At 49.3% G+C, this 56,895-nt stretch carries 63 protein-coding genes (2 of these 63 cut by a window edge); 59 read left to right on the forward strand and 4 right to left on the reverse strand.

Going from position 1 to position 56,895, the window contains the following annotated elements:
- The 33 genes from rpoC to rplQ form a co-directional block, all read left to right on the forward strand.
- On the forward strand, nt 1-3,771 hold the 3' portion of the coding sequence (gene rpoC, locus QLH52_RS02350; protein ID WP_482194184.1) for a DNA-directed RNA polymerase subunit beta'. The gene continues 429 nt to the left of window position 1, outside the view; 3,771 of the gene's 4,200 nt are visible here — the last part of the coding sequence; its start codon lies off the left edge, out of view; its stop codon occupies nt 3,769-3,771.
- A 150-nt stretch (nt 3,772-3,921) separates the two neighbouring features.
- The gene (gene rpsL / locus QLH52_RS02355) at nt 3,922-4,296 is read left to right on the forward strand and encodes a 30S ribosomal protein S12 (RefSeq protein WP_013820393.1); all 375 of its coding nucleotides are present in this window, start codon (nt 3,922-3,924) and stop codon (nt 4,294-4,296) included.
- A 13-nt stretch (nt 4,297-4,309) separates the two neighbouring features.
- Nucleotides 4,310-4,780: a 30S ribosomal protein S7 gene (gene rpsG, locus QLH52_RS02360; protein WP_020484799.1), complete on the forward strand. Its 471-nt coding sequence runs from the start codon at nt 4,310-4,312 to the stop codon at nt 4,778-4,780.
- Between the two features lie 24 nt (nt 4,781-4,804).
- Nucleotides 4,805-6,898 carry an elongation factor G gene (gene fusA, locus QLH52_RS02365; RefSeq protein ID WP_319960428.1) on the forward strand — a complete coding sequence of 698 codons (2,094 nt, stop codon included), beginning with the start codon at nt 4,805-4,807 and terminating at the stop codon, nt 6,896-6,898.
- A gap of 26 nt (nt 6,899-6,924) precedes the next feature.
- Nucleotides 6,925-8,115: an elongation factor Tu gene (gene tuf, locus QLH52_RS02370; RefSeq protein WP_020484790.1), complete on the forward strand. Its 1,191-nt coding sequence runs from the start codon at nt 6,925-6,927 to the stop codon at nt 8,113-8,115.
- Nucleotides 8,116-8,120: 5 nt separating this feature from the next.
- Nucleotides 8,121-8,432, forward strand: a complete 312-nt coding sequence (rpsJ, locus tag QLH52_RS02375) for a 30S ribosomal protein S10 (RefSeq protein ID WP_020484801.1) — start codon at nt 8,121-8,123, stop codon at nt 8,430-8,432.
- 30 nt (nt 8,433-8,462) lie between these two features.
- Entirely contained in the window at nt 8,463-9,113 is a 651-nt protein-coding gene (rplC, locus tag QLH52_RS02380; RefSeq protein ID WP_205453359.1) for a 50S ribosomal protein L3, read from the forward strand.
- 3 nt (nt 9,114-9,116) lie between these two features.
- On the forward strand, nt 9,117-9,737 hold the full coding sequence (gene rplD, locus QLH52_RS02385; RefSeq protein ID WP_319960429.1) for a 50S ribosomal protein L4: 621 nt from the start codon (nt 9,117-9,119) through the stop codon (nt 9,735-9,737).
- Nucleotides 9,734-10,033, forward strand: coding sequence for a 50S ribosomal protein L23 (rplW, locus tag QLH52_RS02390; protein ID WP_425256894.1), 300 nt, complete (start codon nt 9,734-9,736; stop codon nt 10,031-10,033). Before rplD ends, rplW begins: the two co-directional genes overlap by 4 nt.
- 33 nt (nt 10,034-10,066) lie before the next feature.
- Complete coding sequence (gene rplB, locus QLH52_RS02395; protein ID WP_084153317.1) at nt 10,067-10,894, forward strand: 50S ribosomal protein L2; 828 nt, start codon at nt 10,067-10,069, stop codon at nt 10,892-10,894.
- 12 nt (nt 10,895-10,906) lie between these two features.
- Nucleotides 10,907-11,179, forward strand: a complete 273-nt coding sequence (gene rpsS / locus QLH52_RS02400) for a 30S ribosomal protein S19 (protein WP_081607975.1) — start codon at nt 10,907-10,909, stop codon at nt 11,177-11,179.
- Between the two features lie 9 nt (nt 11,180-11,188).
- Nucleotides 11,189-11,521, forward strand: a complete 333-nt coding sequence (rplV, locus tag QLH52_RS02405; protein WP_033157220.1) for a 50S ribosomal protein L22 — start codon at nt 11,189-11,191, stop codon at nt 11,519-11,521.
- Between the two features lie 9 nt (nt 11,522-11,530).
- On the forward strand, nt 11,531-12,202 hold the full coding sequence (gene rpsC / locus QLH52_RS02410; protein WP_033157219.1) for a 30S ribosomal protein S3: 672 nt from the start codon (nt 11,531-11,533) through the stop codon (nt 12,200-12,202).
- 19 nt (nt 12,203-12,221) lie between these two features.
- Nucleotides 12,222-12,635 carry a 50S ribosomal protein L16 gene (gene rplP, locus QLH52_RS02415; protein ID WP_033157218.1) on the forward strand — a complete coding sequence of 138 codons (414 nt, stop codon included), beginning with the start codon at nt 12,222-12,224 and terminating at the stop codon, nt 12,633-12,635.
- On the forward strand, nt 12,635-12,826 hold the full coding sequence (rpmC, locus tag QLH52_RS02420; protein ID WP_033157217.1) for a 50S ribosomal protein L29: 192 nt from the start codon (nt 12,635-12,637) through the stop codon (nt 12,824-12,826). Before rplP ends, rpmC begins: the two co-directional genes overlap by 1 nt.
- A gap of 2 nt (nt 12,827-12,828) precedes the next feature.
- Complete coding sequence (rpsQ, locus tag QLH52_RS02425; protein ID WP_171696508.1) at nt 12,829-13,092, forward strand: 30S ribosomal protein S17; 264 nt, start codon at nt 12,829-12,831, stop codon at nt 13,090-13,092.
- Between the two features lie 27 nt (nt 13,093-13,119).
- On the forward strand, nt 13,120-13,488 hold the full coding sequence (rplN, locus tag QLH52_RS02430) for a 50S ribosomal protein L14 (RefSeq protein WP_013820378.1): 369 nt from the start codon (nt 13,120-13,122) through the stop codon (nt 13,486-13,488).
- Nucleotides 13,489-13,498: 10 nt separating this feature from the next.
- Complete coding sequence (rplX, locus tag QLH52_RS02435; RefSeq protein ID WP_171696507.1) at nt 13,499-13,816, forward strand: 50S ribosomal protein L24; 318 nt, start codon at nt 13,499-13,501, stop codon at nt 13,814-13,816.
- Between the two features lie 12 nt (nt 13,817-13,828).
- Nucleotides 13,829-14,368 carry a 50S ribosomal protein L5 gene (gene rplE / locus QLH52_RS02440; RefSeq protein WP_171696506.1) on the forward strand — a complete coding sequence of 180 codons (540 nt, stop codon included), beginning with the start codon at nt 13,829-13,831 and terminating at the stop codon, nt 14,366-14,368.
- A gap of 11 nt (nt 14,369-14,379) precedes the next feature.
- On the forward strand, nt 14,380-14,685 hold the full coding sequence (rpsN, locus tag QLH52_RS02445) for a 30S ribosomal protein S14 (RefSeq protein ID WP_033157213.1): 306 nt from the start codon (nt 14,380-14,382) through the stop codon (nt 14,683-14,685).
- 28 nt (nt 14,686-14,713) lie between these two features.
- Nucleotides 14,714-15,109 carry a 30S ribosomal protein S8 gene (gene rpsH / locus QLH52_RS02450; protein WP_319960430.1) on the forward strand — a complete coding sequence of 132 codons (396 nt, stop codon included), beginning with the start codon at nt 14,714-14,716 and terminating at the stop codon, nt 15,107-15,109.
- Between the two features lie 15 nt (nt 15,110-15,124).
- Entirely contained in the window at nt 15,125-15,658 is a 534-nt protein-coding gene (rplF, locus tag QLH52_RS02455; RefSeq protein WP_033157211.1) for a 50S ribosomal protein L6, read from the forward strand.
- Nucleotides 15,659-15,666: 8 nt separating this feature from the next.
- Nucleotides 15,667-16,020: a 50S ribosomal protein L18 gene (gene rplR / locus QLH52_RS02460; RefSeq protein WP_319960431.1), complete on the forward strand. Its 354-nt coding sequence runs from the start codon at nt 15,667-15,669 to the stop codon at nt 16,018-16,020.
- Nucleotides 16,021-16,029: 9 nt separating this feature from the next.
- Nucleotides 16,030-16,536 carry a 30S ribosomal protein S5 gene (gene rpsE / locus QLH52_RS02465; RefSeq protein ID WP_020484817.1) on the forward strand — a complete coding sequence of 169 codons (507 nt, stop codon included), beginning with the start codon at nt 16,030-16,032 and terminating at the stop codon, nt 16,534-16,536.
- Between the two features lie 6 nt (nt 16,537-16,542).
- Complete coding sequence (rpmD, locus tag QLH52_RS02470) at nt 16,543-16,728, forward strand: 50S ribosomal protein L30 (RefSeq protein ID WP_020484818.1); 186 nt, start codon at nt 16,543-16,545, stop codon at nt 16,726-16,728.
- A complete protein-coding gene (rplO, locus tag QLH52_RS02475; RefSeq protein ID WP_033157209.1) occupies nt 16,728-17,162 on the forward strand; it encodes a 50S ribosomal protein L15 in 435 nt (144 codons plus the stop codon). The genes rpmD and rplO overlap by 1 nt, the downstream gene beginning before the upstream one ends.
- Nucleotides 17,163-18,488, forward strand: coding sequence for a preprotein translocase subunit SecY (gene secY / locus QLH52_RS02480; RefSeq protein WP_319960432.1), 1,326 nt, complete (start codon nt 17,163-17,165; stop codon nt 18,486-18,488).
- Nucleotides 18,489-18,506: 18 nt separating this feature from the next.
- Nucleotides 18,507-18,620 carry a 50S ribosomal protein L36 gene (gene rpmJ / locus QLH52_RS02485; protein ID WP_081607976.1) on the forward strand — a complete coding sequence of 38 codons (114 nt, stop codon included), beginning with the start codon at nt 18,507-18,509 and terminating at the stop codon, nt 18,618-18,620.
- Between the two features lie 76 nt (nt 18,621-18,696).
- A complete protein-coding gene (rpsM, locus tag QLH52_RS02490; RefSeq protein WP_020484821.1) occupies nt 18,697-19,053 on the forward strand; it encodes a 30S ribosomal protein S13 in 357 nt (118 codons plus the stop codon).
- A 23-nt stretch (nt 19,054-19,076) separates the two neighbouring features.
- Nucleotides 19,077-19,463, forward strand: a complete 387-nt coding sequence (gene rpsK / locus QLH52_RS02495; protein WP_020484822.1) for a 30S ribosomal protein S11 — start codon at nt 19,077-19,079, stop codon at nt 19,461-19,463.
- 18 nt (nt 19,464-19,481) lie between these two features.
- Nucleotides 19,482-20,102, forward strand: coding sequence for a 30S ribosomal protein S4 (rpsD, locus tag QLH52_RS02500; RefSeq protein WP_033157207.1), 621 nt, complete (start codon nt 19,482-19,484; stop codon nt 20,100-20,102).
- A 23-nt stretch (nt 20,103-20,125) separates the two neighbouring features.
- On the forward strand, nt 20,126-21,136 hold the full coding sequence (locus QLH52_RS02505) for a DNA-directed RNA polymerase subunit alpha (RefSeq protein WP_033157206.1): 1,011 nt from the start codon (nt 20,126-20,128) through the stop codon (nt 21,134-21,136).
- A gap of 18 nt (nt 21,137-21,154) precedes the next feature.
- Entirely contained in the window at nt 21,155-21,535 is a 381-nt protein-coding gene (gene rplQ / locus QLH52_RS02510) for a 50S ribosomal protein L17 (protein WP_033157205.1), read from the forward strand.
- Nucleotides 21,536-21,625: 90 nt separating this feature from the next.
- On the opposite strand, the gene QLH52_RS02515 is transcribed toward rplQ, so the two are convergent.
- Nucleotides 21,626-22,204: a DNA-deoxyinosine glycosylase gene (locus QLH52_RS02515; protein WP_319960433.1), complete on the reverse strand. Its 579-nt coding sequence runs from the start codon at nt 22,202-22,204 to the stop codon at nt 21,626-21,628.
- Between the two features lie 55 nt (nt 22,205-22,259).
- Nucleotides 22,260-23,294: a type I glyceraldehyde-3-phosphate dehydrogenase gene (locus QLH52_RS02520; RefSeq protein ID WP_319960434.1), complete on the reverse strand. Its 1,035-nt coding sequence runs from the start codon at nt 23,292-23,294 to the stop codon at nt 22,260-22,262.
- Nucleotides 23,295-23,322: 28 nt separating this feature from the next.
- Between QLH52_RS02520 and QLH52_RS02525 the strand changes: the two genes are divergently transcribed.
- A complete protein-coding gene (locus tag QLH52_RS02525; RefSeq protein ID WP_319960435.1) occupies nt 23,323-23,532 on the forward strand; it encodes a hypothetical protein in 210 nt (69 codons plus the stop codon).
- Between the two features lie 7 nt (nt 23,533-23,539).
- On the opposite strand, the gene QLH52_RS02530 is transcribed toward QLH52_RS02525, so the two are convergent.
- Nucleotides 23,540-24,109 (reverse strand): Smr/MutS family protein, encoded by a 570-nt coding sequence (locus QLH52_RS02530; protein WP_101051803.1) that lies wholly within the window; start codon nt 24,107-24,109, stop codon nt 23,540-23,542.
- Nucleotides 24,110-24,173: 64 nt separating this feature from the next.
- On the opposite strand from QLH52_RS02530, the gene surE reads away from it, so the two are divergent.
- Both surE and QLH52_RS02540 read left to right on the forward strand, forming a co-directional pair.
- A complete protein-coding gene (surE, locus tag QLH52_RS02535; protein WP_033157202.1) occupies nt 24,174-24,929 on the forward strand; it encodes a 5'/3'-nucleotidase SurE in 756 nt (251 codons plus the stop codon).
- A complete protein-coding gene (locus QLH52_RS02540; RefSeq protein WP_319960436.1) occupies nt 24,926-25,588 on the forward strand; it encodes a protein-L-isoaspartate(D-aspartate) O-methyltransferase in 663 nt (220 codons plus the stop codon). Before surE ends, QLH52_RS02540 begins: the two co-directional genes overlap by 4 nt.
- A 69-nt stretch (nt 25,589-25,657) precedes the next feature.
- On the opposite strand, the gene QLH52_RS02545 is transcribed toward QLH52_RS02540, so the two are convergent.
- Entirely contained in the window at nt 25,658-26,584 is a 927-nt protein-coding gene (locus QLH52_RS02545) for a matrixin family metalloprotease (RefSeq protein WP_319960437.1), read from the reverse strand.
- Between the two features lie 361 nt (nt 26,585-26,945).
- On the opposite strand from QLH52_RS02545, the gene QLH52_RS02550 reads away from it, so the two are divergent.
- The 23 genes from QLH52_RS02550 to QLH52_RS02660 form a co-directional block, all read left to right on the forward strand.
- Nucleotides 26,946-29,714 (forward strand): Hsp70 family protein, encoded by a 2,769-nt coding sequence (locus QLH52_RS02550; RefSeq protein WP_319960438.1) that lies wholly within the window; start codon nt 26,946-26,948, stop codon nt 29,712-29,714.
- A 130-nt stretch (nt 29,715-29,844) separates the two neighbouring features.
- Entirely contained in the window at nt 29,845-30,945 is a 1,101-nt protein-coding gene (locus QLH52_RS02555; RefSeq protein WP_319960439.1) for a radical SAM protein, read from the forward strand.
- Between the two features lie 9 nt (nt 30,946-30,954).
- Entirely contained in the window at nt 30,955-31,941 is a 987-nt protein-coding gene (locus tag QLH52_RS02560) for an SDR family oxidoreductase (protein WP_319960440.1), read from the forward strand.
- Nucleotides 31,942-31,951: 10 nt separating this feature from the next.
- Nucleotides 31,952-32,515, forward strand: coding sequence for an SIS domain-containing protein (locus QLH52_RS02565; protein ID WP_319960441.1), 564 nt, complete (start codon nt 31,952-31,954; stop codon nt 32,513-32,515).
- Nucleotides 32,516-32,519: 4 nt separating this feature from the next.
- Entirely contained in the window at nt 32,520-34,040 is a 1,521-nt protein-coding gene (locus QLH52_RS02570) for a PfkB family carbohydrate kinase (protein ID WP_033157196.1), read from the forward strand.
- A gap of 5 nt (nt 34,041-34,045) precedes the next feature.
- Nucleotides 34,046-35,065 carry a thiamine pyrophosphate-dependent dehydrogenase E1 component subunit alpha gene (locus tag QLH52_RS02575; RefSeq protein ID WP_319960442.1) on the forward strand — a complete coding sequence of 340 codons (1,020 nt, stop codon included), beginning with the start codon at nt 34,046-34,048 and terminating at the stop codon, nt 35,063-35,065.
- Nucleotides 35,058-36,131: an alpha-ketoacid dehydrogenase subunit beta gene (locus tag QLH52_RS02580; RefSeq protein WP_319960443.1), complete on the forward strand. Its 1,074-nt coding sequence runs from the start codon at nt 35,058-35,060 to the stop codon at nt 36,129-36,131. Before QLH52_RS02575 ends, QLH52_RS02580 begins: the two co-directional genes overlap by 8 nt.
- Before the next feature lie 23 nt (nt 36,132-36,154).
- Complete coding sequence (locus tag QLH52_RS02585; protein WP_319960444.1) at nt 36,155-37,546, forward strand: radical SAM/SPASM domain-containing protein; 1,392 nt, start codon at nt 36,155-36,157, stop codon at nt 37,544-37,546.
- Between the two features lie 17 nt (nt 37,547-37,563).
- Nucleotides 37,564-41,376: a glycosyltransferase gene (locus tag QLH52_RS02590; RefSeq protein ID WP_319960445.1), complete on the forward strand. Its 3,813-nt coding sequence runs from the start codon at nt 37,564-37,566 to the stop codon at nt 41,374-41,376.
- A complete protein-coding gene (locus QLH52_RS02595) occupies nt 41,373-42,527 on the forward strand; it encodes a glycosyltransferase family protein (RefSeq protein ID WP_319960446.1) in 1,155 nt (384 codons plus the stop codon). Before QLH52_RS02590 ends, QLH52_RS02595 begins: the two co-directional genes overlap by 4 nt.
- A 12-nt stretch (nt 42,528-42,539) precedes the next feature.
- Complete coding sequence (locus QLH52_RS02600) at nt 42,540-44,471, forward strand: B12-binding domain-containing radical SAM protein (RefSeq protein WP_319960447.1); 1,932 nt, start codon at nt 42,540-42,542, stop codon at nt 44,469-44,471.
- A gap of 65 nt (nt 44,472-44,536) precedes the next feature.
- Nucleotides 44,537-45,619, forward strand: a complete 1,083-nt coding sequence (locus QLH52_RS02605) for a glycosyltransferase (protein ID WP_319960448.1) — start codon at nt 44,537-44,539, stop codon at nt 45,617-45,619.
- A 331-nt stretch (nt 45,620-45,950) separates the two neighbouring features.
- On the forward strand, nt 45,951-46,802 hold the full coding sequence (locus QLH52_RS02610; RefSeq protein WP_319960449.1) for a phytanoyl-CoA dioxygenase family protein: 852 nt from the start codon (nt 45,951-45,953) through the stop codon (nt 46,800-46,802).
- A gap of 36 nt (nt 46,803-46,838) precedes the next feature.
- Nucleotides 46,839-47,978, forward strand: coding sequence for a class I SAM-dependent methyltransferase (locus tag QLH52_RS02615; RefSeq protein ID WP_319960450.1), 1,140 nt, complete (start codon nt 46,839-46,841; stop codon nt 47,976-47,978).
- 33 nt (nt 47,979-48,011) lie between these two features.
- On the forward strand, nt 48,012-48,773 hold the full coding sequence (locus tag QLH52_RS02620) for a TylF/MycF/NovP-related O-methyltransferase (protein ID WP_319960451.1): 762 nt from the start codon (nt 48,012-48,014) through the stop codon (nt 48,771-48,773).
- Between the two features lie 25 nt (nt 48,774-48,798).
- Nucleotides 48,799-50,475: a glycosyltransferase gene (locus QLH52_RS02625; protein ID WP_319960452.1), complete on the forward strand. Its 1,677-nt coding sequence runs from the start codon at nt 48,799-48,801 to the stop codon at nt 50,473-50,475.
- A 19-nt stretch (nt 50,476-50,494) separates the two neighbouring features.
- On the forward strand, nt 50,495-51,196 hold the full coding sequence (locus tag QLH52_RS02630) for an acylneuraminate cytidylyltransferase family protein (protein WP_205453382.1): 702 nt from the start codon (nt 50,495-50,497) through the stop codon (nt 51,194-51,196).
- Entirely contained in the window at nt 51,193-52,173 is a 981-nt protein-coding gene (locus QLH52_RS02635; protein ID WP_033157186.1) for an NAD-dependent 4,6-dehydratase LegB, read from the forward strand. The genes QLH52_RS02630 and QLH52_RS02635 overlap by 4 nt, the downstream gene beginning before the upstream one ends.
- Entirely contained in the window at nt 52,166-53,305 is a 1,140-nt protein-coding gene (locus QLH52_RS02640) for a LegC family aminotransferase (RefSeq protein WP_033157185.1), read from the forward strand. Before QLH52_RS02635 ends, QLH52_RS02640 begins: the two co-directional genes overlap by 8 nt.
- Nucleotides 53,302-54,483 (forward strand): UDP-N-acetylglucosamine 2-epimerase, encoded by a 1,182-nt coding sequence (gene neuC, locus QLH52_RS02645; protein WP_033157184.1) that lies wholly within the window; start codon nt 53,302-53,304, stop codon nt 54,481-54,483. The genes QLH52_RS02640 and neuC overlap by 4 nt, the downstream gene beginning before the upstream one ends.
- On the forward strand, nt 54,480-55,547 hold the full coding sequence (gene neuB, locus QLH52_RS02650; protein ID WP_033157183.1) for an N-acetylneuraminate synthase: 1,068 nt from the start codon (nt 54,480-54,482) through the stop codon (nt 55,545-55,547). Before neuC ends, neuB begins: the two co-directional genes overlap by 4 nt.
- Nucleotides 55,544-56,191, forward strand: a complete 648-nt coding sequence (locus tag QLH52_RS02655) for an acetyltransferase (protein WP_319960453.1) — start codon at nt 55,544-55,546, stop codon at nt 56,189-56,191. The genes neuB and QLH52_RS02655 overlap by 4 nt, the downstream gene beginning before the upstream one ends.
- Before the next feature lie 3 nt (nt 56,192-56,194).
- Nucleotides 56,195-56,895, forward strand: the 5' portion of a protein-coding gene (locus QLH52_RS02660) for a nucleotidyltransferase family protein (RefSeq protein WP_033157181.1). 352 nt of this gene lie beyond the right edge of the window; 701 of the gene's 1,053 nt are visible here — the first part of the coding sequence; it begins with the start codon at nt 56,195-56,197; its stop codon lies beyond the right edge, outside the window.

The raw sequence follows: 56,895 nt of genomic DNA on the forward strand, positions 1-56,895 counted from the left end.
GATCCGGGCATGTCGCCGTTGGAGAAAGGCCAGCTTCTGACCGACGAAGAATATTTGAACGCCGTTGAAGAACACGGCGACGATTTCGTTGCAAAAATGGGTGCCGAGGCAATCTATGATTTGCTCAAATCAATTGATTTAAAAGAAGAAATCAACACGCTACGTGAAGAAATCAACGCGACGAATTCAGATACCAAAATCAAAAAATATTCGAAACGTCTGAAAGTTATTGATTCTTTGCTGGCTTCTAACAATCGTCCGGAATGGATGATTATGACGGTGTTGCCAGTGCTGCCGCCCGAGTTGCGCCCATTGGTGCCATTGGATGGCGGTCGTTTCGCGACGTCCGATTTGAACGATTTGTATCGCCGGGTGATTAACCGAAACAATCGTTTGACCCGTTTGTTGGATTTGAATGCGCCGGACATTATCGTCCGCAACGAAAAGCGTATGCTGCAAGAGGCCGTCGATGCATTGTTGGATAACGGTCGCCGCGGTCGTGCTATCACCGGTAGCAACAGACGTCCTTTGAAATCTTTGGCCGATATGATCAAAGGTAAGCAAGGTCGTTTCCGGCAGAACCTGCTGGGCAAGCGCGTCGATTATTCCGGACGGTCGGTTATCGTGGTGGGGCCGACATTAAGGCTCCATCAGTGCGGTTTGCCGAAAAAAATGGCTTTGGAGTTGTTTAAACCTTTCATATTCAGCAAATTGCAGTTGCGTGGCTTAGCGACGACGATCAAAGCAGCCAAGAAAATGGTGGAACGTGAAGGTGCGGAAGTATGGGATATTCTTGAAGAAGTAATTCGTGAGCATCCGGTATTACTAAACCGTGCTCCGACGTTGCATAGATTAGGTATTCAAGCATTTGAGCCGATTTTGATCGAAGGTAAAGCCATTCAGTTGCATCCCTTGGTCTGTAGTGCGTTCAACGCCGATTTCGACGGCGACCAAATGGCCGTGCATATTCCGTTGTCTATTGAGGCGCAGTTGGAAGCGCGTACCTTGATGATGGCAACTAACAATATTTTGTCGCCCGCCAACGGTGAGCCTGTAATAAATCCATCTCAGGACGTGGTATTGGGCTTGTATTACATTACACGTGAAAAAATTAATGCGGTAGGCGAGGGTAGTGTATTTGGCGATTTGTCAGAGGTAATGTTAGCGCTTGACGCTAAAGCTGTTGAATTGCAAAGTAAAATAGAAGTGCGCGTCACCGAGAAATTGAAAACTCCGGAAGGCGACTTCGAAACCATAGTCAGCAGAAAGAAAACTACGGTAGGGCGCGCAATCGTTTGGGGTATTGTGCCGGACGGTATGCCTTACGAATTGGTCAACGTCGACATGACCAAGAAGAATATTTCCCGGCTGATCAACTATAGCTACCGCTATCTCGGTATCAAAGAAACCGTGATGTTGGCAGATAAGATCATGTACCTCGGATTTAAATATGCCACGCGCTCCGGGGTGTCTTTCGGTATCGAAGACATGGAAATTCCCGTCAAGAAAGCCGACATCATTCGTTCCGCCGACGCCGAGGTTAATGAAATTCAAAACCAGTACGCCTCCGGTTTGGTAACGGATGGTGAGCGTTACAATAAGGTTGTTGATATTTGGTCTCGCGCCAATGATCAGGTCGCGAAAGTAATGATGGAAGGTTTGGGTGAAGACGAAGTTGTCAACTCAAAAGGCGAGAATGTAAAGCAAAAATCGTTCAACTCCATCTTTATGATGGCCGAGTCCGGTGCGCGGGGTTCCGCCGCACAGATTCGCCAGTTGGCGGGTATGCGGGGTTTGATGGCTAAACCGGATGGCTCCATTATTGAGACGCCGATTACTGCGAACTTCCGTGAAGGCTTGGACGTATTACAGTACTTTATTTCAACCCACGGTGCTCGCAAAGGCTTGGCGGATACCGCGCTGAAAACCGCTAACTCGGGTTATTTGACTCGACGTTTGGTCGACGTCGCACAGGATTTGGTGATTGCTGAATCTGATTGTGGTACACAAAACGGTCTGACCATGATGCCGATTATTGAAGGCGGGGACGTGGTTGAGCCGTTGGCAGATCGGGTGTTGGGAAGAGTCGCGGCGATAGACGTAACCGATCCTGCCGGCAATAATATTTTGATTCCTGCCGGCACCATGATTGACGAAAATTTGGTCACGGTTCTGGAAGATAATGGCGTTGACAAGATGTTGGTGCGCTCTGTGATTACTTGCGAATCGCGGCAAGGTGTTTGTGCCAAATGTTACGGGCGTGATTTAGGGCGCGGTCATTTGGTTAACATTGGTGAAGCCGTGGGCGTTGTGGCGGCACAGTCAATTGGTGAACCTGGTACTCAGCTGACGATGCGGACCTTCCACATCGGTGGTGCTGCTTCGCGGTCTGCTGCGGTTAGCAACGTGCAAGTTAAATCCAGCGGTACCGCAAAGCTCAATAACCTAAAAACCGTCAAGAACAGAGAGAGCAATCTTGTTGCGGTATCTCGGTCTGGCGAGGTTGGGGTTATGGATGATTACGGTCGTGAGCGTGAGCGTTACAAAATTCCCTACGGTGCCGTATTGTCGGTGGGTGATGGTAGCCCGGTCAGTGCTGGGGATATTATCGTGAACTGGGATCCGCATACTCACCCGGTTATCACCGAGGTAGACGGTTTTATTCAGCTGATTGATTTTATGGACGGGATCACCGTTCAAGAGCAGTCAGATGATGTCACTGGCTTAACCTCGCGAGTGGTTACGGATCCTAAACAAAGAAGCTCAGCCGGTAAAGAGTTGCGGCCTATGGTTCGTCTTCTTGATGAGCAAGGTGGGCAAATCAATTTGCCGGGTACTGATATTCCAGCTCAATACTTTTTACCAGCAGGCGCTATCGTTGGGGTTAAGGACGGTGGGGAAGTAAAGGTTGGTGACGTTTTAGCGAGAATTCCGCAAGAATCCAGTAAAACGAGGGATATTACCGGTGGTTTGCCGCGGGTTGCTGATTTGTTTGAAGCGCGTAAAACCAAAGACCCTGCTATTTTGGCGGAGGCAACCGGTATGGTCTCCTTTGGTAAAGAAACTAAGGGTAAGCAGCGCGTCATCATCACGGATTCGGAAGGCGAGCAATACGAAACCCTAATTCCAAAGTGGCGGCATATCACCGTATTCGAGGGTGAGTTTGTTGATAAAGGCGAAACCATCGCTGAAGGTGAGCTGACCCCGCATGATATTTTAAGACTGCGCGGTATCGAAGAATTGGCCGACTACCTGGTAAAAGAAATTCAAGATGTATATCGTCTGCAAGGTGTAAAAATCAACGACAAGCATATTGAGGCAATCATCCGCCAAATGCTCCGAAAAGTCGAGATTACCGCCTCTGGAGACACGGATTTCGTCAAAGGAGAACAGGTCGAACGTACCATGATTAACTTAGTGAACGACCAAGTTGAACGTGAAGGTAAGATTCCGGCTAGTTACGATTCGTTGTTGCTGGGTATCACGAAAGCATCGTTGGCCACCGAGTCATTTATTTCGGCGGCGTCGTTCCAAGAGACGACTCGGGTGTTGACAGATGCGGCGGTAAGAGGTATCAGCGATAGCTTGAATGGCTTAAAAGAGAACGTCATTGTTGGTCGTCTCATACCCGCGGGTACTGGTTTGGCTTACCATGAACAACGACGTCAGAGAAGAGCGGCGGACTCTGGTTCCGGTTCAGAAGCTTCTACCCAGACCATTGAAGCGGTCGATGTGGAGGAAGCGTTGAAACAAGCTTTGAATGTAGAGTAGAGAACCTTAAAAAGGCTTGACCTAGGTCTATTGTAAAGGTATTATGCTCTGCTCACATCAGCCAATAGGTTTGGGCGGAGCTGTATTGATCTGTGATCGCACAGATTCCTTTATTGCTTATTAAACATTGCATATTCGGAGTAGTTAAGAATGGCCACGATCAATCAATTGGTCCGTAAGCCTCGTGCTAAAAAAATAGAAAAGACTAACGTTCCGGCGTTGGAGGCTTGTCCGCAAAGGCGCGGGGTTTGTACCAGGGTTTACACCACAACCCCGAAAAAGCCGAACTCGGCTTTGCGTAAAGTTGCGAGGGTGCGGCTGACCAATGGAGCGGAAGTAAGTAGCTATATCGGCGGTGAAGGACACAATCTTCAGGAGCACTCTGTGGTGCTGATTCGGGGTGGTCGTGTGAAAGATTTGCCTGGTGTGCGTTATCACGTGGTTCGGGGGAGTCTCGATACTTCTGGTGTTAAGGATAGAAAATGTGGTCGCTCCAAATATGGCGCGAAAAGACCTAAGAAATAAAGGTTGATAACAGATGTCAAGAAGAAGAGTTGCTGCAAAAAGAGTCATCAATCCAGATCCGCGTTTTGGTAGTGATATGCTGTCAAAATTCATGAATATGATTATGGAGGATGGTAAGAAGTCTGTCGCTGAGAAAATTGTTTACGGTGCTTTGGATGTTATCGAAGGTAAAGGTCATAAAGAATCTTTAGATTTGGTTGCAAAAGCATTGGAAAACGTTCAGCCGCGCGTTGAGGTTAAGTCGCGCCGGGTTGGTGGTGCTACTTATCAGGTGCCTGTCGAAGTGCGTCCTGCCAGAAGGTTGGCGCTGTCGATGCGCTGGTTGATTGATGCGGCGCGTAAGCGTAATGAAAGAACCATGGCGGCTAAGTTGGCGGGTGAGTTGTTGGATGCCTCTGAGGGTCGAGGAGCGGCTGCAAAGAAACGCGAAGACACGCATAGAATGGCTGAAGCTAATAAAGCGTTTGCTCATTATCGCTGGTAAGAAAAGTTAAGCAGGGTAGTTGTTGTGGCTCGTAAGACGCCTATAGAGCGTTATCGTAATATAGGCATTATGGCGCATATAGATGCCGGAAAAACAACCACGACCGAGCGGATACTGTTTTACACCGGGGTTTCGCACAAGATGGGCGAGGTCCATGATGGTGCTGCGACAATGGATTGGATGGAGCAAGAGCAGGAGAGGGGTATAACAATCACTTCTGCTGCGACTACGTGCTTCTGGTTGGGAATGGAAAAGCAATACCCGGAGCATCGAATTAATATTATAGATACGCCTGGGCATGTCGATTTCACTATAGAAGTGGAGCGGTCTTTGCGTGTTTTGGATGGTGCGTGCGCTGTTTTTTGTGCGGTGGGTGGGGTGGAGCCTCAGTCGGAAACGGTCTGGCGCCAGGCAAACAAATACCATGTGCCAAGGCTGGCGTTTGTAAACAAGATGGATCGTTCCGGTGCAAATTTTTTGCGCGTCGTCGAGCAAATTAAATCTCGGCTTGGTGGCAATGTAATTCCAATGCAATTGCCGATCGGGGCGGAAGAGAACTTTAAAGGCATTGTAGATTTGCTGAAAATGAAGGCAATCTATTGGGAAGATGCCAACATGGGTGTGAGTTTTACGGAAACGGAAATTCCAGCAGAAATGGAAGAATCTGCTGTAAATTGGCGCGAGCGAATAATTGAAGCCGCTGCGGATGCGTCCGAAGAATTAATGGATAAATATCTTGAAAAAGGTGTTTTGACAAACGAAGAAATAAAGCTGGGTATAAGGGCGCAGGTTCTGCAGAATAAGTTGGTTCCGGCTTATTGTGGGTCGGCTTTTAAGAACAAAGGTGTGCAGTGTGTTCTTGATGGTGTGATTGAATTTTTGCCATCCCCTCTCGATATAAAGCCTGTAGAAGGTCTGTCAGATGCTGGCATTAGTTCGACTCGTAGCGCTTCTGATGATGAGTCCTTCTCAGCGTTAGCATTTAAAATAGCCGCTGACCCATTTGTTGGAACCTTGACATTTTTTAGGGTTTACTCCGGTTTGGTAAAGTCTGGAGATGCGGTTTTAAATGCCGGTAAAGGTAAAAAAGAAAGAATAGGACGCATTGTTCAGATGCACGCCAATAGTCGCGTCGAAATCAATGAAGTGAGGGCTGGCGAGATCGCTGCCCTGATCGGGCTGAAAGACGTCACCACCGGTGATACTCTTTGTGATATTGAAAAGCCAATTCTGCTTGAGAAAATGGAGTTTCCTGAGCCTGTAATTGCTGTGGCTGTTGAGCCTAGGACAAAAGCTGATCAAGATAAAATGGGTGCTGCGCTGGCTAAGCTTGCGCAAGAAGATCCCTCCTTTAGAGTGGGTAGCGACCCTGAGTCGGGTCAGACAATAATTTCAGGAATGGGCGAATTGCATCTTGAAATTATCGTTGACCGGATGAGAAGGGAGTTTAATGTTGCCGCAAATGTTGGGGCGCCCCAAGTTGCTTATAGGGAAACTATAAAGCGTGCTGTGGAATGCGAAGGAAAATTCATCAGGCAATCTGGGGGCAAGGGTCAATACGGGCATGTTTGGCTCCGGTTGGAGCCAAAAGAGCCGGGCACTGGTTATGAATTTGTGAGCGAAGTGGTTGGCGGTGCTATTCCCAAGGAGTATATCCCGGCCATAGACAAGGGTGTGCAAGAGCAAATGGAAAATGGCGTTTTGGCAGGTTTTCCGGTTGTTGATGTAAAGGTTAGTTTATTCGATGGTTCATATCATGATGTCGATTCGAATGAAATGGCTTTCAAGATAGCAGGATCTATGTGTTTCAGGGATGGAGCTAAGACTGCAAATCCTGCGTTGCTTGAACCTATTATGAAAGTCGAGGTGGTAACGCCCGAGGATTATATGGGTGAGGTGGTGGGCGATATTAATCGACGGAGAGGTGTCATTCACGGAATGGAAGATGTTCCGGCCGGAAAGGTAATAGAGTGCGAAGTCCCTCTTGCCGAAATGTTCGGTTATGCCACGGATCTTAGGTCGGCGACTCAGGGCAGAGCAACGTACAGTATGCAGTTTGAAAGATATAACGAAGCACCTGCAAGCATTGCGGAAGCGATTATTAGAAAAGTATCTTAAATTTTTTACATATCAGGTATTGAATCATGGCTAAAGAAAAATTTGAAAGAAAGAAACCGCACGTAAACGTAGGCACCATTGGTCACGTTGACCACGGTAAAACCACATTGACAGCGGCATTAACAAAAGTCATGGCGGAGCTGCAAGGCGGCGAAGTTAAGGCTTTTGATCAAATCGACAACGCCCCGGAAGAACGTGCGCGCGGTATAACGATTTCTACGTCACACGTAGAGTACGAATCAGCCAACCGTCACTATGCCCACGTTGACTGCCCTGGTCACGCTGACTACGTTAAAAACATGATTACCGGCGCTGCCCAAATGGACGGCGCGATTTTGGTTTGCTCTGCTGCGGACGGTCCTATGCCGCAAACGCGCGAGCACATTCTGTTATCACGTCAAGTCGGTGTGCCTTACATTGTTGTGTTCTTGAACAAGGCCGATATGGTAGATGACGCTGAGTTGATTGAGCTGGTTGAAATGGAAATTCGCGAGTTATTGAATCAATACGAATTTCCAGGTGACGACACTCCCATTATCGTTGGTTCCGCATTGAAAGCTTTAGAAGGCGAGCAAAGCGAAATTGGTGTACAATCCGTAGTTCGCTTGGTTGAAGCTTTGGACAGTTACATTCCTGAGCCAGAGCGCGCGATCGACGGCAAATTCTTGATGCCTATCGAAGACGTGTTCTCAATTTCAGGTCGCGGTACCGTAGTAACCGGACGTGTTGAGCGGGGCATCATCAAAGTAGGCGAAGCCGTCGAGATCGTCGGCATCAAAGATACCGTTCAAACAACCTGCACAGGTGTGGAAATGTTCCGCAAACTGCTTGATCAAGGTCAAGCGGGCGATAACGTCGGTGTGCTGTTGCGTGGTACTAAAAGAGAAGACGTGGAACGTGGTCAAGTACTGGCGCACGTTAACTCCATTAAGCCACACGCTCATTTCAAGGCGGAAATCTACGTCCTGTCTAAAGAAGAGGGTGGCCGTCATACTCCATTCTTTAATGGCTACCGTCCGCAGTTCTACTTCAGAACGACTGACGTAACCGGTGCGGTAGATTTGCCAGAAGGCGTGGAAATGGTTATGCCTGGCGATAATATCGCCGTTACCGTAAAACTTATCTCACCGATTGCGATGGAAGACGGCTTGCGTTTTGCGATTCGCGAAGGTGGTCGCACCGTGGGTGCGGGTGTTGTTGCTTCTATTATCGAGTAATCAAGATGGCTAATCAAACTATCAGAATCCAATTAAAAGCCTTTGATCATAAATTAATTGATCAGTCGGCGGGTGAGATAGTAGAAACAGCGAAGAGAACGGGCGCCCAAGTAAAGGGCCCCATTCCTTTGCCTACTAGAAAAGAACGTTTTACTGTATTGATTTCGCCGCATGTTAACAAAGATGCTCGTGATCAATATGAACTGAGAACTTACAAGAGGTTGCTTGATATCGTTGAGCCAACCGATAAGACCGTTGACGCCCTGATGAAGTTGGATCTGGCGGCTGGGGTTGATGTTCAAATTAAGCTTAAATAGCAGCAAGTAATAATTTAGAGGGATTGGCAGATGTCAATAGGTCTTATTGGTCGTAAATGTGGTATGACCAGAATATTTTGCGAAGATGGCTCTTCGGTACCAGTTACCGTACTTCATGTAGACTCCAATAGGGTCATACAGGTGAAGAGCGTTGAAACTGATGGTTATCGTGCTATCCAGGTAGCAGCGGGTGATGTGAAGTCTTCAAAAGTCAACAAAGCAATGGCTGGGCATTACGCATCTGCCAATGTGACCGCTGGACGTGGTTTGTGGGAATTTAGACTGAGCGAGAGCGAGGCTGCCGAGTTTTCTGCAGGTGCAGAGTTAAAAGTTAACGTGTTTGAAGCTGGGCAGGTAGTAGATGTGTCCGGTACAAGTATCGGTAAAGGCTTTGCAGGAACTGTTAAGCGCCATAACTTCAGAACGCAAGATGCGACGCACGGTAACTCACGTTCCCATCGGGTGCCTGGATCTAGTGGTATGAACCAAACTCCGGGCCGCGTGTTTAAGGGTAAAAAAATGTGCGGGCATATGGGGGCGGTTAAAACTACGATACAGAATTTGACTATCCATGCTGTAGATGCTGAGCGGAACCTGATTTTAGTCAGAGGCGCTGTGCCTGGTGCCAAGGGTGGTGATGTAGTTATCACGCCTGCAGTAAAAATGTTAAATAAAGGTTAATTTATGACTTTGCAAATACCTGCAATCAATAATCAAGAGTCTATACAGGCGCTAGATGTCTCCGAATTAGTGTTCGGACAGGATTTTAACGAAACCCTGGTGCATCAACTGGTAACCAAATATCTTTCAGCAGCAAGAGCGGGTACTAAAGGCCAGAAGAATCGTGCTGCTGTGAGTGGCGGCGGCGCTAAGCCATTCCGCCAAAAAGGTACTGGTCGTGCGCGAGCTGGAACAACCAGAAGCCCGGTGTGGCGGACAGGGGGTGTTGCATTTGCTGCTCAACCAAGATCTTTTGATCAGAAATTGAACAAAAAAATGTACAAGGTTGGTATTAGATCTATTTTTTCTGAGTTGTTGAGACAGGGCAGGTTGGCTGTATGCAACGACATAACGCCGGCAACACCGAAAACAAAGGAATTTTTGAGTAAGATAAAGGGCATCGATGCAAAAAGACTGCTGGTGGTTGCGGACGACCTAAATGAAAATTTAATTTTGGCAGCGAGAAATATTCCTTATATAGCGGTAGTCACTCCAAGTAGTGTGGATCCAGTGTCTTTGGTTTCAGCGGATAAGGTGATTGCGACGGCAACAGCGCTGAAACAGATTGAGGAGCGTTTGGCATGAGTATTGAGCGGATCAAATTAGCAAGTGTTTTGTTTGCGCCAATTGTGTCGGAAAAAAGTTCCAACGCGGCTGATCAAAATAATCAGTTTGTATTCAAAGTTAAAAAATCTGCAACAAAATTGCAGATTAAAAATGCTGTTGAACTGATGTTTGGTGTTGAAGTAGCTGCCGTTCGTGTTCTGAATGTTAAAGGAAAAATAAAACGATTCGGACGAACATTAGGTAAGCGATCCGACTGGAAAAAAGCTTATGTTAAGCTTCAGCCCGGTCATAACATTGAATTAGCGACAGCATAATACTTTAAAGCAAATAAGGAGCGGTAGAAGAGCATGGCTATTCTAAAATCAAAACCGACATCTCCGGGTTCTCGGTTTGTAGTGCGTGTACAAAATAATGATTTGCATAAGGGTAAGCCATTTGCGCAACTACTTGACAAAAAAAGCAACACAGGCGGTCGTAATAATCTCGGCAGGATAACCACTCGACATATTGGTGGTGGACACAAAAAATTCTACCGGATAGTAGACTTTAAGCGTGACAAAACTGATATCCCCGCATTGGTAGAGCGCATTGAGTACGATCCTAACCGAACTGCGAATATAGCGCTGATTCTTTTTAAAGATGGTGAGCGCAAATACATAATCGCCCCAAAAGGGATAGAGGTTGGTCAAGAGATATTGAGTGGGGAAACAACGCCGGTTAAACCTGGCAACTGTATGCCTCTGCGAAATATGCCTTTGGGTACCACAATTCATTGTATCGAGCTAAAGCCAGGAAAAGGCGCACAAATAGCTAGAAGCGCAGGAACCTCTGTTCAATTGGTTGCTAAAGACGGCGCATACGTCACTATCCGCCTACGCTCTGGAGAGATGAGAAAAGTACCGTCAGATTGTAAAGGCGTAGTTGGTGAGGTCTCAAACTCTGAGCACAATCTTATTTCGTTAGGAAAAGCAGGTGCGAAAAGATGGCGTGGTGTTAGACCTACTGTTAGAGGTGTGGCTATGAACCCCGTAGATCATCCTCATGGTGGTGGTGAAGGCAGAACCTCGGGTGGAAGACACCCTGTTTCTCCTTGGGGAACGCCAACAAAAGGCTATAAAACTCGAAAAAACAAACGTACTGATAATATGATTGTCAGACGCCGTAAGCAAAAATAAGAGGTATTTGACGTGCCACGTTCAATTAAAAAAGGTCCATTTATAGATCATCACTTGCTTAAGAAAGTCGAAGAAGCGGTGAGAGCGAATAATAGGAAACCGATTAAAACCTGGTCTAGAAGGTCAATGATCAGCCCTGATATGCTGGGATTGACTATTGCGGTACATAATGGGAAGCAGCATGTGCCGGTATTGATTTCAGAAAATATGGTCGGGCATAAGCTGGGTGAGTTTTCACCTACAAGGACTTATAAAGGCCATATAGCAGACAAGAAATCAAGATAAGGAGTGAATGTGGAAGTTTCGGCTAAATTAAGTAATGCTCCTCTTTCTGCGCAAAAAGCACGGCTTGTGGGGGATCAAATACGCGGGTTACCTGTTGAAAAAGCATTGAATTTGCTTAGTTTCAGCTCTAAGAAAGCTGCTGCGATAATCAAAAAAGTTCTAGAGTCGGCAATAGCTAACGCGGAACATAACGAAAGTGCGGACGTTGACGAATTAAAGGTTTCGACTGTATTCGTTAATGAAGGCAGAACGTTAAAGAGAGTTAGCGCAAGGGCGAAAGGACGTGCAAATCACATCCTAAAAAGAACTTGTCACATAACAATTAAAGTAGCAGAGAAATAGAGGTAGCAAATGGGACAAAAGGTACATCCCACTGGGATTCGTCTCGGGATAGTAAAAGATTGGACTTCGAGATGGTATGCAAATAGCCAGAATTACCCTGTATTTCTATTGCAGGATTTGAAGGTTAGAGAATATATCAAACAAAAGTTAGCTCACGCATCTGTTAGCAGGGTGCAAATAAATCGCCCTGCGAATAATGCCAATATTACTGTGCACACCGCTCGTCCTGGGATTGTGATAGGTAAAAAAGGCGAAGATATCGATGTTTTAAGGCAGAGCATATCCGCGATGATGGGGGTTCCTGTCCAATTAAACGTCGAAGAGATTCGTAAGCCGGAGCTTGATGCGTATTTAGTCGCAGAAAGCATAGCTCAACAGTTAGAGAAGCGGATCATGTACCGCCGAGCGATGAAGCGAGCTGTGACGAACACCATGCGTTTAGGCGCTGAAGGTATAAAAATCACTGTTGCTGGCAGGCTAAATGGAGCTGAAATTGCCAGAACGGAATGGTATCGCGAAGGTCGCGTGCCGCTTCATACGTTGCGGGCTGATATTGATTACGGAACAGCTGAAGCGAAAACCACTTACGGAATTATCGGTATTAAGGTTTGGATATTTAAGGGTGAGGTATTTGATATGGATGCTCATGCAGCATCATTAAACGCCGACTCAAAAAAATAGTTGAAGGGGTATATAAGAGATGCTTCAGCCAAAAAGAACAAAATTTCGCAAACAACATACCGGTAGAAATAACGGTACGGCATTGCGTGGTTCGTCAGTGAGCTTCGGGGAGTATGGTTTGAAGTCAGTTAGCCGTGGTAGAATGACCGCCCGGCAAATTGAGGCCGCGAGGAGAGCCATTAGTCGTCACGTGAAACGTGGTGGGAAAATTTGGATCAGAATTTTTCCAGATAAACCTATTACCAAAAAACCATTAGAAGTTCGTATGGGTAAAGGTAAAGGTAGTGTAGAATACTGGGTTGCTCAGATCAAACCCGGCACGATGCTGTTTGAAATTGAGGGTGTTTCCGAGGAATTAGCGCGAGAGGCCTTTGAACTGGCCGCCGCTAAGCTGCCGGTGAAAACTACGTTCTCTACACGGACAATAATGTAATGAAAGCGAAAGATTTAAGAAGCAAAACAAAAGAAGAGTTGAATTCCAATCTTTTGGAATTGTCTCGCGAACAGTTCAATTTGAGAATGCAAAAGGGAACTGGACAGCTTAGCAAGTCGAGTCAAATTAAGCAGGTGAGGCGAGACATTGCCCGCATTAGTACTATTCTAAGTGAAATGGCAAGAGTATAGATATGAGCGAAAATCTAGATACTGTACGTAAGGTAACCGGTCGTGTTGTTAGCAATAAAATGGATAAGACTGCTTCGGTTTTGGTAGAGCGCCTGGTTAAGCACCCTGTGTACGGAAAGTATATAAAGCGATCCACTAAGCTTCTCGTTCACGACGAAAACAATATATGCCAAGAAGGCGATGTGGTTTCTATTACCTCGTGTCGCCCTATTTCTAAGAATAAGGCATTCAAGCTGTTGGAAGTCTTAGAAGCTGCCAATAGATAATCAATAATTTTAGTTGGGATTTTAAAAATGATTCAGATGCAAACTAGCCTTGACGTCGCCGATAACAGTGGCGCAAAAAAGGTCATGTGTATCAAGGTCCTTGGAGGTTCGCACCGCCGCTACGCTGGCATTGGCGACATCATTAAGGTGAGCGTCAAAGACGCAATGCCGCGCACTAGGGTTAAAAAAGGCGATGTATATAATGCCTTGGTTGTAAGAACTCGTAAAGGTGTTCGTAGGGCCGATGGTTCGGTTATACGCTTTGACGGTAATGCCGCGGTAATTTTAAATAACCAACTACAACCAATTGGTACTCGTATCTTTGGGCCGGTTACTCGTGAATTAAGAGGCGATAAATTCATGAAGATTATCTCTCTAGCGCCAGAAGTATTGTAGAGGTCCAAAGATGCAAAAGATTAAGCAAGGCGATGAAGTCATCGTAATAGTTGGAAAAGATAAAGGCAAGCTAGGGAAAGTTAGTAAGGTGCTTGAAGGCCACAAGATATTAGTCGAAGGTATTAACTTAGTTAAGAAGCATCAGCGAGGTAACCCAAATCTCGGTGTTTCTGGTGGTATTGTTGATAAAAACATGCCAATTGACATTTCAAATGTTGCTTTATTTAATCCAAAAACAAAAAAAGGCGACAGAGTGGGTTTTAGAATTCTTGACGATGGGAAAAAAGTCAGATTTTTTAAATCTACGAACGAAAACGTTGGTCTCTAAGGTAATAAGGCTATGGCTAGACTACAAAATAAATATAAAACCGAAATTGTTCCTGCTCTGCAGGAGCAATTTGGCTACAAAACAATAATGCAAGTCCCGAAGCTCACCAAAATAACGCTTAATATGGGCGTTGGCGGGGCTATCGCAGACAAAAAAGTTCTGCAGTCCGCTGTTTCTGATATGGAAAAAATATCAGGACAAAAGGCAGTGATTACATTGGCTAGAAAATCTATTGCTGGGTTTAAGATTCGCGACGACATGCCAATCGGTTGTAAGGTTACTTTACGCGCCGATAAAATGTATGAATTTCTGGATAGATTAATCACGATCTCAATACCTAGAATACGTGATTTTAGAGGCATGAGTTCTAAGAGCTTCGACGGTCGTGGTAACTATTCTATGGGAATAAAAGAACAAATTATTTTCCCGGAAATAGATTATGACAAGATTGATGCGCTTCGTGGTATGGATATTTGTATCACAACAACGGCTAAAACAGATGAAGAAGGTTTAGCGCTGTTGAAATTATTCAATTTTCCATTTAAAAACTAAGGCGTATCGGCATGGCTAAAAAATCAATGATTGCGCGCGAAGTAAAGCGTGAAGGCTTGATAAAAAAATATCAGGCAAAAAGAAGCGAATTAAAAGAAATAATTAGGTCTCCAAATAGCTCCTTTGAAGAGAAAGAGAGCGCTCAAGTTCAACTTCAAAAACTACCTAGAGACTCCAGTCAGTCCAGATTGCGTAATAGATGCAATCTGACAGGGCGTCCTCATGGATACTACAGAAAATTTGGTCTTAGTAGAAATAAATTGAGGGAGGCCACGATGCGTGGCGACGTTCCCGGTTTATCAAAGGCTAGCTGGTAGTTCTGTTTAAGTTTTGGAGAATTGAAAAATGAGTATGACAGATCCAATAGCAGATATGCTAACCAGAATTAGAAATGGTCAATCTGCTGGCAAAAAGAGTGTAAAAATCCCTTCATCTAAGTTAAAGCTGGCTATCGCTAAGGTATTGAAAGATGAGGGATATATTACTGATTTTAAAACCGAAATTACCGGGTGTCATACAGAAATGACCGTTGAGCTAAAGTATTACAACGGGCTTCCTGTTATAGAGAGCGTTAAGCGAGTTAGCCGTCCCGGGCTTAGAATATACAAGTCTAAAGACGAGTTGCCGAAAGTGTTAGGTGGTCTAGGCATAGCCATAGTTTCAACCTCTAATGGTGTGATGACTGATCGCGCTGCGCGTGCAATAGGGCATGGCGGCGAAGTCATTTGCACTGTCTGTTAATTAAAGAGGTATATCATGTCTAGAGTAGCTAATGCGCCTATAACTTTGCCGTCAGGCGTTGATGTAAGAGTTGACGGCAAGCAAATGATAGTTAACGGTAAACTTGGTCGGCTTGCGTTTGATCTGTGCGACGCAGTTGATCTTGAAATCGAATCTAACGTAATCAGAATCAAATGGGACGATAGTGTAAAAGGTGCTAAGGCCCACGCAGGTACAGCTAGGGCGTCAATTAACAATATGGTAAAAGGCGTCTCCGAGGGATTCGTCAAAAAGATGTTGTTGGTTGGGGTTGGTTATAGGGCGCAAGTTAAAGACAATCTTTTAACTTTGTCCTTGGGTTATTCAAATCCTGTCGAATATTTAATTCCCGAAGGCGTAACCGTTGAAGCGCCAACGCAAACAGAGTTGCATGTGAAGAGCAGTGACAAGCAGAAAGTCGGCCAAGTCGCATCTGAGATCAGAGCTTTTCGCCCGCCTGAGCCTTACAAAGGGAAGGGTGTGAGAATAGCCGACGAATACGTGGCTAGAAAAGAAGCCAAAAAGAAATAGGTGAAGTGATGGATAAGAAGTCATCGAGATTAAAAAGAGCGTTGAGATTGCGCTGCAAAATCAAGAAGTTAAATGTAAATAGGCTTACCATACATAGAACTTCCCAGCATATTTACGCGCAGGTTCTCAGTGTTGATGGTACAGCTACCCTCGCGGCAGCGTCTACACTACAACCTGACGTAAAGGCGGGTTTGAGTAATACTAGTAATATTAAAGCCGCTACTGAGGTGGGGCGTGTCGTTGCTGAAAGAGCGATTGCGGCTGGTGTAACTGAGGTCGCATTTGACCGCTCTGGTTTTAAATATCATGGCCGCGTAAAGGCGTTAGCCGACGCTGCACGTGAAGCTGGCTTGAAGTTTTAGGGGAATAGCATGGCAACAGCACCATCTCAAGGTAGTACAGACGGATTACAGGAAAAATTGGTTTCGGTAAGACGTGTTGCAAAAGTAGTAAAAGGCGGTCGAGTTTTTGGTTTTGCTGCGCTTACGGTCGTCGGTGACGGCGATGGGCGTGTTGGTTATGGCGTTTCAAAAGCAAGAGAAGTGCCTGTAGCGATTCAAAAGTCGCTTGAGCAGGCTAGGAAGAATATGCGCAAAGTGGCGTTGAAAGAAGGTACGTTACAATATTCAATTATGTCTAACACTGGTGCGGCTAAGGTTTACATGCAACCGGCTTCAGAAGGTACCGGAATCATTGCCGGCGGTGCTATGCGCGCCGTATTCGAGGTTGTCGGTGTGCATAATGTACTGGCTAAATGTATCGGTACGAGTAACCCGATCAATGTTGTGCGCGCGACAATTAACGGTTTGACCGCAATGCATGACGCTAAGAAAATCGCAGCAAAGCGCGGTTTATCTGTTGATCAAATAACAGGGTAAAACGATATGAGTGGCAAAAAATTAAGCGTAATGATGACAAAAAGTAAAAATGGTCGCTTAAAGAGTCATCAGCAGTGTTTAAAAGGATTGGGTTTGAGCAGAATCCGGCAGGTCGTTGAGGTTATCGACACGCCTGAAAATCGCGGGATGATCAATAAAATCGCATATATGCTAAAGGTTGAGGAAGTTTAATGTATCTGAACACAATACAATCTGCATGCGGCGCCAGAAAAAAGGCAAAGCGCGTTGGGCGTGGTATAGGATCTACTGATGGTAAAACCTGCGGTAGAGGTCATAAAGGTCAAAAGGCCCGTTCCGGGGGGTTTCATAAAGTGGGCTTTGAGGGTGGTCAGATGCCTTTGCAGCGTAGGCTTCCAAAGGTTGGCTTTACGTCCAGAACAAAGAAATTTACTGCCGAGGTTCGTTTGGCTGAAATTGATGCTCTTCAGGCTGATGTTGTAGATATTCAACTACTGATCAGTGAGAACATTATCCCGGTGTTTTCAAAACAAGTTAAAGTAGTGAATACTGGAACAGTTACTCGGTCTTTGGTTTTAAAAGGACTTGGCGTTACGGCTGGTGCAAAGTTAACTATTGAAGCTGCTGGTGGCAAAGTCGAGGCTTAAGTGAGTGCTAAAGGAGTTGATGTTGCTGCGGGCACATTTCGGTTTGGTGAGCTCAAGTCAAGATTGTTGTTTGTTTTAGGCGCATTTGTCGTATACAGAATCGGCGCTCATATCCCTGTTCCGGGGATAGATCCAAAAGCGTTATCAATAATGTTTGAGCAGCAGTCGGGTTCTATATTAAACATGTTTAACATGTTTTCCGGTGGTGCGTTGATGCGTTTGAGCCTGTTTGCGCTGGGTATAATGCCATACATCTCAGCGTCTATTATTATGCAGCTTATGACTATTGTTATACCTGCTATGGAGCAGCTAAAAAAAGAAGGTGAGTCCGGGCGTAGAAAAATTTCTCAGTACACTCGCTATGGCACCGTCGTTTTGGCGATGTTTCAATCGATAGGCATCTCGGTAGCCTTGCAAAACCAAACTGCGGGTGGTCTAGCTGTTGTTATCCAGCCTGGTATCAGTTTCGTTCTTATAACAACTATTACTCTAGTCACCGGTACGATATTCTTAATGTGGCTTGGGGAGCAGGTTACGGAAAGGGGGATAGGCAATGGTATATCGCTAATTATATTTGCCGGTATCGTATCTGGATTGCCTTCCGCAATTGGCGGAACCCTAGAGCTTGCGCGTACTGGTGAAATGAATGGGGCGTTTATTGTTGTGTTATTCGCTTTGTCGATAGTTGTAACGGGTGTTGTTGTTTTCGTTGAAAGAGGACAAAGGCGGATAACTATTAATTATCCAAAAAGGCAGCAAGGCAACAAGGTCTATTCGGGGCAGAGTTCTTTTTTGCCGTTAAAGTTGAATATGGCAGGCGTGATACCGCCGATTTTTGCATCAAGCATTATTTTATTTCCCGCGACAATAGCAGGATGGTTCGGGAATGTTGATGGCTTTTCTTGGCTTCAGGATATTTCGTCAGTGCTTTCTCCCGGTCAGCCTGTGTATGTTCTATGCTATGCGTTGGCTATTGTGTTCTTTTGTTTCTTTTATACCGCTCTGGTTTTCAATTCAAAGGAAACCTCGGAAAACCTTAAGAAATCAGGCGCTTATTTGCCTGGAATTAGGCCGGGGGCTCACACTACCAGTTATATCGATAAGGTAATGACGCGGCTCACTTTGATAGGTGCTGTTTACATCACATTGATATGTTTGTTGCCTGAGTTTCTGATCGTCTATTGGAATGTGCCCTTTTCTTTTGGTGGCACCTCTTTGCTTATCATTGTGGTTGTTGTGATGGACTTTATTTCGCAAATGCAGACGCATTTAATGTCGCAGCAATACGAAGGCTTGATGAAAAAAGCCAATTTGAAAAAATCTTAAAATTTCCAGGAGTTTGCCGTGAAAGTACGAGCTTCAATTAAAGCCATATGCAAAAGTTGTAAAGTAATTAAAAGAAACGGCGTTGTGCGAGTTATCTGTAAAGATGGCAGACACAAACAGCGTCAAGGCTAACTTGTTTTTGTGATTTATTTTGCAGGGTGATATAATCCCCTGTTTAACCTTATAGTACTGTTTTTGGAGTATCTGAATGGCTCGTATTGCCGGTATAAACGTGGCTGACCATAAGCATGCGGAGATAGCGTTGACTGCTATCTATGGAATTGGCAGACAAACTGCTAGAAATATCTGCGATGAAGTTGGGGTTCAGCCAACCGTCAAGATTCGAGACCTTTCTGAGGATCAAGTTGAATCTATACGTAAGGTTATTTCTGCGATGACTGTAGAAGGTGATCTTCGCAGAGAAGTCTCAATGAATATTAAAAGATTAATGGATCTGGGTTGTTATCGTGGTATCAGGCATCGCCGTGGTTTGCCATTGAGAGGACAAAGAACCAGAACAAATGCTCGGACTCGTAAAGGTCCGCGCAAGTCAGTTACTAAATAAATACATCTAGATAGGCATTTTTGATGGCAACCCAGAATCGAGTTAAAAAGCGTATTAAGAAAGAAGTAGCGGACGGTATCGTTCATGTCCACGCTTCCTTTAACAATACAATCGTTACTATTACAGACAGAAAAGGTAACGCGTTATCTTGGGCTACATCTGGTGGATCCGGTTTCCGTGGCTCGCGCAAAAGCACACCTTTCGCAGCGCAGGTGGCTGCTGAGAAAGCAGGAGCGGTAGCTCAGGAATACGGTATGAAAAATCTGGATGTTATGATTAAGGGCCCCGGCCCTGGTAGGGAATCTGCTGTTCGCTCTTTGAACAGTATGGGGTTCAAAATTTCAAATATCGTGGACGTTACTCCCATACCTCATAATGGTTGCCGTCCACCCAAAAAACGTCGTGTTTAGGATAGTGGAGTAAATTTAATGGCAAGATATCTTGGTCCTGCTTGCAAGCTGAGTCGTAGGGAAGGTACTGATTTATTTTTGAAAAGCAGAGGTAAATCTCTGGAAAGCAAATGTAAATTAGAACAAAGACCTGGTCAACATGGCGCTAAGCGTACAAGGAATTCTGATTATGCTATGCAGCTCCGCGCCAAACAGCGCTTGCGCCGCATATACGGGGTTTTGGAAAAGCAATTCCGGAACTATTACAAAGCTGCTGACCTACAAAAAGGCGCTACTGGTCAAAATTTGCTTGATTTTTTAGAGTCTCGATTGGACAACGTCGTTTACCGTATGGGCTACGCTGCTACCCGGGCGGAAGCAAGGCAGTTGGTATCTCACAAAGCGATTTTGGTAAACGATAGGTTAATTAATATACCTTCATACCAAGTCGCTGCAGGCGATGTAATTAAGGTTAGAGAAAAAGCTAAGAGCCAACAACGTATTAAAGACTCGCTGGTTGTTGCCGAGCAGTATGGCTTTCCAGTTTGGGTAGAAGTTAATTCCAAAGAGATGAGTGGAACATTCAAGTCTGTGCCTGATCGCGTGGATTTAGGCTCTGACATCAACGAGCAGCTGGTTGTTGAGCTTTATTCTAAGTAATAAATAAGTCCAGGATTTAAATTATGCAGAGTTCTATTGTTGGCCTACTTAAGCCTAGACTTGTCGAGGTGATTAACGAATCGGCCAACCACTCGAGAATCGTTATCGAGCCTCTGGAGCGCGGCTTCGGGCATTCTTTGGGCAATGCTTTGAGGCGGGTCATGCTGTCTTCAATTCCAGGTTGCGCAGTTACAGAAATTTCTATCGAAGGCGTGTTGCATGAATTCACCACGATAGAAGGTGTTCAAGAAGATGTCATAGACATCATACTGAACCTTAAAAAACTTGCTGTCGTCGTTCATTCTAAGGATGAAGTGACTCTCACGCTGGCTAAATCGGGTGTTGGTGTCGTAACTGCTCGGGATATTGAACTACCCCATAATGTGGAGTTAGTAAACCCGGATCTGATAATCGCAAACATCAACAATCAAGACTGCTCACTCAACATCAAGATTAAGGTCGAGAGAGGTCGGGGTTATGTTCCTGCCAGTCTGAGGAAAGAGATGAATGACGACGCGCCGGTCGGTGTGTTAATGGTTGATGCGGCGTTTAGTCCTATAGTAAAGGTCGCTTATCATGTAGAAAGCACTCGTGTCGAGCAACGCACTAATCTGGATAGGCTCGTTATAGAATTGGAGACAAATGGTACGGTTGATCCTGAGCAGGCGATCAAGTTGGCCGCTTCGATTCTTCATGACCAGTTATCTGTGTTCGTAGATTTTGAAAAAGTTAACGAGCAGATACATGAGGAGGTGGCAATTGAGGAAGAGTCGTTCGATCCAGTCTTGCTACGTCCTGTAGATGATTTGGAGTTGACGGTTCGTTCTGCCAACTGCCTAAAGGCGGAAAACATTTTCTATATCGGCGATCTGATTCAGCGGACCGAAGTGGAGTTGTTGAGGACACCTAATCTGGGTAAGAAGTCGTTAACGGAAATTAAAGATATTCTTGCAATTAAAGGTCTGTCATTGGGTATGCGCTTGGAAAACTGGCCACCTGAAAATCTGGCTGATCAATCGCAAGCTGGAATTTGAATATAAGGCATTTGAAAAATGAGACACCGTAAATCTGGAAGACAGTTAAATAAAAATAGTAGCCACAGAAAAGCGCTATTTAGCAACATGGCTTGCTCTTTGTTTAGACACGAGTTAATCAAGACTACGTTACCAAAAGCAAAAGAGTTGCGCGTGATCGCCGAGCCTTTGATTACATTATCTAAAAACGACTCTGTCGCGAAACGTCGTCAGGCGTTCTCTAAGTTGCGTGATAGAGATGTTGTGACGAAATTATTTAACGAGCTTGGTCCAAGGTATCAATCCAGAAACGGTGGGTATTTGAGGATTATTAAGTGCGGATTTCGGCCTGGTGATGACGCACCTATGGCTTACGTCGAGTTGGTAGATAGGCCAGAGCCTGTACAAACTGAAGAATAAATGCCTTAATATTGGGCTTGTAGCGGCAGATTAGCTAGACGGCTTCTCTGCCGTTTTTGTTTGTGTAATGTTCAGCGTTAATTTATATTCCTAGAATATATTTCTTGGTCTGCTTGTTTGGTTTGTTTTTGAAGTCTCTATTGTTTTGCTGTAAGTGGCTTCTGCTATTGCTGTGGTTAATATGCGCCAACTGTCCAGCTTTTGTTGAAAAGCCATCGCTGCATGCGCCGGGCTTGTAGAGGGTAATCGGTGGTACGTAAACCGATCTGTGCATATATAAGGTTGAACATGCTTTTGAAAGGTTTTTTCTGCAGTTAAGCCATTAAAGAATATATGCGTAATATAGGGGTGGTTTAGGAAAAATCCTGGAAAATCATTCGTAACAATACTGTTTTTGTCTATTTTTGCATCGAGACTGCTGTTGTGCCGATGGCATGACTTAACTACATCCCATAGTGCAATGCCGGCTAATTTTATTGATTCTATTCTCGCTAAGTATGAGCTACTAGGATTGAGTTCCAGAAGTTCGATTATGATAGGCCAAAATTGATTCTGTGGATGCGCGTAATATCGGTTAGCCTCCAGTGATGCTTTTCCAGGGATGCTGCCCAGAATCAAAACTGTTGCATCCGGTGAAGAGGCCGCTGAGAAGCTTGTTATTCGGTTCATTCTGCCAGAATGTGATCGGGTTTCATTGAGTGTTCTAAACTTGCTGGCACTAGTTTTATAAAATGCCCAATACGTCTAATACTCGGCAGCAATATGCGTGCTCATTGTCATGCATTAAAGATAGGCCGAGATGGTGGCCTTGGCTTAAAGTGAGATGATGCATTAATAATATGGAGGAATATTGGGTTTCCATATAGTCGATACTAGCCTTTTGATGGCCCCATGCGCCATAGTCACAATGAATAATTCCTGCTAATTGTTTGTTGGCGTAGTCTTCAAACAGTTCTACACATTCTTCTAGTGACGTTTTCCTAGAAAGAGTGGCTGTTAAATCAATAACTGAGACAATTGCAGTTGGCACTCTGTAGGACATAGCGTCCAATTTGCCTTCCAGTCTTGGTAATACCAATGTCGTGGATTTACCTACGTTCGTGCTGGTTGGGATAATGGAAGACGCGCACCCACGGCCAAGTTGGGATGATGCGTGATAACCATCCAATACACGTTGATCTGAAAGTTGCGGATGGATAGTGATGGCTCGGGCGAAATTGATGCCAATGTGCTTATCAAGTACATGACAGATAGGAACCAGAGCATTACCCGTGCAGGTACTGGCAGAGATGACGTCATGGTGTAATGGATCGTACGCCGAATGATTTACTCCGAATACCACACTGATATCGCAACCGCTGACATTCCAAGTGCAAAGGATTTTTTTAGCGACTTCCTGCGTTATTAATGAGCGGAAATCATGGATCGTGGCGGTGCCCGTGGCGTCAAATAATACATCAAGATCAAATTGGCGCAATACTTCCCAGCTGCCGTCATCGGGCGAACTACGGCGCCGGTCTACCTTCTGATAGCGAACTCTTTTGCCGTCTATGATTAAATCGTCGCCATCGCAATCTACATTAAATGGGGGGCGGCCATAGGTGCTATCGTTTGCTAATAGGTAAGCAACGTGATCGATAGCCATTACGTCACAGACTACACGTATATCGAATCTGCCGCCTTTTTCTTGTGCGAAATTTCCTCTTAATACCCCGCGACCAATTCTGCCTAAACCCACGATCCCAATGTTAAGGCTCATTGTTGAAAATCCCCGCTTCGATAGTGCTTTGCGTAGAAACGCCAATTTCTCCTGTGGTTTGGAGAGGCCGCTGGTGTTGATTTGTGGTCATGGCGTTGGTTTCGTTATTATTTTCATGATAAGGAGCAGCAATGCTGAAAAACTAGAGCAACAAGCCGGACAAGTCAAGGCAAAGCAAAATATAACGAACGGGGTTGCGTTTGTTTGGGTAGAGGCCATAGATTTGGGGTTGGCCTAAAAGGGGGTTATTGAGGCTCGTCTTCAGATGTAACAAATTTTTCTGATAAGCGTAATAGCACAAATAAGGCGCCTGTGCCGCCAGACCTAGGGGGCGCAGAGCAAAACGCCAGGACATCTTTATGTTGGCGTAGCCAAAGGTTTATATCATTTTTTAAAACGGGTTGATTGTCCGTAGAGTTGTACCCCTTGCCGTGAATGATTTGTACGCAGCGATAACCGTCTTCAACGCAATAGTGTAAAAATCGTAATAGCTGCTGTTGTGCATCTCGGCTACTTAAGCCATGTAAATCTATATCGGCATCCAGGCCGTAATATCCCTTCCGAAGTTTTTTGATGACGCTTTTTTGCATGCCTGGCACCAGGAAGGCGATCTTGTCTTCTTGGAACAGGGTCTCCAAGCTACCCTCAACATCTTTTTGTAACGGATCAACCTGCTCGAGTGGCTTAAATGAAGGTATTGGCCGCGGTTTCTTATCAGGCTTAAGAATAACGGTATTGGTGTCTATGGTCTGGACTTTGCCGATCGAGTTTCGAAACAAGAGGACATCGTCTGCGGAAGTGGTTTTTTTTGTCACGTAAGCTGCTGGTTTTGCGCTTTTTTTGCTACTATGCGTGAATTTTAAAGCGTTTCACGGCAGTATGCACATACTAATCAGCAACGACGACGGTTATTTAGCGCAAGGCATCAACACATTGGCCGAAGCTCTGCGTCAACACGCCAACGTATCAGTAGTGGCGCCAGATAAAAACCGGAGTGCCGCAAGCAATTCTTTAACCCTGGATATGCCTTTGCGCGCCACTCAATGTGAAAACGGTTTTGTCAGGGTGGATGGTACGCCGACGGATTGCGTTCATCTGGCGATTACAGGATTATTAGCGAACGAACCGGATATGGTATTCGCCGGTATCAATCATGGTGCCAATCTTGGCGACGATGTGCTTTATTCTGGCACCGTGGCTGCGGCTACCGAAGGGCGTTTTCTTGGGCTGCCTGCGGTGGCTATCTCTTTAGCATCCAGCGACCCTAAACATTTCGATACGGCGGCACATGTGGCTGTGACAATAATGCAAAAAATCCTCGCTCATCCCTTGCCGGAAGACACTTTGTTAAACGTCAACGTGCCTGATTTACCGATTGCTGAATTAAAAGGTTATCAATCTACCCGACTCGGGCAGCGACACAAAGCGGAACCAGTAATACGTTCCCATGATCCGCGGGGGCAGGTTATTTACTGGGTGGGACCGCCCGGCAGCGAACAAGACGCCGGGCCAGGTACCGATTTTGATGCGATAAGAAACGGATACGTGTCCGTAACGCCGTTACAGTTGGATTTAACGCGATATGAACGATTAGAGGGATTGAGCGAATGGCTCGCAATGGAGGCGCTCGTATGAGTAGACGCATCCAGGGTATAGGCATGACGTCTCGGCGGACCAGGGAGCGGATGATTTCTCGGCTGCGCGAGCAAGGCATCTATAACAGTAAAGTCCTGGCGATAATGTCTGACACACCTAGGCATATTTTTGTCGACGAAGCTTTGGAGAGTCGTGCTTATGAGGATACTGCCTTACCTATCGGCCACAATCAAACTATATCGCAGCCGTATATCGTCGCCAAAATGACGGAATTGCTATTGGAAAAAGGTCCGCTGCTCAAAGTACTGGAAATTGGTACGGGTTGCGGCTACCAAACCGCAATATTGTCGAAGCTGGTAGCGCAAGTTTATTCGGTGGAACGGATTGCGCCGTTAATGAAAAAAGCCCGGGATACCCTATGGGAGTTGGGTATCAAGACTGTGGGTTTTAAGCATAGCGATGGTGGCTGGGGCTGGCCGGAGCACGCGCCATATGATGGGATTTTAGCTGCAGCCGCGCCGGCGGAAATTCCGGAAGCCTTACTTGAGCAAATGGCTGTGGGGGGCGTGATGGTGATTCCGGTCGGGCTGGAAGGGATGCAGGAATTACATCGGGTAACCCGCACCGAGCACGGCTTTGAGGATGAAGTAATAGAGCGGGTCAGTTTTGTCCCGTTTTTATCCGGCGTCAGTCAATAAATTTTAATCGTTTTATCGCGCCGGTTTTATTAGCCAATTGGCGTGTCCGGCGCGACAGTGGTGAATTGGCTAGAAATTCAAATGCTGCTTACGTTTGCTGGCAATAAAACCCAATAAAGCAGAGCCGAATAACCAAACGGCGGAAGGAACCGGCACTGCGGTTACCGAAACTTGCCAGCCCACATCTTTTAGCGCGGCGAGGTCGAGTTGCGTAAATACTTTGCGCGTGCCGACGCGCAAAGTAGGGTCCATGGCGGCTTCTTGCTCAATCCCGTTTACCGTGCTTTTGGTGCCCTCTAACCAATGAACCTTATCGCCCTCCAGTGGTACATTGCCGCCATAAGCCGCTACCGCATTAGCACCGGTAAAGCCGGAGCCAGTGGCTTGATTATCCCACGAGTCCGAACTGCCTAGGCCCAATAAGTGGCCTAACTCATGCAGTGCCACCGAATAAAAATCATTACCGCTGAATGTCTCAGTGGTAGAAAGATCCGTGTCGAAATACCAGTTTGCCGAATTACTGAAGGTCAATTGGCCGCCCCATGGCGCAAAATCAGTTGCGGACGGGCCGGAGGTAGCATTGGATTGGCCGCGCTGTGTTGCATTGGTCAAAAAATCTTGGGTGCCGCTGACGCTGTAACCGCCATAGCCGCCATAGCCCAGGTTGCCGGCGCCCATGGTCTGTCCACCCACAAACACCGTGAGTGTGTCGGCTGCCAGGCTGAAATTACTCAGAGTCGTGCTGGCGCCGGTATCAGGACGTTGAAATACCGCGCTGAAATTATTGATGCCGCCGGATGTAATCGCAGTCAAGCTGTCGGTTAAGATACCTCCCAAAAACCCGCCTGCGGCATCCAGGATGTCTCGTCTACTTGCGTTGCTGCCGGAGAAAAAGCCGCCATCGTAGGTGTAGTCGAAATTGATGACGACTGCCTCTGTTGATTGGCTGGCGGCCAGCAACACGACGCCGGCTAATGCGGAAGGTTTAATAAGCATGAATTTAACTCGCTCAAGTTGGTTAATAATTGCTGCGGTGCCCGGTCGTGATCCGACTCGACTACTTTACAGCGCTAGATATTGTTCTCGGTGGGCGCATTCAGTAATGCAATGCACTGATGGTTGCCGTAGGCGGAAAGTAACATCGCAAACATTAGGCGCGCAAGCATTTTATTCGAAACACATCGAAAGATTGTTCTTTGTGGAAATTCATTTCACTTGGCAACCACGGTTTGGATAGTGCTATCTAGAAAAACGAGAGTGTTCGATCAGAAAGCCGACTAAAATAGGCGCTCGCGCGCGCCTGCTTGAATACTTGTCAGGCTGCCCTACATAATTAGAATAAACATACTAAGTCCTTTTGAAAAACTACACTGCTACTTATTCGGTCGGAATCGATCTAGGTACCACCCATACGGTGGTCGCGTACTCCGATATAGGCGACCCTGCTAAAGCTATTCACTTGTTCGAAATTCCGCAGTTGATCGCGCCAGGCGAAGTGAGTGCCAAGCCACTATTGCCGTCGGTGCGATACCATCCCGCGCCAGGCGAAATAACGGAAGAAGCCGGATTTTTGACTCAGGAAAAAGGCGCTTTGCTTGGTGAAGCGGCGCGCTCGCTGGGTGCAAAGTCGCAAGGTCGATTGGTTACCAGCGCTAAAAGCTGGTTGTCGCACACCTCGGTCGATCACAGCGCGGCCATTTTGCCCTGGGGCAGTGACGAATCGGTATTTAAAGTCTCGCCGCTGGAAGCCAGTGCTAGTTATTTGCGACATGTCTGCGCCGTTTGGGAGCACCGTTTTCCCAAAGCACCACTTGCGCTTCAGGAACTGGTGATTACGGTGCCGGCCTCCTTTGACGAGTCCGCGCGCTCCTTAACATTGGAAGCGGCCAAGATGGCCGGCTTGAGCGGTGTAAGATTGCTGGAAGAGCCGCAAGCAGTCTGTTACGACTGGCTGCGCCGGCATGCCGGTACTATCAAATCCAGTCTGGCCGATAGGCGATTATTGCTGGTTTGCGATGTCGGCGGTGGTACTACCGATTTGACCTTGATCAAGATTGAGCAGGGGGCTGACGAGCCTAAGCTAACGCGCATAGGTGTCGGCGACCACCTGATGTTGGGAGGCGACAATATCGATCTGGCTCTGGCGCATCTAGCGGAAAGCCGCTTGCGAACCGGCGATAAAAAACTCTCGACTGCCGATTTATCGCAATTGCTGGAGCAATGTCGGATCGCCAAGGAACAGCTATTAGCTGACGACGCGCTCGAGCAGGTTGCCATAACCTTGTTGGGTGGCGGCTCCAGGTTGATTGGCGGCACAAAAAGTACGTCCCTGAGCAAAGAAGAGGTTAAGCAAATTGCATTGGATGGCTTTTTACCCATGTCCGGCTTGCAAGACCTGCCGGATAGGAAGCGTAGCGGCGTGGTGGAGTTTGGCTTGCCCTATGCGGCGGAGCCGGCTATCAGTAAGCATATTGCCGCCTTTTTGCAAATGCATGCCCAGGCTGCGCAAATGGCGTTGAGTGGAACGGGCACAGAGCATCAAATAGTCCCCGACGCCTTATTACTGAACGGCGGCGTGTTTCGCAGTCCGGCCTTGGTGCAGCGCTTAATCGATTTATTAGCCAGTTGGCGCGGCGGGCAACCCCCCTTATTGCTGGATAACAGCCATCCGGAATTGGCGGTGGCTTACGGCGCGGTCAGTTATGCCGTTGCCCGCCGCGACAAGAAGTTGAAAATCGGCGGTGGCGCCGCCCGTAGTTATTTTCTGCTGGTTGATGCCGCGGCCAAAAGTGGTGATGGGAAGCTTGGCGGGCATGGCGTTTGTATCCTGCCGAAAGGAAGCGAGGAAGGTCATGAAATTCTGTTGAATGATCGGCAATTCGCTCTTAGGGTTGGGCAACCGGTACGTTTTCATTTGTTGTCCAGTAGCGGAGACAGTACTTACCAGCCAGGCGACATTGTCGAACTCGATGACGAACGTTTTCATAGCTTGCCTCCCCTGGCGGTGGCATTCGAAGGCCAGCAAAAAATCGAAGTGGCGGTGCAATTACTGGCAACTTATACGGAAGTCGGTACCTTGCAAATACAGTGCGTGGCGGTGGACGATTCCAGCCAGCGATGGGACGTAGAGTTTCAGATTCGTAAAAAGGCCCAAATTATCGCCAACGCCGAACTGCCTGGCCAATTACCGCAAGCGCTGGAAAAAATTCAGGCCGTATTCGGCGCCAAATCCAAACAAGTCGATCCGCAGGCGGTCAAAACCCTGCGTGCTGAGTTGGAAAAAGTTCTCGCTGCACCGCGCGGCGACTGGCAAACCCCGTTGCTGCGCGAGTTGTTTACGGCCTTGTTGGAAGGCAGTAAATATCGGCGGCGGAGTGAACAGCACGAACGCCTCTGGTTAAGTCTGGCCGGCTTTTGCCTGCGGCCAGGTTTTGGCTACCCGCTTGACGATTGGCGGGTAGAGCAGCTTTGGAAGCTATATGCGGAAGGCTTGCAATTCGTCAACGAAAAGCAAAACTGGGCCGAATGGTGGACCTTATGGCGGCGCGTTGCCGGCGGCTTGAGTGCGGATGCCCAGCAACGCATCTTTAACGACATCGCTAAATACATCAACCCGGCTGCCGCGCGCCAGCCCGGCGTCTCTAAGCAACTGGCGACACGCGGTTACGAAGATATGGTGCGTTTGGCGGCGGCGCTGGAAAGACTGACAATTACCGATAAAATTCAACTGGGCGAATGGCTGCTAAAGCGTCTGGAAAAAGCCGGGGAACCCGAGCAAAGTTGGTGGGCGGTCGGCCGTATCGGCGGACGGATTTTATTTCACGGCAGCAATCATCAGGTTATTCCAGCCGCCACGGTAGAGAGTTGGCTGCAACAGCTACTGAAAGCTGACTGGAAAAAGCTAACCCAGGCCGGTTTTGCCGCCACCTTGCTGGCCAGGCGCTGCGACGATCGGGCCAGGGACATCGACGATCAGCTGCGCACGCAGGTGATCGACAAGCTCAAACAAACTAAATCCCCATCTTCCTGGATAGACATGGTCGCCGAATTCAAACAACTGGATGCACAACAGGAAAAACAAGTCTTCGGCGAAGCGCTGCCGCCGGGCTTGAAACTAATCGTTTAATGCTAAGCTTTGTGATGCCGATATAACAATCAACAGCAGCAAGTTACCTGAACCGGATATTGGCATAGAAATCGCTTTATCCCGTTCTGTAGTGGTTTTTCACTCTGAAAGCATATTAAACGACAAAAAAATGGCAGACAAATACGGTATCGACAGCCATAAATTGGTGTATCACCCACAGCGGGTGGCGCAGTGGTTGGACGGCAGGCATGATTGGCAGCAAGCGAAAGCCGTGTATCCCATTTACATGGAAGTCTCGCCGGTAGGAGCCTGCAATCATCGCTGCACGTTTTGTGCAGTCGATTATATTGGCTATAAAGCGCAGCGGCTGGATGTCAAAATTCTGGCGGAGCGTTTGACGGAGATGGGCAAGCTTGGCGTGAAAAGCATCATGTACGCCGGCGAAGGCGAGCCTATGTTGCACAAGGAGATTAATGACATCGTCAAATGGACTTTCGACGCCGGTATCGATGTGTCTTTCACTACCAACGGCACTCTGATGAATCAACGCTTTGTCGAGCAATCCTTGCCGTTGGTATCTTGGATCAAGGTATCGCTAAATGCCGGCAGCGCCGAAAATTACGCGGCCATTCATCAAACCAAGGCGTCCGATTTTGACTTGGTGCTGAACAATCTGCGCCGCGCAGTCGAAAATAAAAAAGCCCAGCAATTGTCCTGCACGCTAGGTGCGCAAATTTTGTTGTTGCCGGAAAACCAGCATGAAGTAACCACGCTGGCAAAAATCTGCCGCGATGTAGGCTTGGATTATCTGGTCGTCAAACCTTACTCCCAACATCTATTCAGCGAAACCCGCCGCTATGAAAGCCTGCGTTACGACAATCTACTGGGCATGGCCCAGGAACTGGCCCAATTCAACGGCGACGGTTTTAACGTGGTTTTTCGCGAGCAGACCATGAAGAACTACAGCCAATCGGAAACCCAGCGTTATAAAACCTGCCATGCCACCCCTAATTTTTGGGGCTATATCATGGCTGATGGGGAAGTCTACGGCTGCAGCGCGTATTTGACCGATCAACGCTTTGCCTACGGCAATATCCATAAACAATCGTTCCAAGATATTTGGGAAGGCGAGAAACGTCGGCAGAACTGGCAGTACATCACTCAGGAACTAGATATCAGCCAATGCCGCAAAAATTGCCGGATGGAAGCGGTCAACCAATATCTGGACAAACTCACGGCCAATCAGCCGGCCCATATCAATTTTATCTAGGACAGACGCATGAAAGTATTGGTTACTGGCGGCGCAGGATTCATCGGCAGTCATTTGAGTCGGGAGTTATGGCAACAAGGCTATCAGGTCAGCGTGATTGATAGTCTGGTTGGCGGCCGTAAAGAAACGATTGCCGATTTGGTCGGCCAGGAACGTTTCGAATTCCATCACGCCGATATTCGCGATGCTGACGCCATCGCACCTTTGTTTTCTGGGATCGACTGGGTATTCCACTTAGCCGGGCTAGCCGACATCGTTCCGTCCATTGAGCAGCCACGCGCGTATTACGAGACCAATGTCAGCGGTACATTTAACGTATTGGAAGCCGCGCGCGCCGCCGGTATCAAGCGATTTGTCTATGCGGCTTCGTCGTCCTGTTACGGCATTCCAGATCAATTTCCCACGCCGGAATCCGCGCCCGTTCAGCCACAGTATCCTTATGCTTTAACCAAATACCTGGGCGAGGAATTGGTGATGCACTGGGCTCAACTCTACGACCTGCCGGCTGTGTCGTTGCGCTTGTTCAATGTTTACGGCCCGCACGCCCGCACCACCGGCGCCTATGGGGCGGTGTTCGGGGTATTTCTGGCGCAAAAGATTAACGGTAAACCCTTTACCGTGGTCGGCGACGGCACACAGACTCGGGACTTTACCTATGTCACCGATGTGGCCAACGCCTTTATTGCAGCCGCCGAATCGGCGCTTTGCGGAGAGATCATGAATGTCGGTAGCGGCGGTACTTATAGCGTCAACCAGTTGGTGGGATTGTTGGGCGGCCCTATCGAATACATCCCCAAGCGGCCGGGCGAGCCCGATTGCACCTTTGCCGATACCGGCAAAATCAAGGCAAAACTCGGTTGGCAGCCGCAAGTCAGTTTCGAGCAAGGCGTCGCCAACATGCTGGCGCATATCGATTACTGGCGAAACGCGCCGTTGTGGACTTCGACATCGATAGCCGCTGCTACTGCCGACTGGTTTAAATACCTGGACAAATAAGGAGAGGCTGATGGCTATTGGACTAGCGGCAGCGGATTTTGCAAACTTATTGAATAACAGCGTATTTACCGATGCGCAGGCTCAAACCTTGGACAGCGAAACGGTAATCCAAGAATTGCTGACCGAGTTTGCCAGAGTGCGCGAACAGCAGGCCAAAATCATGGTGCTGGGCAACGGTGGCAGCGCGGCGATTGCCAGTCATGTGATTACCGACTTGCGCAATGTCGGCGGCTTGTGCGCCTTGACTTTGCACGAAGCCGCGCCCTTGACGTGTTTTACTAACGACTTCGGTTACGAGCAGGCCTTTGCCAAACAAATTACCGCGTTTGCGAATCCGGACGATTTATTGATCGCAATCAGCAGTTCCGGGCAATCCTTGAATATCGTCAATGCGGTGCAGGCTGCCAATGCCAAAGGCTTGCCGGTCATGACCTTAAGTGGCTTCAAAGCCGAAAATCCGCTCCGTAAACTTGGGCGCTGGAATTGCTGGCTGGACAGCAGTCATTACGGCATGGTCGAGTTGGGGCATCTGTTCGTGTTGCACCATATTACCGATCATCTGCTCAGGAAATAAGCTCATGTCCACGGAAAAAATCGTTTCTATCGAACAACTGGCGCAGCGTGCCGCCGAACTGAAAGCGCAAGGCAAAACCGTGGCTTTATGCCATGGGACTTTTGATTTACTGCACATTGGCCATATCCGTCATTTGCAAAGCGGAGCAAGGCAGGCAGATGCATTATTGGTTAGCGTCACCGCCGACGAATATGTCAATAAAGGCCCCGGTCGGCCGGTGTTTAATCAATATTTGCGCGCCGAAAACATTGCGGCGCTGGCTTGTGTGGATAGTGTGGCGATCAACCATGCGATTACCGCCGTGGAAGTATTGGATCAGGTGAAGCCTGATTTATATGTGAAGGGTAGCGATTACAAAAGTACCAGCGACGATCTGACCGGCAATATCCAGCACGAAAAAGACGCCGTGGAACGGCACGGCGGCAGGATTTACTTTACCGACGAATTGACGTCCAGCTCAACGCGCTTATTGAACGAGTATTTTGAGGTGTTCTCCCCGGAAATCTCAGCGTACCTGGATCAGTTCAAGGAAACGGTCGGCGCCAACGAGATTATCGACAAACTCAAGGCCTTAAGCGGTTTGAATGTACTGGTGGTCGGCGAAGCGATAGTCGACGAATACCATTACACCTCCCCCTTGGGCCAAACAGGCAAAGGCAACGTGTTTTCAGTGAAATACAATGATTACGAACGCTTTGCCGGCGGCGCTATCGCGGTGGCGAATCACGTAGCGGAATTTGCCCATAATGTCACGTTGCTTTCGGGCCTGGGCGCCACGAAAAGCCACGAAGATTTTATTCGTACCAATTTGAACCCGGCGATTGATCCGGTGTTCTTCTTCAGTCAGGATCGGCCGACGATTGTGAAGCGACGCTATGTCGATGCCGACATCGCCAAGTTATTTGAAGTGTATTTTTATAACGATGCGCCGTTGCCGGAGGACACCAATCGCAAGATCGTGGCTTGGCTGGACAAACATTTGCGCGATTACGATGTGGTGATCGTACCGGATTTCGGCAACGGCTTTATCTCCAATCAAATGGTCGCGGCCTTGTCCAAAGGCGCTAAATATCTGGCGGTGAATGCGCAGGTTAACAGCGGCAATCGGGGGTACCACTTGATCACGCGGTATCCGAACGCAGACTTCTTGTCGTTAAACGAACCGGAATTGCGGTTGGCGAGCCACGATAGAGGTGCTGCCATTGAGGAATTGGCCGGCCAGTTGGCCGACAAATTAAGTGCCCAGCACATCGCCATCACCCGCGGTACTAAAGGCGCGTTGATGCTGGATCAAACCAAAACGGCTTACAAGATTCCCGCGTTGTCCTCCAAAGTGGTGGATCGCATCGGTGCCGGCGATGCCTTTCTGTCTGTGGCCGGCTTGTGTTTGGGCGGCGGCTTGTCACCGGAGCAAGCCTTGTTCGCCGGTAGCGCCGCGGCCGCACTGGATGTGCAGATTGTATGTAACCGCGAACCGGTGCGGGCAGTGGCTTTATTCAAATACATCACTACCTTGTTGAAATGACAGACATGAACCTTACGCCTGCCGATTTGAAGCAGCTGTATTATCAAATGTTGCGCATCCGCCGAGTCGAGGAAGCGATTGCCCGGCGCTATGCCGAACAGCAAATGCGTTGTCCCACCCATCTTTGCATCGGCGAAGAAGCTATTGCTGTCGGGGTCTGTGCACATTTGACCAACCAGGACAAGGTGTTCAGCAATCATCGCGGCCACGGCCATTATTTGGCTAAAGGCGGTGATTTGCCGCGCCTGCTGGCGGAGTTGTACGGCTATGCCGAAGGCTGCTGCGGCGGCCGGGGTGGGTCGATGCATTTGACCGACCTGGAAGCCGGGTTTGTTGCGTCCACGCCTATCGTCGGCGGCACCGTGCCATTAGCCGCCGGTTATGCCTGGGCCGAGCAGATGAAAAAATCCGGCGCCGCACAGGGATGTGCCAGTGTCGCGAGAGGCAGGATGCCGGAAGCGACCAACGTCGTGGTGATTTTCTTCGGCGATGGCTGTTTTGAAGAAGGCGTGATGCACGAAACGATGAATTTTGCGGTATTAAAAAAGCTACCGTTGCTGTTTGTCTGCGAGAACAACCAATACTCGGTGATGACACCGTTGGCAGAACGCCAACCCAAACGCGATATTTATAAAATAGCCGCCGCCCACGGCTTAAACGCGGTTAGCGGCGACGGTAATCGGGTCGATGAAGTATATGAACTGGCGCGAATAGCGGTTGGCAACACTAGGAATGGCTTGGGCCCGCAGTTTTTGGAATTGCATACTCACCGCTGGCCGGAGCATTGCGGACCTAATGAAGATGACGACTTAGGCTATCGCCGCCCCGGTGAATTGGCCGAGTGGAAATTGCGCTGCCCGCTACTGCAAACCCGGCAGGCCTTGCTTGACGCGCAGTTGAGTGATGATGCCGCACTAACGCAAATGGAAACCCGCTTGGCCGAGGAAATTGAACAAGCTTTTGCTTGGGCTTTGCAAGGCACACGTCCGACTGTCGATAGCATGAGGCAACATCTGTATGCGTGAAGTAGAGACGATGACTTATGGTGAGGCAATCCGCGAGGCTTTGGATGATGCTTTGGCCCAATATCCGGACATGTTGCTGATTGGTGAAGGTGTGCCGGACCCGAAGACCATCTTTGCCACAACTCAGGGTTTGCGCGAGAAGTACGGCGCCGAGCGGGTGCTGGATATGCCGCTGGCTGAAAACGGCATGACCGGCATTTGTATTGGCGCAGCGCTGGCCGGCATGCGCCCGGTGCTGGTACATCAGCGTATCGATTTTGCCTTGCTGTCGGTCGATCAGTTGATCAATAACGCCGCCAAGTGGCATTACATGTTTGACGGCCAACAAAAAGTGCCGTTGGTAATTCGCGTCATCATTGGTCGCGGTTGGGGGCAGGGGCCGCAACATTCGCAAAGTCTGCAAGCCATGTTTGCGCAAGTGCCGGGCTTGAAAGTGGTGATGCCGACCACGGCTGGCGATGCCTACCATTTTATGCTGGAGGCGATTGCCGATAACAATCCGGTGCTGTTTATCGAACACCGCTGGTTACACCATGTCCAAGGTGAGGTCGACAAACTTCGTCCGGCGGCCGGGTTGTCCGGCGCGGCTTTGCTGCGGCAAGGCACCGATATTACCTTGGCAGCATTCTCGCACATGAGCATAGAAGCCTTGAAAGCCGCCACGGTATTGGCAAGGTATGGTGTCGACGCCGAAGTCTTGGATATGCGTTGCGTCAGCAGCTTGGATGTGGATAGCGTTGCCGGATCGCTGGCAAAAACCGGCGGCAAATTGCTAGTAGCGGATTGCGCGCCGGAAATGGCGTCAATTGGTCATCAGTTGCTATCCAAACTGGTGTTGGCCCATGGACATGGTTTACAACAAGCGCCGCGCTTGATTGCTTATCCCAACCATCCGGTGCCGACCTCGCATTTTGTCGCCAACGAGTACTATCCGGGCGCCGAGCAGATCGCCTGTGCCGTGTTGGACATGGTGGGTCGATCGGAATTAACAGCCTCGGTAATCGGCGCTTTGCAGTCCGACTTGCCCAAAGATCAACCCGACCGCAGCTTCGTCGGCCCGTTTTAACGCATTGAACAGAGCATCAGACCATGGCAAAAATTGAACAAACCAATCGTTTCGGCAACAGCGCCGTGACCGATATACCCGACAATGTGCCTATGTTCAGTCAGCCCGGGCATAAATTGCGTACCTCCAATAACATCGTGGACCGCAGCGCCTTGTCGAACGAATATCAGGTGATCGACACCAGCCAGTTGGCGAAATTGCCCGGACAGAAATTACAGAGCATTTCCCACGACGATCAAGAAGGCATCATTCGTCTGGAAGCGGGGAACGAGCATGAACAACACGTTCCCAACCAGTTCACCGGCCCCAGTTTTCGCACTCAGCGAGAACGCTTCCGTTTCGACGGACACAAAATGATGCATCATTTGGATAGGGTGCAGGCCTGGCAAAACGGCCAACGCTTTGCGCCGGTGCATATCGATATGGGGCTGACCAAGTTTTGCAATACCGCCTGTCTGTATTGCTATGCCGTGGTACAGAACATGACCAAGGGCACCATGATTGGCCGCGAAGCGCTGCTCAATTTTGTCCGCGACTGCGGCAAATTGGGGGTGCGCTCCTTAGGTTTTATCGGCGACGGCGAACCGACGCTCAACCCAACCCTCTACGATGCCACTGTGCTGGCCGGCGAACTGGGCATCGACACCGCGATGGCCACCAATGGCTTATTGCTGGATATGGATCGCGCCCACGACTTACTGAAAAACATGAGTTACATCCGCTTCAATCTATCCGCCGGTACCCCGGAAGGCTTCAGGCGAGTGCATCAATCCAAGGAAGTCAATTTTCACTTGTTGATCGACAAGATTCGCGAACTGGTGAAGATCAAAAAAGCCAACAACTATAAATGTACACTGGGCTTGCAGATGGTGTTAATCCCGGAATGCTTCGACGAAGTGCTGGCGGAAGCCAAACTGGGCGCCGAATTGGGTGTGGATTATTTCGTGATCAAGCATTGTTCGGATTCCGAATACAAGGAAATCGGCATCGATTACGACGCCTATCTGAAAATAGGCGACGTTCTGAAGCAGGCCGAGGCGCTGAGCAATGAAAATTATGTGGTCCAGGCCAAGTGGAACAAAATCAATGCTGCCGGCGAAACCAATCTTTATAAGGACGGCTACCGCAAATACGACCAATGTTTCGGCACGCCGTTTTTATTGCAGATTTCCGGCAACGGCAAAATCTATCCTTGCGGACCGTTTTTTAACAAAGAGCGTTTTTACATAGGCGATTTGCACACCGATTCCTTTTACGACTTGGTTGCCACCAGCGAACGCTACTGGCAGGTGCATAAAGATGTGGCCGAGTCGGTGGATGTGCATAAAGACTGCGCCATCGGTTGCCGGCAGGATTATGTGAACAAGTTTTTGTGGGATTTGAAGAATCCGCCGGAACACATCAACTTCATTTGATTGCGCTGGAATGCACGATGAATTCGGCGGTTAAGGACATATTTTTTCTGAATATCGAGGACGCCTACGCGGAGGCGTCCAAGCAACAGAGCATCGTCGATGAATCCGGCAGTTTGCGCCGGCAATATTGCTATTACGACGGGCTGTTGACCGATATTGTGTTGCCGAATTTTATTCAGGTTCCCGCCGACAAGTTTGTCGAATTTTTTTCGCACAACTCATTACCGATACCGCAATTGATCGCCGTTTCACAAGGCGGCGCCGTACATTTCAACGACATGCCCCGCGATGTCATTGACGAAGTGATGCAGTACCGCAATCAATATCGCGTGCCGGACTATGTGCATTTCGATACCTATTTTATCGATCCGCTCCAGGCGTTAAACGTGGCAAAGCAGGCCAATCGAGTTTCCTGCGGCCATCCCACCATAGACGGTTTGCAGATTTGCTATTACCGGGGCGAGTTGCCCGAATCGGACTTACCGAACTTGATACATCTGGAATTGCCGGATTACGAGGAATTTTTCATCCGCTCCCGTTTTCGTATTCCGGAAAATATCGATATTCCTGACGGCTTGGAAGAGGAGGTTAAGGCCGCCATCCGGCAGGATATTGTCACAGCCGGTGAATCGATCAAGCGCAGGCGCCTGTGGTTGATCCAACAATTGCTGAACAAAGCCAAGGCCTTGCCACCGCGTTGGGTCGGCAATCGGCCGCCGCGGATATTTATCCCGACGAGTCGTTTGACCACCGTTATGCAATATAGCTCGCAAGGCTTGGCCAAGGCCTTTGCCGCTCTGGGTTGGGAGGTGCTGTTTTACATTCAGGATAACGACATGGAAGGCAGCAATATGGTCGATATGCTGGAAAAATATATCGATTTCGACCCGCATGCCTGCTTGTATGTCAATAGCTTGAACAACAGTTTCATGCACGACGATATTGTCAATATCGTCTGGTGGCAGGATTTGATGCCGCAATTAAAAGATTCCCAGCCGCTGAAATGGCGAGCCCGGGATTTCAATTTCTCGATTTCGCCGTTGTTTGATCGTTATCTGGAGCAACGCCAGGCCGCCTTGGTGCAACGCTTACATTTTGTGATAGACGATGTGGTGTTTCATGCCGGTAACAATCAGGCGCGAGCCGACAAGATTGTGTTCGTCGGCAGTTCCTATCTGCCGGTGATCGATATCGACAATAGCCAACATCGGCAGGCTTTGGATAGCTTGATTGCGGCGATGGAATCCGGCGCTTGCTTTGACGAAGCGAGCGTGCGGCAAATTGCCGAGGCCAGCGGGCTAAGTTATGAATTTGTGTTCTGGAAATTACTGCATTATGTAATTCGCGATTATTCGGTGAAGTGGCTGTGTGCCGATCCTGGTCTGCCGGTGGATGTTTACGGACGCTACTGGGATCAGGATGCCGAGGTGGCACCGTTTTATCGAGGCGAATTGCCGCACGGCGAAGCAGTGGCTGAGGTTTACCGTTCCACCCGCTATGCTTTGGTTTGCCATCCGTTCGAAATCAATTCGCAGAGGTTGGCTGAAGCGGCCGCTTGCGGTTGTATCCCGGTGGTTTACGATTGCCGGGATGTGGCCGAGCCGCCGTATTGGGACGACTATTGCTTGTTCTTCAAGACGGCCGATCAGTTGCGCAACATTCTGCATAACCGCTTGCAACCGGCCAAGGCGCCGGAGGGTTTGGCCGCGCAGTTTACCTATCGGGCCGCTGCCGAACGCTTGATCGAGCTGAGCGACTTGCGCTTGTTGGCTAAAGTGGCTGAGCCCGCACCGGAGCCAGTCGCCCTGTTGCCGGAACTGTTCGGCGATAAGTTGCATGTGCTTGCCGGCGCGGAATTTGGCTCGGAAACTTTTTCGGCACAGTTGCAAACCAATCTGGCTTGCCTGGCCAAGCATCGCCCGGCTTTGCACGAAGCCCTGTTGGCAGCTTGGTCGCAACAGCCTATTACGATCTTCGTTGATCAGGCTATACGCGGTGAGTACTGGCGGGTATCGGTAGCGCAGGCTGGCGAACAAATCTATCGCCTGGATAACATCGCCTTGTTCGAACACAGACGCCTGATTGCCGAAAATGCGCAAACGATGACCCGGGAAAATACCTGCTGTTATGCGCTGGTCGGTTTGGGTGCCGGTTACGAATTGTTGGCGGCGTCCCGCGCCACCGAGTCGCCGATTCCGGAAATGGCGGAATTTGAGGTGCCGGTGTATTTGATCGAAACCAAGCCGGCCGTATGGTTGTTAAATTTGCTGTTGCATGACCTTCAGCCGTTGCTGGCGGCCGGGCGTCTGCGGATTTTTTCCGACCTCGCAGCGGAGGCTGATTTAACCGCCGAGTTTTCGAAGTTCGAAGCAGCCCTGCCGGATATGTTGTTCAATCCGGACCCCGACGCCGCTATCAGCTCAGTGCGCGTTTATCAGCTGTCGGTCGAGGCAAAGCAGGCCCGCGCCGAACGGCATGCCGCTAATTTGCGGCAAGTCACTGACTACTACCAGAGCATCAGCGTTGAAGAGTGGCGGCAAAAATTCAGCGCGGAAAAAGTTGGCGAATTGCGGGTAATGGGCTTTATCTCGCGCTTTTCCAGCTTTTTGAAATACTGCATGCGCGACTGGCTTGACGGTTTTCAAAGATTGGGTGCGACGGTGCTACTGTGTAGCGAAACAGAAAATTATTATCTAACCAACATTGAGTATCTGATTGACGAGATCAACCGCTTCAAACCGGACTTGATTTTAACCATAGACCATTTTCGGCATGAATTTGAAGGTATCCCGGCAACTGTTCCTTTTGTAAACTGGATACAGGATATGTTGCCGAACATTCGCTTCAATGAAATGGCGCCCGGTCCGTTCGATTTGAATTTTGTGTTTGCTCGGCGCTGGCTGAGTTTCAACACGCTGCCCTTGTACGGTGACTACCCGCTGCAGTTTTTACCTTTGGGATTCAATGACAGCCAATATTACCCGCTGCAGGAAGAAACCATTGATTGCGACGTGTTGCTGGTCAGTCATTTGGAGGCGCCAGGCAAAACTTTACAACCCCTGCGCGACCCTTCTTTGGATATGAGCTTGCTTGAGCAAGAAGACGCTATGCTTCGAAGCGGTGCACTGAATTTGGCACAGTTGCGCGAGTTGTACGCCGTGCTCGAACGCCACTGTGCATCAATGACGATGGCTGAATTCGAGGAGTTTTGCACAGTGCATCCCGGCAAAACCATTGCTGATTTTCGCGCATTGTTTGCCGGCAACGGCTATTCACTGAGCGACGAGGTAGTCGAGTTGTTGCTATGCATAAAAGGCAACCGTCTGCATTGCGAATATTTGAATCGCATGAAATATTGGCCCATCCAGCTATTGATGGATGCTTTTCCGAACTTGAAAATTCAACTTTACGGTAAGCATTGGGAGGCATATCCGGCGTTTGCCGACTTGGCCCGTGGCGTCGCTGAAAACGGTACGGCGCTAAACCGCATCATGCAACGGGCTAAAATTTGTTTGAACGCCAATCCCGGTGTCACGCTGCACATGCGGGCCTTGGAAATCATCGCCGCCGGCCGGTTTATGTTGTCTAGGCAGATGCTTTACGACGGTTCGCCGTTGCGCGAGTTCTTCGATGCCAATGCCGTGGTGCTGTACCGCGACGAGGCCGATTTGCTGGCCAAAGTCGAGTATTACCTGAACAACCCGGAGGCGCGCGAGCAGGTCGCCGCCAATGCGCTGCGCGGCCTGGACCAAAAATTGTCATATCGGGCTGTCGCCGAACGAGTTTTGGCGGCGGCGGTGCAGCGCTTTTCCGCCTTGGAGCCGACATGAGGGTGCAACATCTGGCGTTGTTCATGCCGCGCAATACCCCGTTTTATCGGCGTGTTTACGGTTTTTTGCGCGACGCATTCGCCAGCCTGGACGTTCGGGTTAGCGGCGGTTGCGGTTTGCTGGACGAGGCGCAAATGCAGGCTTGGTTGGCCAAACATAAGCCGGACGCAGTGTTCGAAATGAATCGGGTCAAGGACGAAGTGCCGGCTTTACACCGGTATAAAATTCCGCATATCGCTTGGATCGTGGATTTTCAGGGGCGGACCGAGGCGCAAATCGCCGGCAGCGAAATCACTTATTTTTTTGATCCCGGCTGGGATGCCAACTACTGTACCGGGGGGCTGCAAGATTGGTTGCCGCCCGGCACGTGCGTGCAAACCTTTCAGCCGTTGCCCGGGGCTCTGCCGCTGGATGTGGAATTCAATTTTATCGGCCATATCCCGTTGCCGTGGAGTGCTGCCGAATTGGCGCGACCGGTCGCCGCTGACTCGACGTTGACCTTTGCCGAGTTGTTGCAGCGTTACGACAGGCATTTACAGACCACACGCGAGCAGATCAAAACTCACGGCGATTTAAAACGTATCATCGACGATTTGTTGGACGTAGCCGGTGCGACCCCCGAACCCGAATTTTTAAACGCTTGCTATTACAATTTGATGGAGCGGACCAAGCGGGTGCAAAACCGCACGGAGCTATTGAATTTCGCGCTGGGTAAGTCGAAATCGATTGCGATTTACGGTAGCGACAATTGGGCGCAATGGCGCGAATACCGGCCGTTTTATCGGCATTTTTTAGACTGTCCGGCCGAGTTGAACCGAGTACATCAATATTCGCGCATCAATTTGCACGACGGGGTCAGTTTTCACTTTCGCGCGATCGATTGCCTGGCTTCCGGCGGCTTATTGTTTTGGTACGATAACGACGAGGTCGATTCAGAAGTTCTACTTGGCCGCGGTTTGCACGACCACTTTGACGCCAGTCGGCACTACTTTGCGTTTAAAAGCGAAAATTTCGAATATGTTTACCAGCAGGCCATAGAGGGCCGAGCGATGGGGCAGGCTATTGTCGCCGAGGTGCGGGCGTTGATAGCAGCCAAACATACCTGGCGCGCCCGTGCCGAAAAAATCATTCACGACTTAGCCTATGTCTAAAAGGTAATTGCGATGAAAACCCTTTTGATTTCCCCCAGTTATTATCCTCAGGCCAACGCTTCGTACTTTCCTCTGGGCTTGGCTTATATTTCGGCCTATATCCAAAGCCAAGGGCATCAGGTAATAGGCTTGAACTTCAATCACATGCCTATGGAAAAGCGCAATCCGGCTTTGTGCGATACCTTGTTGCATGAAGAGGTCGATATTATCGGCATCAGCGGATTGACCGTGGCGTATAACGAGATCGACCGTTTGATTAAAGTGATCCGGGAAATTCGCGCCGACGTGCCCATCGTATTGGGCGGCGGCATTACCTCGGTGGAAGGCGAATTGATGATGAACACCCTGCAGCCGAATTATGCGGTGGTCGGCGAGGGCGAGCTGATCTTCACCCGTTTGTTGAAAGCCTTGGAAGAAGGTGACGACGTTCGTAAAATCGCCGGGATATGGTGCTGGGACGCGGATAAGCCCAAATTCACCGGCGAGGGTGAGTCGCCTAAATACCTGGACGAATTGCCGTTGCCTGATTTGGATTCGTTTGGAATACGCGAGCATATCGGCTTGCAGGGTGAACACGGCCAGTTTTCCTATCATTTGACCCGGCTTGACGCCGGTCGCTCATTTCCGATTGCCGCCAGTCGGTCCTGCCCGTTTAAATGCACTTTTTGCCATCACGCCGGCATGGGCACGTATAAAAAACATGACATTGGCAGGGTGGTCGACCAAATTGAAGGGTATATTCAAACTTACGGCATCAATAACTTTTCGATTTACGACGAATTATTCTCGGCCAATAAGGCTAGGGTGGTCGAGTTTTGCGATTTACTGAAACAGCGCAATCTGAATATTCAATGGTTTTGCCAATTGCGTATGGATCAGCTGGATTTGCCGATGCTGAAAATGATGAAGGAAACCGGCTGTAATTATATTTCGTTCGGTATAGAGAGCGGCAGCGACGCGATATTGGGCAGCATGAAGAAAAAGATTACCAAGCAAACAATTACCGATGCGGTAAAAATTGTGCGCGAGGCGAAAATCGGCATTCAAGGTAATTTTTTATTCGGCGATCCGGCCGAAACGCAGGAAACCATCCGCGAGAGTTTGCAATTTCAACAAGACAATCAATTATATTTTTGCGATTGGTCCGCGGTAATTCCCTATGCCGGTACCCCCATTTACCATTATGCGCTGGAAAAAGGCTTAATTGCAGACCGTGAAACCTTTATGCGCAGTTTGTGCAATATATCCGGCTATCTATACAACAGTCAGGTCAATATGACGCAGATGAGCGACGAGGAGTACAAGGATTGGTATATCTCGCTGCGCGAGCTGAACGATGAAAATCACCGCAAGCGCTGCACCAAAGTGGTAGCCGGGGAGATATTGGAACGCTGGAAATCAAGAATTACTATTGAATGCCCGTGTTGCAGTCATCAACAAACCTTGGATTTGCCTTTCCCGTTCGAACAGGACGAAAACGGTCCTCTTTTAAACGGTCCCGTTGGCGTGCAGGGCATGAATGTATTATGCCCGGATTGCGGGCGGAAAATGCATTTGAAGGCCAGGGATATTCCTCACATGAAATTGGTTTATGACCGATTTCAGGCAGAAATGGATGCTTTAGCGGAAAATCAGCAGCACGCAATTTTTATTCCCGCACTAGACCGGTTTGCTACAGTCTTTTTAGAGGATATTAAGATTGATCAAACCTGTGTCGCAGCGGTTTACGATACACGGCCATTTCGAGAGGACAAGTTATTTTTGGATAGGCGGACCCAATTGCTTGATATTGACCGAGTTAAGGAACTCGACGGGCAGAACGTGGTGATTTTACCTTGGGTCGAATATCAAAAAGTTTTGGACTGGCTGAAACACCAGAACGTGACACCTAAAAAAGTGATTTGTTGGAATCAGTTTTTCCGCAACGCCATTTCCGAGGCATGAAAATTCGCCGGGTTTCGTTATTTTTACCCCGTGATACCCGTTGGTATCGGATGTTGTCGAGACAGATGGCGCAAGGGTTTAGCCAAGCCGGTTTGGAGGTAAGTTACTGCTGCGGCTTGCTCGATCAGGCCGGTTTATCCGATTGGATAAACCAGTATCGTCCGGATGTGATTTTTGAAATGAATCGAGCTCGCAACGATGTACCGTTTTTACCGAAGCATATTATCCATATTTGTTGGCTTGTCGATTTTAATGGTCGTGTCATTAGCGATTTTTATGGTAGCGAGATAACGTACTTGTTCAGCGCCAATTGGTTGGATAAGTTCTGCTACGATGGCTTTTATCGTTGGCTTGCGCCGGGGGCGTGCCTGAACGATTATTACCCCGCTACTCCCGATGTGCGGTACCCCGCTAGTTTTGTTGGGCATATCCCCAAGCCCTGGTCTATGGACGAATTGGATGCCGATATTTCAGCAGATTCTATACCGTTGCGGTTTGGCGAAGTGTTGCCGATTTTAGAGAGTCGTATCACTAGCCAGCGTAATTATTTGAACGTGCATGACGATTATTTGGCGTTGCTGCAAACTGTTGCCAAAGAGCATTTCAATCGAACGGTAAAGCTGACTAATAAACTCGAATATGACGTCAGCGGGCGATTAATTCGCATGCTGAATCGGCGCGAGTTAATTGACAATATCCTGACAGTAACTGATTTGGCGCTGTTTGGTCCGCAAAACTGGAATGATTGGGACGTTTATCGGCCTTATTATCATTGCCAGCTGGATAGTGTTATGCAGATGCGCCAAGTATATGCCGGTTCGCAAATCAACTTGCACGAAGGCGAGTCTGCGCATTTTCGGGTGATGGATTGTATGGCTTCCGGTGGTTTGATTTTAATTAAAAAAAATCACTGGGACGAATTAGTAGGCGGCGGAATCAGGAATTTCTTTGTTCCTGGGTTGCATTACCTGGAATTCGATGTCGATCAGGTCGGTGATATATGCCGATATTACCTAAATCAGCCACTGGCTGCGCAAAAGATTCGTTCCGCTGCAGTAAAGGCGGTACGTCAGGCCCATACCTGGCGGCATCGGGCCGAAGCCATTTTGGCTGATTTGGCCGGTTTGGGTTATAAAGTCGCCTGTTAATCTAATTTGTCTGATTTGAAGTAAGCCCGTTACACCAACATGGAGACTGGCATCCAGTGATTTGGGCGGCAGCTTTGATTCTCACTGGGACTTAGTTCCGGCAATCTTTATTTGGGGGTCATCTGCGGTAAGGCCGGATGAAATCTGACAAAATAGAGTTGGATGTCGGTATTTTAGGTTTCTGCTACCGCTGCCGATAACTAAATTGTCTGGGCATGGCGTCGTTTTGAGGTCGCCACATGTTGCTTGGAAAGCGTTTGAATTCATTGCGTCCATCGGGGTGGCCCGATGGGTAGGTCAAGTGTTAATCAATTGGGTACACATACAACATATGTCAAATCACTATTCTCGAGGTCGTTCTAACCTACCGGAACCCCTGTCGGTATTAAATGCCGAACGGTTCTGCGAACAGGGCTTTATTGCCGTTAACGACTATTTTGATACTAATTTGTTGCTGCGTGTTTCAGAGGAATGGCAAGCGTTCTGCGTCAGCGCGACGCCGAGCGAGCTACCGGTCGACCGCCCGGCGGCGGTGTTTTGGCGTCACGTTCAGGGTGACGTAAAGCGCATAAGGCCGCTGGCTGAGTTCCCCGCGTTGTCCGAGATAGCGCTTGGGCACGCGGCTACTCAAATTGCCCGGCAGTTGGCGCAAGTCAGTCAAGGTGAAATGGAACTGCGTCTGTTTGAGACTATCGTGTTTTCCAAGCCTCCTTTGGAGGGCGGTATGCTTAGCTGGCACCAGGACAATCCGTTTTTTCCTTTTGATCCGCAAAATCAGATTGCGTTATGGATTCCTCTGGATGATGTCGATCCCGAAAATGGTGGATTGGAATATGCAATAGGCAGCCATAAAGCCGGTGTCAGTGCGCCGTTTGATTTGCATTCCGGTGCGAACCTGGGCGATGGGCAAATTTGCTTGACCCCGGCCGATTTCGCCGACGATAAATTCGACACGTTTGCAGTTAGCTTAAGGGTGGGTGGCGTCGCAGTGCACGACGGTCGAACTTGGCATCGTTCGTTTCCAAATACTTCCACTACCCGACAACGACGAGCGATTTCGTTGCGTTATTTAGTTGGTCCGACCCGCTATTCGCCGCGCCAAGGTACTGCAGCCAGCATGAATGCCCAAATCAATTTGGCTGCTGGCGCGTTGATCGATTGCTCGGCTTTTCCTTTGGTCTGAGCATTGTCCGGGCAATCTAATTCAACAATGCCGGATATGTCGGCAGTGCCTGTCTGCCACGCTTGCAGCGCCGATTCGTTAAGCGTATTTAACGAGTCGGCTGACTTAGCAGCAGTCTCTTCTGATTGCCGAGCTTGGCCGGCATCGTTTGCTGTGGCGATTTGTTTGAACTGCGGTTTGGTGCAAAAAGTGGTCGATGCCTTATGGCGACAGTCCGCTGCACATATTTATGCTAGTTATGACCTTTACCATCAAACGCCCAATCGTACCGAGCAAGTGATTTTTGATCAGCTTAGCGGAACGGCCCTGCCGCGTTCGGAGTTGATGTTTGGGCATTATTTTCAACGGCGACCATTGACGTCCGGCGGTACATTTCTTGATCTGGGCTGCGGCACAGGCCCAACCTTGACAGCGTTTTCCAAGCTTGCAAACGGCTGGCGATTATTTGGCTTCGATCCAAATTTGCCGGATCGGCAGCGGGTGCTTGCCGTCCCCGGCGTGCAGGAAGTGTTTGCCGGCGATTTGTGCGAAATTGTCGGTACATTCGATCTCATAACCGCTGTGCATGTACTTGAGCATGTCACCGAGCCTCTCTGCTTTCTGCAGGGTATGCGGGCATTGATGCACACCGATAGCCGGGCTTTGATCCAGATTCCGCATTTTCCCAGCTCCCCCTTTGATTTAGCGATTTTTGATCATTGCTCACACTTCACGTGCTCGAGTATTTCAAGCCTGCTGGCGAGGGCTGGATTGGTGATCGAGACTATCGATATTGATTTGATCCCCAAGGAAATCAGCATTGTCGTAAAGCCTGGCGAACCTTCAGTAGTTCATTCGGCTAATGAGTTGGCCAAGTCGCGAGATGAAGTAGAGGCCAGCATTGCTTGGCTGCGCGACCTGCAAGATCAAGCGCTGAGTGTCGAAAGCGGGCGCTTAGGGATTTTCGGTACTTCGATTGGAGCGAACTGGTTACATGGTTTACTGGCGGAGCGGGTAGGGTTCTTCGTGGATGAGGATCGGACTCGTCAGGGGCAACTTTATCGAGGATGCCCGGTATTTGCGCCGAGTGAGGTATCGGAATTAGGCAATATCTTGATGCCACTGCCCCGCAGCACGGCTGAAAAAATTTGCCGCCGAATCGGTGCGGGTAGTAATTATCTGCTGCCGCCGGCCTAGGCCAAACAGCTTCTTTAAACGTTCAGGAGACGTATGAGTACATTCGACGGTTTTCGCAAAACGGGTACCGATCAATCCACCGAAGACAGACTGCAACAACATTGTGCCAACTTTGATATCGATCCGCTGACTGCTGTCAAGCTGTTTCCAGTGTTAGCGCGTCGGCAGTGGTTAAAACGGTTTTTGGCGCATGCCGAGCTGTTCAAACACACGTTGAACGTACCGGGCGATATTGCTGAGTTTGGCGTGTTTCGGGGCCTAAGTCTGATGACTTGGGCTAATTTACTGGAAACCTATGCGATTGGTGATCGAACCAAAGTTGTTTATGGCTTTGACAATTGGCGGGGATTTACCGAATTCGCTGCGCAGGACGGTAAGCCCACTGCTGAAGTCGATAAAGTCCTGGGTGGTTACGATTCATCGGGCTTTAAATCCGAGCTGGAAGCGGCATTGGCTATTTTCGATGCTGACCGGTTTGTGCCTTGGAAGCCGCGGGTGAAACTCATCGAAGGGGATATTGGTGACACTGTGCCGCGATTTGTGGCTGAAAATCCTGGCGTCCGGTTTTCATTAGTGCATTTTGATTGCGATTTGTATACGCCGACCAAAGCCGCCTTAGAGGCAATTTGGCCGAAAGTTAGTCGGGGGGGAGTGGTGCTGTTCGATGAATATGCCTTGAAGGAATGGGAAGGCGAAAGCCAAGCGGTGGACGAGTTTTTTGCGAATCAGCCGAATCTAAGGCTGCTCACATTGGAGTGGACTAACTCGCCGGCAGCCTATCTGATCAAGCCTTAATCCAAATGCTGAAGGATGTACTGCCATGAATCTTAGCGATGCACTTACCGATACCGCTGTCCTAAGAACAGCGGCGCTGGCTGCATTGGGCGATGGTTGGCGTGAAATGCTGAATGGCGAGTCGTTTAATCATGCGGTTTACGCGCAAGCCTTGATCACCGTGTTGCGACAGTATTTACCTAGCGGCACGGTGGCGATTCGTGGGATTTCGCCAGTGACCGGCTTGTTATGCGAACAACTGGCCGACCTGCCGTATCGAGTAGCGATTGATCCGCTCGATAATTCAACGAATCGGCGTCAATATTGTGGTGTGCCGCTGCAGCGTGGTCGAACTGCAGATGCCGTACTTAACGCGCTTGTCGCTAATAAGGCCAACGCGACGGAAGCCGGTGTGCTGGGTATTGACAATCCCGATGTGGAACTTGCTTATGCCTTGTTATTGAATCAGCATCGACGGGACTTGGCAGAGCGATTGAATCAACGATTAGCAGCTACTGCGCCAGTGGTTTTGTTTGTCGCCAAAAATGCGTATTACAACCAGCTAAGAATGAGTGTTAGTTTGCGTAGACAGGGCTTCTACACGTTAGCGGTTACCTTTAATCCCGATTTGCGAGACCACAAGGCCGGATATTTCGATGAGATTCTGTCGACCGATCTGCTTAGTTTTTTGTTGTGGTTGAAAGGCGCAAGTGGGGCGGTAATTCATACTCAAGGTTGGCTGTTTCGCTACCATATTCCCGTGTTAATCGATGCGTTTTTACCGAGTAGCTGCCGGCAGTTCGTTGAGTTGATGGATTTAAACTCATTTTTTTTTGCACCGGATGACCTACCGCAGTTACTGCCTTATATGCGGCAAACTTGGGGCGATGGTGTGGATGCGATGCAAAAAGTACAACTGGCGTGTGAGACATACTTGGTAAACCATGTCGATGGCGTTGTCTATCAGGGCAGTAGCCGCATTGTCGATTTGTTTGATGGAGCCAGGCGGAGGATGCGCTGGTTACAGTTCTTGTGTTACCCGCTGCCGGAGTTTTGCGTCACTGCCAATGCTGAAAGGCCAATACCCGAACAACCTAGGCTGGTGTTTGCCGGTGGCGTTCCTCCCATCAATTCCAAGCATCCTGCCGAACTGTTCGGTGATGCGCAGTTGGTCGATACCGTCGAAACGATCATCAGTCAGGGTTTGGTTCTGGACGTATACAACAATCCGCTCAAGATTGCCGAAGAAGACTATGCAAATGTGTATGCAGCCCATTTGACGCTGGCAGAACAATACCCGAATTACCGTTTCCTAAAGGGTGAGTTGCCGGAGCGTATTGCCCAAATCATTAGCACTTACGATCTGGGTTTGATCGTTTACGATTATTCTGATGAGCTTTTAGTGGGGCCGGAACATTTTAAAACCTTGATTCCTGCTAAATTGTTCATGTATCTGGAAGCGGGCTTACCCGTCTTAGTGAGTCGTCGGGCTGAGGCAACTGCCGAATTTGTTGAGCAACATCGCTGCGGAGTGGCTATCTCCAGTGCCCAACTTCACGACTTGCCCAATTTCTTGCAAGGTTTGGATTGGCGGGAGCTACGTGAAGGTGTGTTGGCCGCTCGAGAGTATTTATGTATGGATAAACAAATTCAGCGTTTGATTGCGTTTTATCAGCTTTGCGGGCAGCAGCGGAACGCATTGTTGGCCGATTCAGTCTGCTAACTATCTACCAGACCGATAGATGAAAATACGGGTTTTGATCGTGGTGCCGGCCCGCTCGGGTTCCAAAGGACTGATGGATAAAAACGTGAAATTGCTGGACGGGCGGCCCTTACTTGCCTGGACTGCCGAAAGCGTTGTCCGAGCGGCTGTTCCGGATAGCTTGGCGATTTTATCGACTGACTCTGAGCATTATGCGGTATTGGGGCGTAAAGAAGGGCTCTGCGTTCCGTTTCTTCGTCCTTCTGTTTATTCGGGAGATAGTGTCGCGGCTTTCTCGGTGGTTGAGCATGCTGCAGATTGGTTTATCGCTGCATATGGTTACCGGCCGGAATTAATGATGTGGTTGCAACCAACCTCGCCGTTTCGTTCTACGGCTATAATTCGGGAGGCTGTTGCCATGGTCAGCGATAGGCAAGTTGATGCGGTAGTCGGCTGCAAGGAAATTCACCGCGATTTGACTACTTTGTTTCGCCTTGAGAGCGGCTTTATGCAGCCCTTGGACAATCAAAAACCCACCCAGACGTCGCGGCAACAAAGCCAGCCGCTGCTGACGCCGAATGGCGCGATGTACTTATGCAAGACCGATTATTTACTGGAGCACAAATCGTTTTACCCGCCAAAGACGGTGCCGCTGATCATGAATGCAATCCAAAGTCTGGATATTGACACCGAAGAAGATTGGGCCATCGCTGAGGCGTACATTAAACAAGGATTGGTATGAACAAGGTTTTAGTCACCGGCGCCGACGGTTTTATCGGCTCGCATCTGGTGGAAATGCTTGCGGCGCGCGGCTTTCAGGTGCGTGCACTCACCCAATACAACTCTTTTAATAGTTGGGGTTGGCTGGAGGAGGCTGCCTGTAAAAATGAGATAGAGGTGATCTGCGGCGATGTCCGTGATCCGCAGTTTTGCCGGATTGCTTGTCGGGATATTGATGTTGTGTTTCATTTGGCGGCATTAATTGCCATCCCGTATTCCTACCAGGCGCCGGACAGCTATGTCGATACCAACATTCGCGGCACGCTGAACATCTGTCAGGCCGCTCGGGATAATGGCGTTAAACGCCTAATTCATACCTCAACCAGTGAAGTGTACGGCACCGCACAATATGTGCCGATCGACGAGAAACATCCGTTGCAGCCGCAGTCTCCGTATAGTGCGTCGAAAATTGCCGCCGATGCGATGGCGATGAGTTTTTTCAATGCCTTCAATATGCCTGTCACCATTGCACGACCCTTCAATACCTATGGTCCCCGGCAATCGGCGCGCGCGGTGATTCCGACCATCATTACGCAAATTGCCGCCGGTAAAAAACAGATTCAACTGGGTGATGTCGCGCCGACGCGCGATTTTAATTATGTAGAAGACACTTGCCGGGGTTTTATCGCGTTGGCCGAGTCGGCGCAAGCCATCGGCGAGACGGTGAATATCGGCTCCAATTTCGAAATTTCTGTCGGCGAAACGCTGAATCTGATCAAAAGCATCATGGCCAGCGATGTCGAATTTTTGGTGGACGAGCAAAGGTTGCGGCCGGAGAAGTCCGAAGTGAACCGCTTGTGGTGCGACAACACCAAGATCAAACAACTGACCGGTTTTGCCCCGCAAGTGACTTTGGAGGAGGGTTTGCGCCGCACCGTAGCCTGGTTTACCGAGCCGGATAATCTGAAACGATACAAAGCGGATATTTACAATGTTTGACAGCTTTATCCGCTTGGTCCGGGAGATTTATCAAACCGAACAATTCATCCCTTTGCACGAACCGCGCTTCGCCGGTAACGAAAAACAGTATCTGCTGGATGTGATCGACAGTACCTTCGTGTCTAGTGTCGGCCCGTATGTCACCGAGTTCGAAAGCAAAATCGCTGCATACACCGGTGCCAAGCACGCGATAGCCACCGTCAACGGCACCGCGGCGCTGCACGTTGCCCTGTTGCTGGCCGGCGTTCAGCCCGGCGAAGAAGTGATTACTCAAGCGGTGACTTTTGTCGCCACCTGCAATGCGATTCATTACTGCGGTGCCGAGCCGGTGTTTGTTGATATTGATGCGGCGACGCTAGGTTTGTCGCCGCTGGCCTTGGCGGAGTTTTTGGATCGATTCGGCGAACGCTGCGATGATGGCGTTTACAACAAAACCAGCGGCAAGCGCATCGCCGCCTGTTTGCCGATGCATACCTTCGGCCATCCTTGCGATCTGGCTGGGTTGATTCGAGTATGCGACGACTTCGGCATGCCGTTGGTGGAAGATGCCGCGGAAGCGTTGGGTAGCCGACTCAATGGCCAGCATTGCGGCACTTTCGGCAAACTTGGGGTGCTTAGCTTCAACGGTAACAAGATCATCACCACGGGCGGCGGCGGCATGATTTTGACCGACGACGAGGAACTGGCGCGTCGGGCCAAACACCTGACGACCACGGCTAAATTACCGCATGCCTGGAAATTCGAACATGACCAAATCGGTTACAACTACCGGATGCCGAATTTGAATGCCGCCCTGGGGCTGGCGCAACTCGAGCAATTGCCGAGATTTGTCGAACTTAAACGTGGATTGGCGCAACGTTATCTGGATTGGGCGCAAGCCAACGGTGCGCAAATCGTCGAAGAACCGGCTGGCGCTGATGCCAATTACTGGCTCAACGCTTTGTTGCTCGATGACCATACGCAGCGCGACGCCTTTCTGGAATTGTGCAATACCCGCGGTGTGATGACTCGACCGCTATGGGAGTTGATGGCGGATTTGCCAATGTACCAACATTGTCAACGGGATGACTTGCGGCAATCGCGCCAACTGGCTGAGCGATTGGTCAATGTGCCCAGTAGCGTGGTCGTATGACGACTGGGGCGCCACGTAAAATCTGTGTCGTGACCGGTTCCCGAGCCGAATACGGCCTGCTGTATTGGCTACTGCAGGAAATTCAAGCGGACCCGGACCTAGACTTACAGTTAGTCGTGACCGGCATGCACTTGTCGCCGGAGTTCGGTTTGACCTGGCGGCAAATTGCTGCCGATGGTTTTACGATCAATCGCAAGGTGGAAATGTTGTTGTCGTCGGATACGCCGGTCGGCATCAGTAAGGCCATGGGTTTGGGCTTGATCGGTTTCGCCGATGCCTTACACGATTTACAACCGGACATCGTCGTGGTGCTGGGTGATCGCTTCGAAATATTCGCGGCGGCGCAGGCAGCAATGAACTTGCGCCTTCTCATCGCGCATATCCACGGCGGCGAACTGACCGAAGGCGCGGTGGATGATGCCATTCGTCATGCCATCAGCAAAATGGCCCATCTACATTTCACCTCAACCGAGGTTTACCGGCAGCGGGTGATTCAGCTCGGTGAGCAGCCTAATCGCGTGTTCAACGTCGGCGCACCGGGACTAGACAGCGTTTATAAGTTGCCATTGCTGGATAAAACTGAGCTGGAACAAGCGCTGGATTTCAAGTTTGGGACACGCAACCTGATGGTCACCTTTCATCCGGTGACTTTGGAAGCGGCGACGGCGGCTGAGCAGTTTGCCGAGTTGTTGCGGGCTTTGGATGAGTTTGACGATGTGCATATCATATTCACCCATGCCAATGCCGATGCCGACGGCCGGGTTATCGCCAGCATGATAGAGGAGTATCGACGACGCCATTCCCGCCGAGTAAGTAGCTATGTTTCCCTGGGTTCTCTGCGTTATTTGTCGACCCTGAAGTTGGTCGATGCGGTAGTCGGCAATTCGTCCAGCGGTATCATAGAAGCGCCGGCTTTTCGTATCGCTACTGTCAATATCGGTGATCGCCAGCGGGGACGGATCTGTGCCGGTAGCGTAATCCACTGCGCGCCGCAAACCGATGCGATCCGCGCCGCCCTGCTAAAAATATTTTCCGGCGAATTTGCGAATACCTTGGCGCGTGTCGAAAATCCCTACGGTCAGGGCGGGGCTTCGGCGAAGATTAAAGAGCTTCTGAAACACGCGCCTGTGGATGGGCTGCTGAAGAAGCGTTTTTTCGATTTAGAGGTGCTTGAATGAGTGCGTTCATTATTGCCGAAGCGGGCGTCAACCATAACGGTAGTTTGCAAACCGCTATGCAATTGGTCGATGCTGCAGTCGCGGCGGGTGCCGATGCGGTGAAGTTCCAGACCTTTAAAGCCGAGAAACTGGTCACCCAGTCCGCTACGAAGGCTGAATATCAAAAACACACCACAGGCGCAGCCGAGAGCCAGTTGGATATGTTGCGCAAGCTGGAGCTGAAATACGAGTTTCATTTTCAGTTGCGTGATTATTGTCAGCGCCTAGGTATCGAGTTTCTTTCGACCGCATTTGATTTCGATAGTCTGGCGTTTTTGGTGGGCGAGCTAGGTCTATGCAGATTGAAAATTCCATCGGGTGAGATTACCAATGGACCGTTTTTACTGGCCCATGCCAAAACCGGCAAGGACATCATTGTCTCCACCGGCATGGCCACGCTAGGTGAGGTGGAAACCGCGCTGGGGGTTTTGGCGTTTGGCTTGTTGGGTGGGAAGCAACCGTCTCTGGCGGCATTTCAGCAAGCCTACAGTTCGGAAGCGGGGCAAGCGGTTTTACAGGAAAAAGTCACCTTACTGCATTGCACCAGCGAATATCCGACGCCGATGGCGGACGTGAATTTGCGGGCGATGGATGTGTTGCAGCAGGCTTTTCGCCTGCCGGTCGGTTATTCGGATCACACCGAAGGGCTGGTCGTGCCGATCGCCGCCGTGGCGCGGGGCGCGGTATTGATAGAAAAACATTTCACCTTGGACCGAAGTCAAAAAGGCCCTGATCACCAAGTGTCACTGGAACCGGCTGAATTAAAGCAAATGGTGCAGGATATTCGCGCCGTCGAACAGGCACTTGGCCGTCCCGGCAAGATGCCGCAAGCGGTGGAATTGCAAAATCGCACGGTCGCCCGCAAAAGTTTGGTGGCGAATAGTTTGATAGCAGTGGGTGAAACTTTTAGCGCCGAAAATTTGACGACCAAGCGGCCTGGAACCGGTCTGAGTCCGATGGAATATTGGCGATTGCTTGGTCAAACCAGTCATCGTTGTTATGACGTGGATGACTTGATCGAATGAGTAAGCCGGTCATTTTGCTGGGAAGCGGCGGACATGCGCGGGTGCTGCTCGACATGTTACGGCGGTTGGAGATTGAGATACTGGGCATAGCCGATCCTCACCGACTGCCCGGCAGCGAGCACTTCGGAGTGAGGGTACTGGGCGACGACTCGGCTATACGGGCTTATGCGGCGGATGGTATCGCGTTAGTTAACGGCATTGGTTCTCTACCGCGCGATGCAGGCTTGCGCGAGACCTTGTATCAACGATGTGTGGCGCAAGGTTATCGGTTTCAAACAGTGGTCGATCCTCGCGCGTTTACAGCAAGCGATGTGCAACTGGCTGAGGGCGTACAGGTCATGGCGGGTGCCATTATTCAGGCAGGCACACAAATTGCTGAAAACTGCATCGTAAACAGCGGGGCGATTGTCGAGCACGATTGCCGGATCGGGCGGGATGTCCATATAGCGCCCGGCGCGGTCCTGAGTGGCGGAGTGGAATTGGGCGATAAGGTGCACATTGGCACCGGCGCCACCATCATACAAGGTATACGCATCGGTGCCGGCAGTGTGGTGGGTGCGGGCAGCGTGGTGACGCGCGATGTCGGTTGCAAGCAGATTGTCTATCCGCCGCGTTCGCACATACAGGATTTGCAACAGGATTGATAAATGAAACAGCATTGGCAGCAGGTATTGATTCGTCCGGAAGCGACGTTGCGAGCGACCATCGAGGTGATTGATCGCGCGGCATTGCAGATTGCTTTGGTCGTGGACGACCAAGAAAAACTGCTGGGTGTGGTGACGGATGGCGATATTCGTCGCGCCTTGATTCGCGGCTTATCCCTGGAACATCCGGTTTTCGAGGTGATGAATAAGCGGCCGAAAGTTGCCGCTTTAAATGACAGTAAGACCCAGTTGATTGCCATGATGGAGGGTCATCATCTCTACCAATTGCCGGTTGTCGATGAACAGGGCAGGGTGGTGCGGCTGGAGTCGTTGCAGGCGCTTTACAAGCAGCCGGCATTCCCCAATCCGGTATTTTTGATGGCGGGTGGATTCGGTACCCGTTTGCGTCCCTATACGGACGAATGCCCCAAGCCGCTGTTAGAAATCGGCGGCAAGCCCATTTTGGAAACCATCATCGAGAATTTCGTTAAGTCAGGGTTTCGACAGTTTTATATAGCCGTGCATTACCGAGCGCAGCAAATCAAAGACTACTTTGGAGATGGCGGACGTTGGGGAATTAAGATCGACTATATTGATGAGACCGAACCGATGGGGACTGCCGGCGCAATCGGTTTAATGCCGGACAATTTGCCGGATGTGCCGTTGATTGTGATGAATGGCGATATTCTGACCCAGATCGACTT

The organism is Methylomonas defluvii, from assembly GCF_033949435.1.
Lineage (GTDB): Bacteria > Pseudomonadota > Gammaproteobacteria > Methylococcales > Methylomonadaceae > Methylomonas > Methylomonas defluvii.

Bases quoted from the DNA above. Each gene is read 5' to 3' on its own strand.
- rpsL (WP_013820393.1), top strand. From the start codon at position 3,922: ATGGCCACGATCAATCAATTGGTCCGTAAGCCTCGTGCTAAAAAAATA.
- rpsG (WP_020484799.1), top strand. From the start codon at position 4,310: ATGTCAAGAAGAAGAGTTGCTGCAAAAAGAGTCATCAATCCAGATCCG.
- tuf (WP_020484790.1), top strand. From the start codon at position 6,925: ATGGCTAAAGAAAAATTTGAAAGAAAGAAACCGCACGTAAACGTAGGC.
- rpsJ (WP_020484801.1), top strand. From the start codon at position 8,121: ATGGCTAATCAAACTATCAGAATCCAATTAAAAGCCTTTGATCATAAA.
- rplC (WP_205453359.1), top strand. From the start codon at position 8,463: ATGTCAATAGGTCTTATTGGTCGTAAATGTGGTATGACCAGAATATTT.
- rplD (WP_319960429.1), top strand. From the start codon at position 9,117: ATGACTTTGCAAATACCTGCAATCAATAATCAAGAGTCTATACAGGCG.
- rplW (WP_425256894.1), top strand. From the start codon at position 9,734: ATGAGTATTGAGCGGATCAAATTAGCAAGTGTTTTGTTTGCGCCAATT.
- rplB (WP_084153317.1), top strand. From the start codon at position 10,067: ATGGCTATTCTAAAATCAAAACCGACATCTCCGGGTTCTCGGTTTGTA.
- rpsC (WP_033157219.1), top strand. From the start codon at position 11,531: ATGGGACAAAAGGTACATCCCACTGGGATTCGTCTCGGGATAGTAAAA.
- rplP (WP_033157218.1), top strand. From the start codon at position 12,222: ATGCTTCAGCCAAAAAGAACAAAATTTCGCAAACAACATACCGGTAGA.
- rpmC (WP_033157217.1), top strand. From the start codon at position 12,635: ATGAAAGCGAAAGATTTAAGAAGCAAAACAAAAGAAGAGTTGAATTCC.
- rpsQ (WP_171696508.1), top strand. From the start codon at position 12,829: ATGAGCGAAAATCTAGATACTGTACGTAAGGTAACCGGTCGTGTTGTT.
- rplN (WP_013820378.1), top strand. From the start codon at position 13,120: ATGATTCAGATGCAAACTAGCCTTGACGTCGCCGATAACAGTGGCGCA.
- rplX (WP_171696507.1), top strand. From the start codon at position 13,499: ATGCAAAAGATTAAGCAAGGCGATGAAGTCATCGTAATAGTTGGAAAA.
- rplE (WP_171696506.1), top strand. From the start codon at position 13,829: ATGGCTAGACTACAAAATAAATATAAAACCGAAATTGTTCCTGCTCTG.
- rpsN (WP_033157213.1), top strand. From the start codon at position 14,380: ATGGCTAAAAAATCAATGATTGCGCGCGAAGTAAAGCGTGAAGGCTTG.
- rpsH (WP_319960430.1), top strand. From the start codon at position 14,714: ATGAGTATGACAGATCCAATAGCAGATATGCTAACCAGAATTAGAAAT.
- rplF (WP_033157211.1), top strand. From the start codon at position 15,125: ATGTCTAGAGTAGCTAATGCGCCTATAACTTTGCCGTCAGGCGTTGAT.
- rplR (WP_319960431.1), top strand. From the start codon at position 15,667: ATGGATAAGAAGTCATCGAGATTAAAAAGAGCGTTGAGATTGCGCTGC.
- rpsE (WP_020484817.1), top strand. From the start codon at position 16,030: ATGGCAACAGCACCATCTCAAGGTAGTACAGACGGATTACAGGAAAAA.
- rpmD (WP_020484818.1), top strand. From the start codon at position 16,543: ATGAGTGGCAAAAAATTAAGCGTAATGATGACAAAAAGTAAAAATGGT.
- rplO (WP_033157209.1), top strand. From the start codon at position 16,728: ATGTATCTGAACACAATACAATCTGCATGCGGCGCCAGAAAAAAGGCA.
- rpsM (WP_020484821.1), top strand. From the start codon at position 18,697: ATGGCTCGTATTGCCGGTATAAACGTGGCTGACCATAAGCATGCGGAG.
- rpsK (WP_020484822.1), top strand. From the start codon at position 19,077: ATGGCAACCCAGAATCGAGTTAAAAAGCGTATTAAGAAAGAAGTAGCG.
- rpsD (WP_033157207.1), top strand. From the start codon at position 19,482: ATGGCAAGATATCTTGGTCCTGCTTGCAAGCTGAGTCGTAGGGAAGGT.
- QLH52_RS02505 (WP_033157206.1), top strand. From the start codon at position 20,126: ATGCAGAGTTCTATTGTTGGCCTACTTAAGCCTAGACTTGTCGAGGTG.
- rplQ (WP_033157205.1), top strand. From the start codon at position 21,155: ATGAGACACCGTAAATCTGGAAGACAGTTAAATAAAAATAGTAGCCAC.
- QLH52_RS02515 (WP_319960433.1), bottom strand. From the start codon at position 22,204: ATGAACCGAATAACAAGCTTCTCAGCGGCCTCTTCACCGGATGCAACA.
- QLH52_RS02520 (WP_319960434.1), bottom strand. From the start codon at position 23,294: ATGAGCCTTAACATTGGGATCGTGGGTTTAGGCAGAATTGGTCGCGGG.
- surE (WP_033157202.1), top strand. From the start codon at position 24,174: ATGCACATACTAATCAGCAACGACGACGGTTATTTAGCGCAAGGCATC.
- QLH52_RS02540 (WP_319960436.1), top strand. From the start codon at position 24,926: ATGAGTAGACGCATCCAGGGTATAGGCATGACGTCTCGGCGGACCAGG.
- QLH52_RS02545 (WP_319960437.1), bottom strand. From the start codon at position 26,584: ATGCTTATTAAACCTTCCGCATTAGCCGGCGTCGTGTTGCTGGCCGCC.
- QLH52_RS02555 (WP_319960439.1), top strand. From the start codon at position 29,845: ATGGCAGACAAATACGGTATCGACAGCCATAAATTGGTGTATCACCCA.
- QLH52_RS02560 (WP_319960440.1), top strand. From the start codon at position 30,955: ATGAAAGTATTGGTTACTGGCGGCGCAGGATTCATCGGCAGTCATTTG.
- QLH52_RS02565 (WP_319960441.1), top strand. From the start codon at position 31,952: ATGGCTATTGGACTAGCGGCAGCGGATTTTGCAAACTTATTGAATAAC.
- QLH52_RS02570 (WP_033157196.1), top strand. From the start codon at position 32,520: ATGTCCACGGAAAAAATCGTTTCTATCGAACAACTGGCGCAGCGTGCC.
- QLH52_RS02575 (WP_319960442.1), top strand. From the start codon at position 34,046: ATGAACCTTACGCCTGCCGATTTGAAGCAGCTGTATTATCAAATGTTG.
- QLH52_RS02580 (WP_319960443.1), top strand. From the start codon at position 35,058: ATGCGTGAAGTAGAGACGATGACTTATGGTGAGGCAATCCGCGAGGCT.
- QLH52_RS02585 (WP_319960444.1), top strand. From the start codon at position 36,155: ATGGCAAAAATTGAACAAACCAATCGTTTCGGCAACAGCGCCGTGACC.
- QLH52_RS02590 (WP_319960445.1), top strand. From the start codon at position 37,564: ATGAATTCGGCGGTTAAGGACATATTTTTTCTGAATATCGAGGACGCC.
- QLH52_RS02595 (WP_319960446.1), top strand. From the start codon at position 41,373: ATGAGGGTGCAACATCTGGCGTTGTTCATGCCGCGCAATACCCCGTTT.
- QLH52_RS02600 (WP_319960447.1), top strand. From the start codon at position 42,540: ATGAAAACCCTTTTGATTTCCCCCAGTTATTATCCTCAGGCCAACGCT.
- QLH52_RS02605 (WP_319960448.1), top strand. From the start codon at position 44,537: ATGGCGCAAGGGTTTAGCCAAGCCGGTTTGGAGGTAAGTTACTGCTGC.
- QLH52_RS02610 (WP_319960449.1), top strand. From the start codon at position 45,951: ATGTCAAATCACTATTCTCGAGGTCGTTCTAACCTACCGGAACCCCTG.
- QLH52_RS02615 (WP_319960450.1), top strand. From the start codon at position 46,839: ATGTCGGCAGTGCCTGTCTGCCACGCTTGCAGCGCCGATTCGTTAAGC.
- QLH52_RS02620 (WP_319960451.1), top strand. From the start codon at position 48,012: ATGAGTACATTCGACGGTTTTCGCAAAACGGGTACCGATCAATCCACC.
- QLH52_RS02625 (WP_319960452.1), top strand. From the start codon at position 48,799: ATGAATCTTAGCGATGCACTTACCGATACCGCTGTCCTAAGAACAGCG.
- QLH52_RS02630 (WP_205453382.1), top strand. From the start codon at position 50,495: ATGAAAATACGGGTTTTGATCGTGGTGCCGGCCCGCTCGGGTTCCAAA.
- QLH52_RS02635 (WP_033157186.1), top strand. From the start codon at position 51,193: ATGAACAAGGTTTTAGTCACCGGCGCCGACGGTTTTATCGGCTCGCAT.
- QLH52_RS02640 (WP_033157185.1), top strand. From the start codon at position 52,166: ATGTTTGACAGCTTTATCCGCTTGGTCCGGGAGATTTATCAAACCGAA.
- neuC (WP_033157184.1), top strand. From the start codon at position 53,302: ATGACGACTGGGGCGCCACGTAAAATCTGTGTCGTGACCGGTTCCCGA.
- neuB (WP_033157183.1), top strand. From the start codon at position 54,480: ATGAGTGCGTTCATTATTGCCGAAGCGGGCGTCAACCATAACGGTAGT.
- QLH52_RS02655 (WP_319960453.1), top strand. From the start codon at position 55,544: ATGAGTAAGCCGGTCATTTTGCTGGGAAGCGGCGGACATGCGCGGGTG.